This window comes from Pseudarthrobacter phenanthrenivorans (assembly GCF_036455295.1).
Lineage (GTDB): Bacteria > Actinomycetota > Actinomycetes > Actinomycetales > Micrococcaceae > Arthrobacter > Arthrobacter phenanthrenivorans_C.
Genome location: NZ_JAYXNX010000005.1, coordinates 1 through 51,549 on the forward strand (window position 1 = coordinate 1; position 51,549 = coordinate 51,549).

Consider the following 51,549-nt stretch of genomic DNA (forward strand, 5'->3'; position numbering starts at 1 on the left):
CGTCAGCGGCGTGCCCAACGGTGTCATCCGGATCATCACCGACGAAGGACAAACCCAGCAGGTCACCCTCCCTGCGTCCGGCCAGGGCACCCACACCTGGATCACCACCGCCCAGCTCTCCGCCTACGTCCGGGCGGAGGTGCGCCACCCCATGGCCGACGGAACGGCCAGCAATGGCACCAACATGGGCACGACGCTGCTGCTCGGCCCCATGGCCGCACTCACCAACCCGATCTTCCTCGGAACCAAGTAGGCCGACCCGCTCACTCCAGGTTGGCAGGTGGGTCCAGGCCTACCTGCCAACCTGCGGCATTGGCGCCTTCCATGCGGCGGCGCACCCTGGGACGGCGAATTTCCCGCCCAGGCCCAGGGCCTGGGCGGCCTGGGCCAGCAGCAGGGGTGCCACGGACTGAAGCCGTGCCACAACCTCGGCCAGGGCTACCCCCTGGCCGTGCGCGAGGGCGAAGTCCCGCTTCCTGACGGAGTCCTGAAGCGCGAGGCAGCAGCTTTCCGTTTCCGCGGCCCCGGTCATGGCGGCGGTAATGGTAAGGCTGAGGAGCGCGTCCATAACGGTTTCGTCGTCGTACGCGGCGACGGCGGACTGGATGCGCGCCAGCCGCTGGGGGAGCATTCCGAGAAAGTTGGAGAGGAACCGGACGGCGACGTGGGGGCTGTTCAGGTCCCGTCCCAGGTCATGGATCTTTTGAAGGTCAAGACCGTTGATCATGCGCGCGGAATTCCGCTTTCCCCGGCTTCTAAGTCCGCGGGGCTCTTCCGCCAAATCCCCGCCAGCATGGTGACCACCAGGACCGCCGGAGCCCCGTACATCAGAACGTTCAGGACAATGGGTTCGCGGATGGCCCGGATGGCCTGTCCGACGTACGGAACGGTGGCCACCTGCCGGTCGACGGTCGGGGTGCTGATGGTTGCCAGCCACGGGTCGACCCCGTTGTTGGCATCTCCCTTGGTCTGCACGACAATGGAGCCGTCGGCGTTGCCGGTCAGCTCGGTGACCCGGTGGGTCTCGACCCGCTGGTCCTCAACGGGGATGTGGTAGGTGATGATGTCGCCGACCTTGATTTCACTGGTGGGCACGGGCAGCGTCACGACGACGTCGCCCGGGTTGATCAGGGGAGCCATGGACCCGGTGAGCATGGTCAGCGTGTGGTAACCGAAGATGCGTGGGCCAATGGCGATCAGCAGGAAGGCTGCGAGTGCGCATGCCAACAGGGTCGTGGTGGCGGTTGCCAGCACCCGCCGCAGGGTACGGGCCGGCCGCCCGGAACCGGACGTTGCGCTGTCGTTCTGGACGCCGTCGGCCGTGCCGTGGGGGTTACGGGCGATGGGAAGTGCAGTCATGGCAGCTTTCTCGTCTGTGGTGGTTGGTTCCGGACAGCCGGAGTGGTTACCTGACCGTCTCGGTGCGCTGGGTGGCGGCAAAGTTGAAGCTGATGGTGCTGGTAGCACCCTGGAAGGAGTCCGGTGCGGCCTTGGGCAGGGTGGTGGAGACCTTCAGGTTGTCGGTCTTGCCGTTGGTCAGGGACGTGAGGTTGGCCAGGACCCGGTTGGCGCCGACGATCGGCGTTGAAGCCAGGACGGTGGTCTTGCTGCCGGAGCAGGTGTACGGGGCGGCGGTGCCGCTCCAGGCGACACTGCAGTTTTCGATGAGCAGCTGGAGGCCGTTGGAGGTGTCAGTGGTCAGGGCCGAGACCGGCGTGGCGGTGTCTGCTGTGGTGAGGGAGACGGTGCCCAGGTCGGAGTTGCCCGTGTTGTTCAGGGTGACGAGCTTTTCGACGGTGTCGCCAGGCAGGAGGCCGGTGACCGGAACGGTGAGGGTGTCTGCGGGAGTCGCGCCCAGGGCTATCTTGATGGTGCCGGCGGTGACTGCCTGGCTGGCGGTGGTGCTCGAGGAGAAGGAGCCAAAGGTGCCCATGCCGGCCACGGCGGCAGCTGTGCCGACGAGGGCTACGGAGGCGAGGATCTTGCCGGTGGTGGTCTTCATGATGCCCATTGCTTTGGTCCATTTCTGTGAAGGGCCCACCCCAGTGGGCCGGCCGTCGGAAGCCAGGCACACACTGCTTGACCTGACCTTGAATCACCATTTCCGGCGAACATCAAGACGGGTCCACGCATCGGCTCAAGATTCTCTCAAGAATGATCATCACCGCAGGTCAAGATCGATTTTGAGGGCCATGTCACACTCTGGAGGGCCCGGATTGACGGCATCCAGAGGCGACCTTGAGCAGTTCTTGAGGCACATCCGGAAGGGTGGGGGAGGGTGCCGGTCCATGGCACAGGGAAAGCACAGGGAAGGGCATCGTGGGAGGCCGCAGGAATCGGGCAAGGGGAGACGGCACATTGCTGGCGCTTCTGTTGTCCCTCCTTCTCGTTGGCGTACCCGCAGCCCGCGCAGCCTTCACGGCTTCCACGACGTCCGGCTTCACCGCAGGGGCGCTGAGGCTCTCGACACCGTCATCGTCCACCGCCGCTTCCTGCAGCCAGATTGGCAGCAGCGGAAAGTACCGCCTAAGCATCGCCGTGAACAGCGTCGGAACCGTCCCGCGGGCAACCGCCTACGTCCTGGTGGTCACCGACCCCACCGGCGTCATCTACACCATCAACCCTGCAACTAACGGGTACTCCAGCCAGACGGCCGGCGCGGGAACCTGGACCTACTACATTCAGGCGCAGTACCAGGTGTCCGGGACCACCAACGTGTGGAAGAGCAGGACTGCATCTCCGGCTTCCGTCACCTGCTGAGGCAAGGCGATCTGGAGCTTCGTTCCGGCCCGCACCCATCGCCGGTAAACACAAGAAAGCCCCGGAAAATCAGTGATTTTCCGGGGCTTCCGATTGTGCGCGGAGGGGGACTTGAACCCCCACCCCCTTTCGAGGACTAGCACCTCAAGCTAGCGCGTCTGCCATTCCGCCACCCGCGCAGGTGGTATTTCGCAGAAGCCGTCCCGCCTTTCAGCGTTTCGCGCCTCTCCGAAGCAGCGAGAAAAACTCTAACACGACTTTTCGTAGAACAACGAATCGGGGCTAGTGGGTAGGCTGAGGGCAGCGGTTTCGCCCGTGCCAGCCAGTCATTCCCTACCAAGGAGCCTTCAATGCCTGACGTCCTGCCCGAGGATGAAGTTGTCCGGATCTGCCAGGAACTCATCCGGATCGACACCTCCAACTACGGTGACGGTTCAGGGCCGGGGGAGCGGGCGGCAGCGGAGTACACCGCGGGCCTGATCGAAGAGGTGGGTATGACGGCGGAGATCTTCGAGTCCGCACCCGGCCGGGCCAACGTTGTGACCAGGATGGCGGGCGAGGACCCTTCAGCCAGCGCCTTGGTAGTGCACGGCCACCTGGACGTCGTTCCCGCGCTGCGTGACCAGTGGTCGGTGGACCCGTTTGGTGCAGAACTGAAGGATGGCCTTATCTGGGGCCGCGGCGCCGTCGATATGAAGGACATGGACGCCATGATCCTTTCCGTCCTGCGGAACTTCGCCAGGGAAGGCAGGAAGCCCAAGCGCGACATCATCTTCGCGTTCTTTGCTGATGAGGAGGCCGGCGGCGTGTATGGCGCCCGGTACGCCGTGGATAACCGCCCGGAACTCTTCGAAGGAGCCACCGAGGCTATTTCCGAGGTGGGCGGCTTCTCGGCCACCATCGGCGGCCAGCGGACCTACCTGCTGCAAACGGCGGAAAAGGGCATTTCGTGGCTGCGCCTCGTGGCGCACGGAAGGGCCGGCCACGGCTCCCAGATCAACACCGACAACGCCGTCACCCGGCTTGCCGCCGCCGTCACGCGCGTCGGTGAATACAAGTGGCCCATCGAGCTCACTCCCACCACGCGCCAGTTCCTTGACGGGGTGACTGAACTCACCGGCGTGGAGTTCGACGCCGACAATCCGGACCTGCTGCTCAACCAGCTTGGCACCGTAGCCAGGTTCGTGGGCGCCACCCTGCAGAACACCACCAACCCGACGCTTCTCAAGGGCGGCTACAAGCACAACGTCATCCCGGAATCCGCCGAAGCCCTGGTGGACTGCCGCACGCTGCCGGGCCAGGAACAACAGGTCCTCGAGATCGTCCGTGAACTCGCGGGCAGCGGCGTGGATGTCAGCTACGTCCACAATGACGTCTCCCTCGAGGTGCCCTTCGCCGGCAACCTGGTTGACTCGATGATCGATGCCCTCCACAAGGAGGACCCGGGAGCCAAGGTGCTGCCCTACACGCTCTCCGGCGGTACGGACAACAAGTCGCTGAGCAGGCTCGGGATCACCGGTTACGGTTTCGCGCCCCTCATGCTGCCGGATGAACTGGACTTCACGGGCATGTTCCACGGGGTGGATGAGCGGGTCCCGGCGGACTCCCTCAAGTTCGGCGCCCGCGTGCTGAACACCCTGCTCACCAACTACTGAGAGGAGCCGGCCGTGACTCCGGAGGACCTGCTGCCCGACGAACTCCTGGAGCGTATCCGGGGCCGTGCCGCCGCCTACGACCGGGACAATGCCTTCTTCCACGAGGACCTGCAGGAACTGGCCGCGGCAGGGTACCTGAAGCTTTTCGTTCCAGCGTCCGACGGCGGCGCGGGACTTGGGCTCCAAGCGGCAGCGCAGTGCCAGCGCAGGCTGGCAACGGCTGCCCCGGCCACCGCGCTGGGCATCAACATGCACCTGGTGTGGACCGGCGTCGCGCACGTCCTGGCTGCTCGTGGCGACCACTCTCTGGCCTTCGTCCTCAAGGAAGCCGCCCAAGGCGAGGTCTTCGCGTTCGGCAACTCCGAGGCCGGCAACGACTCGGTGCTCTTCGACTCCCGGACCACCGCCACTCCGGACAGGGATGGGGGCTACTCGTTCACCGGCACCAAAATCTTCACCAGCCTCTCACCGGCGTGGACGCGCCTCGGTATCTTCGGCAAGGACCAGGGCGCCAGGGACGGGGCCGGGGAACTGGTCCACGGGTTCATCACCCGGGAAACGCCCGGCTGCAGGATCCTGGACGACTGGGACACGCTGGGCATGCGCGCGAGCCAGTCCGCCACAACTGTCCTGGACGGTGCCACCGTTCCAGCGGAGAGGATTTTCCGGAAACTGCCGGTGGGCCCCAACGCCGACCCGCTGATCTTCGGGATCTTCGCCTGCTTTGAAAGCCTCCTCGCCGCCGTCTACACCGGGCTGGGTGAACGCGCCCTGGCCGTAGGCGTGGAGACGGCCAAGCGGCGCACCTCGTTCAAGAACGGCGGCCGCAGTTACGCCCAGGACCCGGACATTCGCTGGAAGGTGGCAGAAGCCGCCATGGCAATGGACAACCTGTACCCCCAGCTCGCCGCGGTGACTAGGGACGTCGACGCCCTGGCGGACCACGGCTCCCAATGGTTCCCCAAGTTGGTGGGCCTCAAAGTCAACGCCACGGAAACCGCACGCCGCGTGGTGGACCTGGCCATCCGCGTGAGCGGGGGATCAAGCTACTTCAGGGGCTCGGAACTGGAGCGCCTTTACCGGGACGTGCTGGCCGGGATGTTCCACCCGTCGGACGACGAATCGGCCCACAACACCGTGGCCAACGCGTGGCTGGGGCCGCTGGAAGACTAGACGGTCCGCTGGACCTGCATCACCCGGCGGCGCAGCCAAAAGCGCCTGCCGCCGCCCACGTAGAGCTTGCTGCGTTCCAGTTCCCACTTGCCGTATTCGGAGTGTTCCACCAGCCGGCGCCGCGCCTCCGGCAGGGAATCATCAGGGCTGACGGTCAATACGAGGTACTCGTACTGACGCAAATAATCCCGTTCCCGCTGGACCGAGCTGGTGAGAAATTGTTCCTTCATTTGCTCTCCATTTTCGTCCTTTTCCGGCTAACGTGAAGTCATGAGCATCGATCCGCGTGTCGCGCTTTCGTCCCTGACCACCGCTTTGGAAGAACACCTTATAGCAGCATCGAACCGCCGCGGGGACGGTGACCCCTCCGTCGAGGCAGCTTTTTTCGCCGTAGCGGATGCCTTCGAGGTTTACGAGGACGCACTCTACGAGGCCTACAACGAAGTTACCCCGTTGCAGGTCTTCGATGACGAGGACGAAGAGGACGAGGAAGCAGACGTGGACGACGAAGACCTGGAGATCGTCGAGGAGTAGCTGCGCCGCGGGGGCCGGGCTGCCATGACGCCCGGCAGGCCCTCAGGTGGCGGAAACGTCCTCCAGCGCCCGTGTAATCTGCGGGGGCAGGGGAGCGAGCTGGCCGTCCAGGACTTCCTTCAGCTGCACGGGCGTGCGCGCTCCAACTATGGCAGTGGCAACGCCGTGCTGCGACAGCAGCCAGGACAACGCCACGTCGTGGGGTGTCCGGCCCAGCCCGTTTGCCGCCACGCACACCGCATCCACAATGCGGGAGGGCTTTTCTTCAAGATAGGGCTCAACATATGCGGCTTCCGTCAGCGAAGAGCCGCGCGACCCGGCGGGGATACTGCCCCGGTACTTGCCGGTGAGGACCCCGCGGCCCAGGGGAGCCCATGCCATCAGCCCCAACCCGGCGTCCTCCACGGCCGGGATCAGTTCCGCCTCCGGCGCCCTGTTAAGGAACGAGTATTCGGCCTGGGCGGCAACCAGCGGGACGCGGTTGACGGCGGCGGCCTTGGCGGCCTGCCAGCCTTTGAAGTTCGAGATACCGGCATACCGCGCACGTCCGGTCCTGACAGCGAATTCCAGCGCGGACAAAGTTTCGTCGAGGGGGACGTTTCCGTCCCACGCCTCGGTAAACCAGAGGTCGACATAGTCGGTGCCCAGTCTGGCCAGGCTGGCGTCAAGTCCGGTGAGCATCGCGTTCCGTGACGTATCCACCGCACGGCGCCCGTCCGGTGTCGTCATCCCGGCCTTGGTGGAGATGGAAATCTCCGTGCGGGACACCACATCGCCAAGCAACGAGCCCAGGACGGCCTCCGAACCGCCGCCCGAGTAGGAAGCCGAGGTGTCCAGGTGCCGGCCGCCGGCGTCGAGGAAGGTGCGCAGCAGTTCCGATGCGTCCTGTTCGTCGGTTTCCCCGCCCCATGACCGGGTGCCCAGGGAGAGGGCTGAGACTCGCAATCCACTGTTGCCGACGTAACGCTGCTGCATAGCAGCAAGCTTACGGGCAGATGCACCGGCGCCATGCCGTAGGGTCTTACCGTGAACTGGTTTGAAGCGGCCCTGCTGGGCCTTGTGCAGGGACTGACCGAATTTCTACCTATTTCATCGAGTGCGCACCTGCGGATCGTGGGGGAGTTCCTCCCCAATGCGGAGGACCCTGGTGCGGCCTTCACGGCTATCACGCAGCTCGGCACGGAGACCGCGGTGCTGATCTTCTTCTGGCGCGATATTGTCCGGATAGTCAAAGCGTGGGCGGGGTCCCTTACCGGCAAGGTGCCGCGCCAGGATCCTGACGCAAGGATGGGCTGGCTGGTCATCCTTGGCAGCGTTCCCATTGTCGTGCTGGGGCTGCTCTTCCAGGACCAGATCGAGTCCGTGCTCCGCAGCATGTGGATCGTCGCCACCATGCTGATCGTCTTCGGCCTCATTCTCGCCGTCGCCGACGCCGTCGGCGCCCAGAAACGGGACCTTGCCCACCTGACCTACAAGCACGGCATCCTTTACGGCCTGGCGCAGGCACTCGCCTTGATCCCCGGGGTTTCCCGGTCCGGCGGAACCATCACCGCCGGCCTGCTGATGGGCTACACACGTGAGGCCGCGGCCCGGTACTCCTTCCTGCTGGCCATTCCCGCGGTGTTCGGCAGCGGGCTGTACCAGTTGTACAAGGTGGTCACCAAGGAGGGCATCTCCGGGCCGTTCGGCCTTCCGGAGACAGCACTTGCTACCGTGATCGCCCTGGTGGTGGGCTACGTCATTATCGGCTGGTTCCTGAAGTTCGTCTCCACCCGCAGCTACCGCCTCTTCGTCTGGTACCGCATCTTCCTGGGCCTGGCGCTGTACCTCCTGCTCGGTTTCGGCGTCATCAGCGCCTAGGACTAGGCTGGGCTTGTGAAATCCTGGACTTCCCGCCCCGTTCCTGCCCTGCCCGGAAACATGCCCGCCATCCGGCTGTTCGACACTGCGGCCGGCAGCGAACTTCCGCTGGAACACGAGGCAAGACCCTCCATGTATGTCTGCGGGATCACTCCCTACGACGCCACCCACATGGGCCACGCGGCCAGCTACGTCGCTTTTGACCTGCTGAACCGGGCCTGGCGTGATGCCGGCAGCGAGGTTTCCTACGTGCAGAACGTCACGGACGTGGACGACCCCCTGCTTGAACGCGCCACCGCCACCGGCGTTGACTGGCGCGACCTCGCCGCCCAGCAGGTGGAACTCTTCCAGACTGACATGGAAGCCCTGAACGTCCTCGCGCCGGACCACTACGTCGGCGCTGTGGAATCCATCGGCCTGATCGTGCCCGAGGTGGAACGGCTGGTCAGCATGGGGCTGGCGTACCAAGTGGCGGGTGCCAACGGCGAGCCTGACGGCGATGTCTATTACGACGTCGAAGCGGCCGGCAAGCACTCAGCGGCTCCTGACGCCTGGGTCCTGGGATGCATTTCCCACTTGAGCGAAAGCGCCATGCTTGAGCTCTTCGCCGAGCGCGGCGGGGATCCCGGCAGGGCCGGGAAGCGGCAGGCGCTCGACCCCCTTCTCTGGCGTGTGGAACGGCCGGGGGAACCGAGCTGGCCCGGCGGCAGCCTGGGCGCCGGCAGGCCCGGCTGGCACATCGAGTGCACCGTCATCGCACAGAAGTACCTGCCGTCACCCTTCACCGTGCAGGGTGGGGGATCGGACTTGATTTTCCCCCACCACGAAATGGGCGCCGGCCATGCGTATTCGCTCGCCGGGGTTCCCCTGGCCCGGCACTATGCCCACGCCGGCATGGTGGGGCTCGACGGCGAGAAGATGAGCAAGTCGAAGGGCAACCTGGTGCTGGTGTCCAAGCTGCGTGCGGCGGGTGAGGACCCGGCTGCGATCCGGCTGGCAATCCTGGCCCACCACTACCGGTCCGACTGGTCCTGGACCGATGAAGGCTTCACGGCCGCAAAAGCAGACCTGGCGGCGTGGCGCAAAGCCCTGGACCACGCTCCCGTGGGCTCGGGCCAGGCGCTGCTTGCCGAAATGCGCGAAGCACTGGCAGCAGACCTGAACGCGCCGGCAGCAGTTGCCGCCGTGTCACGCTGGGCCCGGTCGGCGAACGACGCCGGTGCTGCCGCCAGCGCTGCTGACAGCGCCCTGGTCAAGGACGCCGTGGACGCCCTCCTCGGCATCCGGCTTTAGACGCAAGCTCGCAGCTAAAAACAGAAGAGGCCTGTCCGGGAGGACTCCCGGACAGGCCTCTTCTGTTTAAAAGGACTGACCGGCGCTAGGGCCGGTCCTGGCCCCGGCGCTTCAGGTACCGCTCAAACTCGCGGGCAATGGACTCGCCACTGGCCTCTGGAAGGTCGGCGGTGTCCTTGGCTTCCTCCAGCTGCCGGACGTAGGCAGCAATCTCGGGGTCCTCGGTGGCGAGTTCGTCCACGCCGCGTTCCCAGGCGTCGGCTTCCTCTGCCAGCTCGTGGGTATCCAACGGCACCTGCAGCAGTTCCTCAATGCGGTGCAGAAGGGCAAGCTGGGCCTTTGGCGAAGGAGCCTGCGCCACATAATGGGGGACGGCGGCCCACAGGGACACCGCAGGGATCCCCGCCAACAGGGCAACCTCGGACAGGACGCCCACAATCCCAACCGGGCCTTCGTACTGGGACGCCTCCAGGTTCATGCGCTCCCGCAGCGGGGCGTCATCGGAGGACGTGCTCACGGGGATCGGGCGGCTGTGCGGCACATCTGCCAGCAGTGCACCCACCAGCACCACATAGTCGACGTTGAGGGCCTCGGCGTGGGCCAGCAGTTCGGCGGTGTAGGCGCGCCACTTGTAGGAGGGCTCCGTTCCCTGCACAAAGATGACGTCCACGTTCGAGTTGGGCGCAGTGGCCTTGTAGATCCGGGTGGAAGGCCACTTGATCTTGCGTTCGCCGGCCGCATTCCGGCGGACTGTGGGGCGCGTGAACTGGAAGTCGTAGTATTCGTCGGCATCGATGGATGCCACTTTCTTTCCACCCCACAACTTGTTCAGGTAACGCAACGAATCGCTGGCGGCCTCTCCGGCGTCGTTCCATCCTTCGAAGGCGGCAAGCATCACCGTTATTCGCTGTCCTTCAGCCACTGGCTGCAGGAACCGTTCCCGCTCGGGTCCGGCACCCTGATCGGCGGTGTCTCCCTCGAAGCTATTCATTTCTTCACCCTACGTCCAAGGTGCGCGCTTGCGCATGGAATGAAGCGCCGCAAATCGCGGGAAACCGGAGCAAAGGGCTCCCGCCATGCCCGATATTCGCCAAGGGCGTAGCCCACAGCCTGCGCCCAGCCATCCCCCGTAGACTGGCGTCATGCGATCTCCTGCCCCCGGTTCACCGCTCAAAGCCGTCCTTTGGGACATGGACGGCACCATCGTGGATACGGAGCCCTACTGGATCGCCGCGGAGCACGCGCTGGTCGAATCCCACGGCGGAACGTGGAGCCACCACCAGGCAATGCAGCTGGTGGGCCAGTCACTGACGTTTTCGGCAGGACTGCTCCAGGAGGCCGGCGTCGAGCTTGAAATCCGCGAGATCATCGACACCCTTACCGCCCAGGTGATCAGCAGTGTGCAGCAGCGGGTGCCATGGCGCCCGGGTGCCCGCGAGCTGCTTGAGGAGCTGCATTTGTCCGGCATCCGCTGTGCGCTGGTCACCATGTCCGAAGGCCCCCTGGCGCGCGAAGTAGTGGCGAGCCTCCCGCGGCCATATTTTGAGGTAGTGGTGACCGGGGACACCGTAAGCCAGGGCAAGCCCCACCCGGAGGCCTACCTCACCGCCGTCGAACTGCTGCAGGAAGACGATCCAGAACTTGGCCTACACCACTGCATCGCCCTTGAGGACTCAGTCCCCGGTGTGGCCGCGGCAGTGGCATCCGGGGTTACCACCGTAGCCGTGCCGCACATCGTGCCGCTGCCGGACAACGGCGACTACGCGCTCTGGGACACTCTCGCAGGGCGCAGCATTACAGAGCTTGAAGCCCTGTTGCCCGGCACGGTTCGGGCCGCTTCGGCCTCCGCGTCCGCGGGTGATGCACGTGGCTGACCCAGGAGCGGGAACGGGCACCCAACAGGGCAGCCCGGGCCGCCGCGAAGGAATCCCGCTGGGACGCATCGCCGGGGTACCGGTGGTGCTCGCTTATTCATGGTTTGTCATCGCGGCCTTCACGGTCATTGTCTACGGACCGGTACTGGCCAAGAACAATCCCATGCTCGGAATGGCCGCCTACTTGGTCGCCCTTGCCTACGCCGTCCTGCTGCTGATCTCCGTTCTCGTGCACGAGTTGGCCCATGCGCTGACCGCGAAGATCTATGGCTGGCCCACGCAGAAGATCGTCCTCAACCTGTGGGGCGGCCACACCCAGTTTGAAAGCTTTACGTCCTCCCCGGGACGGGCCGTGCTCGTGGCTTTTGCCGGACCCGCAGCGAACTTCCTCCTTGCCGGCGGCGCGTGGCTGGTGCTCGGTACCGACAGCCTTGGCAGTGTCGCCGGGATCCTGACGAACATCTTTATGTGGGCCAACTTCCTTATCGGTGTCTTCAACGTCCTGCCCGGACTTCCGCTGGACGGTGGCCGGCTGGTGGAATCCATTGTCTGGAAAGCCACCGGCAGCCAGGCCAAGGGAACCGTGGCTGCCGGATGGGGCGGCCGCATCATCGTCCTGGCGATCGCGTACTGGTTCCTCCTGCGCCCCTACCTCGCCGGTGACCGGCCGGACTTCAGCCTCATCATGATCACCATCCTGGTGGGCGGTTTTCTCTGGATGGGAGCCTCGGCCTCCATCCAGCAGGGAACGCTGCGCGGACGCCTCCCGTTGGTCAGCGCCGCCGCTTTGTCGACGCCGGCCGCCGGCGTTGCTGCCACCGGTACCGTCCGCGACGCCCTCCGGGTGCAGGCAGCAGGAACACCGTCGGTGGTGGTGTGCGGACCTGACGGCCGGCCCCAGGGGGTGGTGGACCAGGATGCATTGGCCGCCGTGCCCGCGGCAGCTGCCGACACGACCCCGATCACCGCCGTAGCCTTCCCCCTCGCTGCCGGAGCCTACGTTCCCGAGTGGTCCAAGGGACAGGAACTGATCCAGTTCCTGTCACAGCTGGAAGGACGCCATTACGCGGTAGTGGACCACAACGGCAGCGTCACCGGGCTGCTGACCCAGGATGCTGTCCTCGCAGCCATGACAGGAAAGCGCCAAGGCACCGATAGGCGCCGGCAGGGCCAGAACCGGTAGAGTTACCTGCCGGTCGTGCATTGCCGCTGGAAGGGGCCACCCTGTCCCCCGGGACGTTTCCCTCCGCGGCGTAAAAGGTTTTACAGGAGCGAGGAAAAATCATGAGCAGCGAAACTGCCGTCAATGACGCCCAGGGAGCAGCCCAAGCCGGTGCCGCCGCGGGCGGCTCGCAGCCGGTGGGAGCTGCCCGTCGCCGCGGCCCCTTCCGCGAAGGCGAACGCGTCCAGCTCACGGACGAACGCGGCCGGATGAACACCATCACACTCGAGCGTGGTGGAGCATTCCACACCCACCGCGGCTTCCTGAACCACGATGAAATCATCGGCAAGGTGGACGGCTCGGTGGTGGTCAACAACGTGGGCCAGCAGTACCAGACGCTTCGGCCCCTGCTCTCCGACTTTGTGCTGTCCATGCCGCGCGGCGCCGCCGTCGTTTATCCCAAGGACGCCGGCCAGATCGTCACCATGGCCGATATCTTCCCCGGCGCACGCGTGGTGGAAGCCGGCGTCGGCTCGGGTGCCCTGTCCATCTCCCTGCTCCGCGCCGTGGGCGACAACGGCTACCTGCATTCCTTTGAACGGCGGGAGGAGTTCGCGGACATCGCCCGCGGCAACGTCGAGACCATCTTCGGCGGGCCGCACCCCGCCTGGCAGATTTCCCTCGGCGACTTCCAGGAGGAAGTAGTCAAGGCTGAGGAGCCCGGATCCGTGGACCGCGTAGTCCTGGACATGCTGGCACCGTGGGAATGCCTCGACGCCGTCGCCACCGTCCTTGCGCCGGGCGGCGTCTGGATCAACTATGTTGCCACCGTCACTCAGCTTTCGCGCACGGCAGAGGCCATCCGGGCCGATGGCCGCTTCACTGAACCGGATGCCTGGGAGTCCCTGGTCCGCGGCTGGCACCTCGAAGGGCTCGCCGTCCGCCCGGACCACCGGATGGTGGCCCACACCGGATTCCTGCTAGTTACCCGGCGGCTCGCAGATGGAGTCACCGGCATCTCCGTCAAGCGCCGTCCCTCCAAAACCGAGTTCAACGAGGAAGACGTCAACGCCTGGACGCCCGGCGCCGTGGGGGAGCGGGCAGTGTCAGACAAGAAGCTGCGCCGCGCTGCCCGTGACGCCATTGCCGGCACGAACGTCGTGGATACCCCCGAGGTCACGAACTAGTCCAGATTTCGAGAGTCTCCATCCCTACCCGCCTTCTTGGGACTAATGTCTTAAGAGAAGCGCAGGAAGGGGCTGATACATCATGGAGACACCAAACCAGGACTCCGGACGTACACCGGCAGAGCAGTCTGCCGCCAACGACCTCTCGGTTGCTGACCGCCAGGTCAACATACTTCGGGACAAGCTCAGGCATATTGACCGCCAGTTGGCAGCGGCGACGCAGAACAACTCCAAGCTGGTCAGCATGCTCGAGACTGCGAAGGCAGAGATCCTTCGGCTGAAAAATGCCCTGGACCAGGAAGGCCAGCCGCCCTACAGCTTCGGCACTATTCTTCAAATCAACCCCAAGCGGCAGCCCGCTCCGGGCAACAGCGGCCAGGCGGCCACCGAGGAATCGGTGGACATCTTCAACGCCGGCCGGAAAATGCGCGTGGGCGTCAGCCCCTTGGTGAATATCAACCAGCTATCCGTGGGCCAGGAAGTGCTGCTGAACGAAGCACTCCTGATTGTCGCCGGACTGGGCTACGAGCGCGCCGGCGAACTGGCCACCCTGAAGGAGATGCTGGGGCGCGACCGCGCGCTGGTCGTCGGCCGCGCCGACGAGGAACGAGTGGTGCGTCTCTCTGGAGCGCTCCAGGCGGAGAAGCTCAGGGTCGGTGATGCCCTCTCGGTCGATTCCCGCACCGGCTATGCCTTGGAAAAAGTGCCCCGTTCCGAGGTGGAGAACCTTGTCCTCGAGGAAGTCCCGGACATTACCTACGAGGACATCGGCGGCCTCGGTCCCCAGATCGAGCAGATCCGCGACGCCGTGGAACTTCCGTTCCTGCATCCGGACCTCTACCGGGAGCACGGTTTGAAGGCGCCCAAGGGAATCCTCCTGTACGGTCCTCCAGGCTGCGGCAAAACCCTGATCGCCAAAGCTGTCGCCAATTCCCTGGCTGCGCGGGCCGCCGAGCGGTCCGGCAACGTGGACCTCAAGAGCTACTTCCTGAACATCAAGGGACCCGAACTCCTTGACAAATACGTGGGCGAAACGGAGCGGCACATCCGCCTGATCTTCTCCCGAGCCCGGGAAAAGGCCTCGGACGGCAGCCCCGTGGTGGTGTTCTTCGACGAAATGGACTCCTTGTTCCGCACGCGCGGCACCGGTATCTCGTCCGACGTCGAAACCACCATCGTGCCCCAGCTCCTCAGCGAGATTGACGGCGTGGAGCGCCTGGACAACGTCATCGTCATCGGCGCATCCAACCGCGAGGACATGATTGACCCGGCCATCCTCCGGCCCGGCCGGTTGGATGTGAAGGTCAAGATCCAACGGCCCGACGCGGAAGCGGCCGCCGACATCTTCAACAAATACATCACGCCCGATCTTCCATTCCACGAATCGGATCTGGCCGAACACAACGGCGATATCCAGGCCACCGTCGATGCCATGGTCCAGCGCACCGTGGAAGCCATGTACTCCACGGACAAGTCCAACGAGTTCCTGGAAGTCACCTACGCCAACGGCGACACGGAAATGCTGTACTTCAAGGATTTCAACTCCGGCGCCGTGGTGCAGAATGTGGTGGACCGGGCCAAGAAGTACGCCATCAAGGATTTACTGACCACCCACCAGAAGGGACTCCGGATCGAGCACCTGCTGCGGGCGGTGGTGGACGAGTTCCGTGAACACGAGGACATGCCCAACACCACCAACCCGGATGACTGGGCCAGGATTTCCGGAAAGAAGGGCGAACGGATCACTTACATCCGCACCATCGTTCAAGGGAAAGCAGGCCAGGAGCCCGGCAAGTCCATCGAGACCATGCCTACCACAGGACAGTATCTATGACGGGTGCACAGGGATCCGCCGGTGGGGAGGCTCTCCCCGCCGGCGGGGCCATGCGGGTCATGGGGGCGGAAACCGAATACGGCATCCACGCCCCTTCCGCACCCTCCGCCAATGCCACCATGATGAGCGCCCGAGTGGTGCAGGCGTACGCCCAGGTCACCCGGCAGCGGGCTGCGGGTGGAGCTGAAACCCGTTGGGACTACACCGATGAAGAGCCGCTCCACGACGCCCGGGGCTGGACGGTGGACAGGGGCACGGCCCATCCCAGCCAGCTGACCGACCAGCCGCCTGTGCTTGATGCAGAAGCGGTGGCTCTGGCCTACGGCCGCGAGGAGCTTGAACTGGACGGGCAGGATGAGTCCGGAACCCTCCTCATGAACATGGTCCTGGGCAATGGGGCTCGGCTTTACGTGGACCATGCACACCCTGAGTACTCAAGTCCGGAGGTCACCAACCCACGGGATGCGGTGGCCTGGGACGCTGCGGGGGACCTGGTTGGCCTTGCCGCCGTGCGCCGTCTGGCGGCGGACCCTGCCCTTCCGCCGGTCAACCTCTACAAGAACAACACGGACAACAAGTCCGTGTCCTACGGTTCCCACGAAAACTACCTCATGCCCAGGTCGGTGCCTTTCGGGGACATAGTTCGCGGGCTGACCCCATTTTTTGTGAGCCGCCAGGTGGTGTGTGGAGCAGGCCGCGTCGGAATCGGCCAGGACAGCTCCGTCCCCGGCTTTCAGATCAGCCAGCGGGCGGACTTCTTCGAAGCCGAAGTGGGCCTGGAAACCACTATCCGCAGGCCTATCATCAACACCCGGGATGAGCCGCACGCCACCGCCGACAAGTACCGGCGCCTTCACGTCATCATCGGGGACGCCAACCTGAGCCAGGTCTCCAACTACCTCAAGTTCGGCACCACGGCGCTGGTCCTCAGCCTCATCGAGGCCGGTCTGGCACCCAAAATCGAGGTCTTCGAGCCCGTCGCAGCGCTGAAGACCGTAAGCCACGACACCACACTGACCGCGAAGCTGCGCCTGCTGGACGGCCGGCGCGTCACCGCACTGGACCTTCAGTGGATGTACCACGAGGCCGCCGCCAAGCTTGCCCAGGACACGGGCGTCGGTGACGCAGTGGACGGTGACGGGCACACCCACGAGGTACTGGAGCGGTGGGCGTGGGTGCTCACCCAGCTTGATAGTGACCGCTCTGCTGCTGCCTCCTCTGTGGAATGGCTGGCCAAACTTTCCCTGCTGGAGGGCTACCGCCAGCGCGACGGATTGGAGTGGAGCGATGCCAGGCTGGGCCTGGTGGATCTCCAGTGGGCCGATATCAGGCCCGAGAAAGGCCTCTACTACCGGCTCCTGTCCAGGAACCGGATGCAACGTGTGGTGGATGATGCCGCCATCGCAAGGGCCGTGTCCGAGCCTCCGGCGGATACCCGGGCCTTCTTCCGGGGCAAGTGCATCAGCAGCTTCGGCAAGGACGTGGTGGGGGCAAGCTGGGACTCCGTCATCTTCGACGTGCCAGGCTACGGACGGCTTCAGCGGGTTCCTACCCGGGAGCCCCTGAGGGGAACCAAAGTCCTCACCGGAGCGTTGTTTGAGCGCTACCGGGACGCGGCCCCGTTCCTCGGCGAACTGCTGGGACACAACAGCACTCCGCCTGCGGCGTAAACCGCGCCGGAACTCCCATCCCGTGGCAGGATGGGCATATCGGCGGATCCGCTTGATCCGCCGAAGTCAGAAGGAGGGAAACCAATGGCAGGCCAGGAGCAACAGCAGCCGCAGTCACGCGACACCCAGGTCGACGAAGAGATCCCCGAGGCACCCCCGGCTCCGCCCGAAGGGCAGGCCTCGGCATCAACCGAAGGCGTGGATGACCTGCTCGACGAAATCGACGGCGTCCTGGAATCCAACGCCGAGGAGTTCGTCCGGGCCTTTGTCCAAAAGGGCGGCCAGTAACCCGGACCCGGGAGGTGGCGGAAGCCGCGGACGGCCGGAATCTGTACCGACGTTGAAGTACCACGTTCAAGGAGTGATGAGTGCAGGAATCAACCGCCAACCAGGTAGCCGCCAACGCCACCTCGTCCTTTACCGAGCACCTTCTACGGGACCGGCCTGAGTTGTTGCCCTTCAACCGGTCCCTTCAGGGTGGTGCGTCGGGGGCTGCCCCTTTGCAGGTTCCGCACGCCACGACCATCGTTGCCATGAGCTACGGTGGCGGTGTCCTGATGGCCGGCGACAGGCGGGCCACCATGGGAAACGTCATCGCCAGCAGGCACATCGAAAAGGTCTTCCCGGCGGACCACTTCTCCGTCCTTGGCATCGCCGGCACAGCCGGCATAGCAATCGACCTGACCAGGCTTTTCCAGGTCGAACTTGAACATTACGAAAAGATTGAGGGAACGCAGCTCAGCCTCGAAGGCAAGGCCAACCGGCTCGGGGCCATGATCAGGGGCAACCTCCCGCTGGCCTTGCAAGGGCTCGCAGTAGTCCCTCTGTTTGCAGGTTTTGACACCACCGCCGGTCTCGGCCGCCTGTTCTCCTACGACGTTACCGGCGGCAGGTACGAGGAACACGAACACCACACGGTGGGGTCCGGTTCCGTCTTCGCCCGTGGCGCCTTGAAAAAACTGTGGCGCCCCAACCTGACGGCAGCGGAAGCGCTGTCCGTCGCCGTGGAATCCCTGTACGACGCCGCCGACGACGATTCCGCCACCGGCGGCCCGGACACGGTGAGGCAGTTGTGGCCCGTGGTCTACACGGTGGACAGCACGGGAGCCCGACGTGTTCCGGAGGCCGAACTCGCAGCCGCGTCGCGCGGCGTGATCGAAGCCCGCACCATCGCCGGACGGGAGGCCTGAGATGACGCAGCAGTTCTATGTGTCCCCCGAGCAGCTGATGAAGGACCGTGCGGATTTCGCGCGGAAGGGCATCGCCCGCGGCCGCTCAGTGGTGGTCATCAGCTGCGCCGACGGCATTGCGCTCGTGGCGGAGAACCCTTCGCCGTCCCTGCATAAGGTCGGCGAAATCTACGACAAGATCGCGTTTGCCGCAGTTGGCAAGTACAACGAATTCGAAAGCCTCCGCCAGGCCGGTGTCCGCTACGCCGACGTCCGCGGTTACTCCTATGACCGCGAGGACGTTACCGCCCGCGGTCTTGCCAGCGTTTACGCGCAAAGCCTGGGCGCCGTCTTCACCGCCGAGCAAAAGCCGTTTGAAGTTGAACTCGCCGTGGCCGAAGTAGGTCCCACCCAAGCCGAAGACCATCTCTACCGATTAACTTTCGATGGCTCGATCGCGGACGAGCACAGTTTTGTCGTCATGGGCGGACAGGCTGAGAAGGTTTCCGCGGTCATCGATGCCGGATGGCAGGCGTCCCTGGGCTTCGCCGATGCCGTGCGGCTCGCGGTGAAGGGACTGACGCCCGCCCAGGAGGGAGACCAGCCGCCGACGCCGTTGCCGCCAAGCGCCCTTGAAGTGGCCGTCCTCGACAGGCTTTCCGACAGTTCCCGCGGCACCCGGCGCGCCTTCCGCAGACTGAGCGGCGCGGACATCACAGCCCTGCTGGCCTAGGAGGAACACATGGACAAGAGAATCTTCGGCATTGAAACCGAATTCGGGATCTCCTACTCGAGTCCCGACTCAAGGCCTCTTGCTCCGGAGGAGGTGGCGCGATACCTTTTCCGCAAGGTGGTCAGCTGGGGGCGCTCATCCAACGTGTTCCTTACCAACGGTTCGCGGCTTTATCTCGACGTAGGGTCCCACCCGGAATACGCCACGGCGGAATGCGATGACCTTGCCCAGCTGATCGCCCACGACCGCGCTGGTGAACTGATCCTCGATGACCTCGTGGATGAAGCCCAGGCCCGGCTCGCCGCTGAGGGCTTCAATGGCACCGTGTACCTTTTCAAGAACAACACCGACTCGGCGGGCAACTCGTACGGCAGCCACGAAAACTACCTCATTCCCCGGCGGGGCGAGTTTTCCCGCCTTGCCGAGATCCTGATTCCGTTCCTGGTTACCCGCCAGCTCATCGCCGGGGCGGGAAAGATCCTGAAGACACCGCATGGTGCCACCTACGCCTTCTCCCAGCGCGCCGACCACATCTGGGAGGGCGTCTCCTCGGCCACCACCCGGTCCAGGCCCATCATCAACACCAGGGATGAGCCCCATGCCGATGCCGAGTTCTACCGGCGGCTGCACGTCATCGTGGGTGATTCCAACATGTCCGAAGCTACGGCGCTGATGAAAATCGGCACTGTGGACCTGGTCCTTCGGATGATCGAAGCAGGGGTGATCATGCGTGACATGCGGATGGAGAACCCCATCCGCAGCATCCGGGAAATCTCCCACGACCTCACCGGACGCGCGCTGGTGCGCCTCGCAAACGGGCGCCAGCTCACTGCCTTGGAGATTCAGCAGGAGTACCTGGGCAAGGTCACGGCCTTCGTCAAGGAACACGGTGCCCACAACCAGCATGTTCCGTTGATCCTCGATCTGTGGGAGCGGACACTCCACGCCATTGAGTCGGGCGACACCAGGGGCATTGACACTGAGATCGATTGGGCCATCAAGAAGAAGCTGATGGACAACTACCGCGAACGCCACGGCCTGGGACTGGATGCGCCCCGGATCGCCCAGTTGGACCTCACGTACCACGACATTTCCCGTAGCCGCGGGCTCTTCTACCTGCTGCAATCCCGCGGTGCGGTCCGGCGGATCGTTGACGATACGGTCATCAAGGGGGCGGTCGATGCACCACCGCAAACCACCCGTGCCAAGCTGCGGGGTGACTTTGTCCGCCGTGCGCAGGAACTGGGGCGGGACTACACAGTGGACTGGGTGCATCTTAAACTGAATGACCGCGCCCACCAGACGATCCTGTGCAAGGATCCCTTCCGCAGCGTCGACGACCGCGTGGAGGCTCTTCTGGACTCTATGGGCTGACGTCCAGCTTCAGGGTCTATTCTGGATAAGGTCCTTTTTAAAGGGGACCCTTCGAACGGCATTGTCCGCCGCGATGCGGAATGTCGTATCCACCCTGCCCCGACGAAAGTTTTCCTACGTGCGCCGACTACTAGCAATCCTCCTTCCCGGCCTGCTGCTCCTGACCGCCTGCGGAGGCACATCTTCGCAGCCAGAGCCCAGCAGCCAGTCCGCCGGGGAGACTGCAAAGTTCGACTCCCTCAAACTGACCGACAACGGGGACAAGAAGGCCCCGGGTGTGGACTTCGACAAGCCGCTGACAGTTACCCAGCCCACCATCAAGGTGGTGTCCGAAGGCAGCGGTGCCACCATCAAGGCAAACCAGGTAGCCAAGATCTCTATCCTTGCCCTGAACGGCACGGACGGCTCGCAGCTTGAGGATACGTTTCCCAATGAGCCGGAAAGCCTGGAACTGAATGATCAGCTCAAGACCAGCAGCGCCGTCATCTACAACGCGTTCGTAGGTGCCAAGGTTGGGTCCAGCCTGGCGCTGGCCGTCCCCGGACAGCAGAGCTCTCCTTCCGCGAGCCCCAGCCCCTCCGACGGCGCAAGCCCCTCTGACAGCGCCAGCCCGAGCCCCAGCGCCGCGGCCCAGCCCACCCAGCTGCTGATCATCAAAGTAGTGTCTGCTGCCGACGCGACCCCCGTCCTGGACAAGCCCCAGGGCGAAACGGTGACCCCGCCGGCCGGCCTGCCGACTGTGACGGATAAGGACGGCGTGCCGCAGATCAATGTTGCAGGTGCTCCCGCCCCCACATCGCTGGTCTCCCAGGACCTGATCAAGGGCACCGGCGCCGTGGTCAAGGAAAGCGACACCCTGACTGTCAACTACGTTGGCGTCAACCTGGCCGACGGCACCAAGTTCGACTCCAGCTTTGACCGCGGCCAGCCTGCCACCTTCCCCCTCTCCGGTGTCATCAAGGGCTGGACGCAGGGCCTCACCGGCAAGACTGTAGGTTCCCGCGTACTGCTGGTGATCCCCAAGGACCTGGCCTACGGCGACGCCGGCCAGGGCCAGGCAAAGGGCGACCTTGTCTTCGTAGTGGACATCCTCGGGGTCAAGTAGCAAGACTTACAGGGACGCCGCGACCTTCGCGGCACCCATCACTATCACGCATAGGAGCAAGCATGTCGTTTGGACAGCGGGAATTCGACCGCCAGAAGCCCGAGATCGATTTCCCCGAAGGCGATGTCCCCTCGGAACTCGTCATCACCGACCTCATTGAGGGAACGGGACGCGAAGCCAAAGCCGGGGACACCGTCTCCACCCATTACGTAGGTGTCGCCTGGTCCACCGGCGAGGAGTTCGACGCGTCGTGGGCCCGCGGCACTCCGCTGGACTTCCGCGTTGGCGTGGGCCAGGTTATCCAAGGCTGGGACCAGGGCCTGCTGGGCATGAAGGTCGGCGGCCGCCGCCGCCTGGAGATCCCGTCAGAGCTGGCGTACGGCTCGCGCGGTGCAGGCGGAGCCATTGCCCCCAATGAAGCACTCATCTTTGTCGTGGACCTCGTCGCGGTCCGCTGATCGGGCCCCCGGACGAGGCAAACAGCGCGGCTGCATGGAGGATTGCCCTCCGTGCAGCCGCGCTTTCTGCTTTCAGCGGGCGCGTTTAGTAACGTAACCAAGGTGTCCGTATCCCGCACCGAACGTCTCCTGAACCTGCTCATTGCGCTGCTCAACACCCGCTACGGGCTCCGCCGCAGCGAGCTGCGCGAAAAGATCTACCACGACACGTCCGGCAACGACGTCGCTTTCGGGCGGATGTTCGAACGGGACAAGAATGACCTGCGGGCGATGGGCTTCGACGTCGAGACCCTGACTGACCTGGGGTGGAGCGAGGACGATCCCGCCACCACGCGGTACAGGATCGGCAAGGAATCCAACCGGCTACCTGACGTCGAGCTCGCACCCGAAGAATGGACGGTGCTCCTGCTGGCGTCCCAGCTTTGGGAGCGGGCTGCGCTGGGGACCGCAGCCCAAAGCGCACTCCGCAAACTGCAGGCGTCCGGGCGACTTGCAGAGGTTGAACTTCCTGCCGGTGTCCAGCCACGGATCAAGCCCGCCGGCCAGGCCTTCGATGACATCGTCGCAGCGATGCACGCCCGGCATCCCGTTTCGTTCATGTATCTTGCATCCAGCACGGGCAAAGAGGAAGAGCGGACTGTTGAGCCGTGGGGCCTTGGCAGCCGCTTCGGCCAGTGGTACCTCATGGGGTATGACCGCGCCCGGAAGGCAGCACGGCAGTTCCGGCTGACCCGGCTGACCAGTGCGGTGACGACCGTCGCCCGGGAACACTACACACCGCCGGCGGGCTTCAACATCCGCGCAGAGCTGGACCGGCTCCCTGAGCTGCCGCTGCGCACAGCCGTCGTGGACGTCCGGAAAGGACACCTCCTTGCCCTGCGCCGCCGGGCCGTCACGGAGAGCCGGCAGCAGGCCTCCGCGCCGGTTGTAGACGGATACGACCGTTTGGTCCTTGAGTACCGGGACCTCGAAGTCCTGGCCGAGGAGCTGGCCTCCTACGGGCCGGAGGCCCTGGCAATTGAACCTGCTGAGCTGTCCCGCTCCGTGCAGCGCCGTCTCCAGGCCGCGGCGGACTTCAGCGACTCGCCCCCACCCGCCTATACTTTTGGCGGCCGCCGACCGCGCACTGCCCCGAAAGGAACGTCGGAGGACCAGCTCAGGCGCATGCTGCAACTGGTCCCATTCCTGGTCCACAACCAGGGCCTCCACATCCAGGACGTGGCCAACCACTTCGGCGTCACCCGCGGAGAACTCGAGGCGGACCTCCGGATCCTCATTTGCTCCGGACTCCCGGAGGGGTATCCGGATGACCTGCTCGACATCCAATGGGAAGACGACCACGTCTTCATCACCCAGGACCTCGACCTCAAGAGGCCTGTCCGGTTCACGGTCGAGGAAGCATGCGCCCTGCTCACAGGACTTGAAACCCTCAATGGCCTGCCCGACCTGCCCGGCGGGGGCGCCCTGGAATCGGTTACTTTGAAACTCCTGGCAGCCGCAGGAGAAGAAGGGCTCCGGGCGGCCTCCATTGCCGGCCCCCAGGTGGCTCCCGCCGACGCAGGCATCCACGCCACGATCCGGCAGGCCATCGAGTCGCGCTCCCAGCTCCACCTGGCGTACCTGTCACCCCAGCGGGACGCCGTCAGTGAACGCGACGTCGACCCACTGCGCCTGTACTCGCTGGACAACACCTGGTACTTCGAAGCGTGGTGCCACCTCGTACAGGGACTCCGAAACTTCCGCCTGGACCGGATACAGGACATCCACCCGAACGGCGCACCCGCCAGCAGGACAGGAGCAGCCGAGGGAGGCGTCCCGGCCAAACTTTTCACTCCCAACGACGACGACACCACCGTCACCGTCCAGCTCACCCGGCAGGGGAGGGGGCTTGCGGACGACTACTACGCCGAACGCACGGCAGAGCTTCCCGACGGCGGGATGGTGGCAGAGATCCGCTTCGGCAACACGGCATGGCTGCCCATGTTCGTGGCCCAGCACGGCGGTACAGCCCGGATCCTGGCACCCGCCGACCTGGCCGCGGCTGCCCGGGAGTGGCTCGCGGCATCACTGGACAGATACGCCGGATAGACTTCTCAGCATGCCTTGGTGGTCCTGGATTCTCATATGGGTGGCGCTCGTCGCGCTGTCCCTGCTGTTCTATGTCCTTCTGGGCATCCGTCTGTTCCGGCAATTCATGGCAACCATGAAGGACCTCGGCGCCGCGGGCGAAAAGCTGGGGCACCTGAACCCACCCGAGGCGCAGGAGGCGCCAGGTGATCCGGAGGGGCCGCGCCCGGGCTCTGCCGTTTTTGCCTCGCCCGCCGTCATGCGACATGATTACGAGGCATCCAAACTGGCGCGGCGCGAAGAACGCCGACGCAGGCGAGTGCAGCGCAAAAAGGACCGGGGCCAGCCGCAGGCGCTCGGAGATCTCGACTTCACATAGAAGTAGGATGTAGTTAGAGGAAAGGATTTCCCGTGGGAAGACTCTTTGATGGCCCTTGGCCAATCGTAATCATCATCATTGTTGCTTTGCTTCTCTTCGCAGCCCCCAAGCTTCCAGCCATGGCCCGCAGCCTGGGACAGTCCATGCGGATCATCAGGTCCGAGGTCAAGGAAATGAAGAACGACGGCAAAGCCGACTCCACCGACCCCTCCGGTCCCGTGGAAGGAACCATCGTGAACCACCCCAAGGCGAAGCCCGGAGAGCCGACAGACGGCACTGACGTTCCGCCTTCAACCCGCGCCTGACCTACCGTGGCACTGTCTCGGGCCCGCAAAGCCAATCCTGAGGGGCGGATGTCGCTTTGGGAGCACCTCAAGGAGCTGAAGAACCGGCTGATCAAGTCGGCTATCGGCGTCGTCATTGGCGGTATTGGGGGCTGGATCCTTTACGATCCGCTGCTGAAGGCCCTGGCCGAGCCGGTCAACCGTATTTCCAAGGAGACCGGCGGCCTTGCCGCCATCAACTTCGGGACCATTGCCTCGCCCTTTGATTTCAAGCTCCAGATGTCGCTCCTCATCGGGGCCGTCATCTCGAGCCCCATCTGGATCTACCAGCTCTGGGCGTTCATCACGCCGGGCCTGACATCCAAGGAACGGCGATACACCCTGGGCTACATGGCTGCTGCCATCCCCCTGTTCCTCGCCGGGATCTGGGTAGGCTGGCTGGTGGTTCCGCAGGTTGTCCACGCGCTCACACAGTTCACCCCCCAGGGGTCCTCCAGCGTCATCGATGCCAGGACCTACATCGAGTTCGTGACCCGCATGGTGCTGATGCTCGGCTTGGCGTTCCTGGTACCCGTGGTACTCGTAGGCATCAACATGGCAGGCCTCATTTCAGGCCGGACCATCCTCAAGGCCTGGCGCATCACTGTCTTCCTGGTGTTTGTCCTCGCCGCCATGGCCGCGCCCGGCGCGGACGCCATATCGATGTTCATGCTGGCCGGTCCACTGCTGGCCCTGTTTTTTGCAGCCATTGGCATCTGCATCCTGAACGACAGGCGCCGCGACCGCCGGCAGGCCAAGCAGGTCGAGGAAACCGAGGCAACGGCGGACATCGCCACTCCAAGCAGCGAGCTTAAGAAGCTCTAGCCTGCCGCTAGGCTTGGGGTATGTCCTCCACCACCGGACCCTTCTCCACCGGGCCCATCGATCCTGAAGAGCTGTCGCCCGCTGAGAGATACCGCGCCAGCGCGGAACGCAGGGCCGAGGCCGCCACATATCTTGGAGCTTTCACCCGGACCCTGGCCTTCGAGCTTGACGACTTTCAGCGGCAGGCCTGCCGTTCCCTGCAGGAGGGCAGGGGGGTCCTCGTGGCGGCCCCAACGGGCGCCGGCAAAACCATCGTGGGGGAGTTCGCCATCTACCTGGCCCTCCAGCGTGGGCTGAAGGCGTTCTACACCACCCCTATCAAGGCCCTCAGCAACCAGAAGTTCACCGAACTCACCGAAAAGTACGGTGCGGAGAACGTGGGCCTCCTCACCGGCGACACCAGTATCAACGGGGACGCCCAGGTGGTGGTCATGACCACCGAAGTCCTGCGGAACATGCTGTACGCGGACTCAGCCACCCTGGACGACCTTGGCTACGTGGTCATGGACGAGGTCCACTACCTTGCCGACCGGTTTCGAGGTGCCGTCTGGGAGGAGGTCATCATCCACCTCCCCAGCGAGGTGCAGGTCGCTTCGCTGAGCGCAACCGTTTCGAATGCCGAAGAGTTCGGCGCTTGGCTCGATACCGTCCGCGGGGACACGGACATCATTGTTTCCGAACACCGTCCGGTGCCGCTGTGGCAGCACGTCATGGTGGGCCGGCAAATCGTGGACCTGTTCGCCGGGGAAACCACCTTCGACGAAATCGCCCCGCCGGTTGAGGACGGGGACCGGCAGCCGGTGCCGGCTGCCAAGACCCGGGACACCGTGAAGGGACGGGGCTTCGACGTCAACCCGGACCTGCTGACGGTGGCACGCAGTGAGAGCCAGCAGAGTTTCCGCAGCCGGCCGGGCGCTGGCCGCCGCGGCCAGCGTGGCCGTGGCGGTTATGACCGCCCGGGCAGGAGCGAACCAACGGGGGTACGCCCCGCCAGCCGACCGCAGGTAATCGCGAGCCTGGACCGGATGGACCTGCTGCCGGCCATCACGTTCATCTTCTCGCGCGCAGGGTGTGAGGCGGCCGTCGCGCAATGTGTGGGATCCGGTCTCTGGCTCACCACGGAAAAAGAGCAGCGGATCATTGCCCAGCGCGTTGACGAGGCCGGCCAGGACATTCCACCGGACGACCTCGACGTCCTGGGTTTCTGGACCTGGCGCGACGGACTGCTTCGCGGCTTCGCTGCACACCACGCCGGCATGCTGCCCACCTTCAAGGAAGTGGTGGAAAAACTCTTCGCCGACGGCCTGGTCAAGGCGGTGTTTGCCACGGAGACCTTGGCGCTGGGCGTGAACATGCCCGCCCGTTCCGTGGTGCTGGAGAAGCTGGACAAGTTCAACGGCGAAGCCCACGTCGACATCACCGCGGGGGAGTACACCCAGCTGACGGGCAGGGCCGGCCGGCGCGGCATCGATGTTGAAGGGCACGCAGTGGTGCTGTGGCAGCCGGGTACGGACCCCACAGCGGTGGCAGGCCTGGCGTCGCGGCGAACGTATCCGCTGAACTCCAGTTTCCGGCCCACCTACAACATGAGCATCAACCTCCTGGCACAGTTTGGGCGTGCCAGGGCCCGGGAAATCCTGGAATCGTCCTTTGCCCAGTTCCAGGCCGACCGGTCGGTGGTTGGGCTGGCCAGGCAGGTGCGGAGCCGGGAGGAATCCCTTGCGGGCTACGCCAAGTCCATGACCTGCCACCTTGGCGACTTCACGGAGTATGCCCGGCTGCGCCGGGAACTCTCCGATGCCGAGAGTGCCACCTCCCGGACCAAGTCGCGGGTCCAGAAGTCACTCAGTGACGACTCCCTCGCGCGCCTCCTGCCCGGGGACGTGGTCAACGTTCCCGGCGGGCGTGCCCCGGGGCCCGCCGTCGTCCTCAGCTCCGACCACAGCAGCCGGGAACCCCGGCCTGCCGTGCTCACCCTGGACAACCAGCTGCGACGGATAGGCACCGACGACCTGGAAGGACCCATCGCGCCGGTTACCCGGATCCGCATTCCTAAATCCTTCAATGCCAAGGTGCCCAAGTCCCGGCGGGACCTTGCCTCCAGCGCACGGAACGCCCTGCGCGAGAACCGGCCGCCTGCTCCCGGGCAGAACCGAAACCACGATTTCGGCCGGGGCGCCGCGTTTCCCAACCAGGAGAGGCGCATCGCCGATCTGCGCCGGGCCCTCAAGGCACACCCCTGCCACGGCTGCAGCGAACGGGAAGACCACGCGCGGTGGTCGGAGCGGTGGTGGAAGCTGCGGCGCGAAACGGACGGCCTGGTCCGCCAGATCCAGGGCCGCACCAACACGATCGCCAAAACCTTCGACCGGGTGTGCGACGTCCTGTCCGCCTACGGATACCTGGAGGACACCGGTGACGGCGCCCTGAAGATCAGCCCGGACGGCCAGCGGCTGCGCCGGATCTACGGCGAGAAGGACCTGCTGATCTCGCAGTCGCTGCGGCTGGGCGCCTTCGATGACCTGGACGCCGCCGAGGTTGCTGCCCTGGCCAGCGTGCTGGTTTACCAGGCCAAACGCGAGGACCGGGGCCTGCGGCCGCGCATGCCGAGCGTCTCCCTGGAGACCTCGGTGGACATCGTGGTCAGGGAGTGGTCAGTCCTTGAGGACGTGGAAGAGGAAAACAAGCTTCCACTGACCGGTGAGCCCGAACTTGGCCTCGTGTGGCCACTGTACAAGTGGGCCCGCGGGCGGCACCTGCAGGATGTCCTGAGCGGCACGGACCTTGCCGCCGGTGACTTTGTCCGCTGGGTCAAGCAGGTGGTTGACCTCCTGGACCAGCTCGCCAAGATCCCCGGCCTCGAACCGCGCCTGGCACGGCTGTGCGCCGAAGCCATCAACCTCATCCGCCGCGGCGTCGTGGCCTACTCTTCCGTTCTCTAACCCTGCTTCCATCCCTTGCCGGTTCACGCCGGCCTGCACTCATCCCAGGAGTCTCCACCCCATGCCCCGTTCCGACGCCACTTCCCGCCCCGCCCCGGTGCTGTACCGAAACGGATCCGTCTATACCGCCGCGGACCCGTTCGCAACTGCCATGCTGGTGGACGGCGACACCGTTGCATGGGTGGGCTCGGAGCAAGCGGCGTCGTCCATTGCCGACAGCTCAATGGAGATCATCGACCTCCGCGGCGCCCTGGTTGCGCCGGGCTTCGTTGACTCGCACGTGCACCTGACGGAAACCGGCATCGCGCTGGAGTCGCTGCAGCTTCGAGCAGCCACCTCTGCCCGGGACGTGCTGGACGCAGTCGCCGGAGCCCCCGGGGAAGGGCCTGTCCTCGGCCACGGCTGGGACGAGTCTGCCTGGGCCGATCCCACCCTCCCCAGCGCCGAAGAACTGGAACGGGCGGCCGGGGGCAGGCCGGTGTACCTGACGCGCGTCGACGTGCACTCCGCACTGGTTTCCACGTCCATGGCAGAGCACGCCGCCCTCCGGGACAAGGATGGGTACGACGGCGGCGCCAGGGTTACGCGGGCAGCCCACGAAGCAGCCCGGCTGGCAACACGGCAGATGCCCCGGGAGGCCCTGGAGCGCCACCAGGCCCGCGCCCTTGGCGAAGCTGCCGCCAACGGGTACGTCGCCGTAGCGGAGATGGGCGCGCCGCATATCGGCGGGGCCGATGACCTCAGGACGGCCGCGGGCTGGAACCTCGAGGAACAGGACGGGGCACAGCTCCCGGAGGTGATGCCCTACTGGGGTGGCCTGGTGTCGTCCGAGGAACAGGCCCGCGCGCTGGTGGCGCAGTTCCCCCCAGGCCTTCGTGGGCTGGCCGGCGACCTGAACATTGACGGGTCACTGGGTTCCCGCACTGCCGCACTTCGCAGCGACTACAGTGACGCAGCCGGGGAACGCGGCTCGCTGTACCTTGGGGTCGAGCAGGCTGCGGCCCACCTGGCCGCCTGCTCGCTCGCGGGGATCCAGGGTGGTTTCCATGTGATCGGCGACGCCGGGCTGGACGCGGCGCTGGAAGCGCTGGACCTGGCCGCCAAGGAAGTGGGGGAGCAGCGGGTGCGCGCCGCAGGCCACCGGTTTGAGCACGTGGAGATGGCGGATGCCGCAGCTGTGGCCAGGCTGGCACACTACTCCGTGACCGTCAGCGCACAGCCGGCCTTCGATGCCGCCTGGGGCGGGCCGGGCGGTCTGTACGGGCAAAGGCTGGGGCAACGGAGCGGCTCGATGAACCCGTTTGCCGCTTTCTACTCCGCCGGGGTTCCCGTCTGCTTTGGCAGCGACAGCCCGGTTACCCCCCTGCGCCCGTGGGCCAGCGTGCGGGCGTGCGTGGAACATCACAACCCCGGGGAACGGATCTCCGCGCGGGCAGCCTTCCTTGGCCATACCCGCGCCGGTTGGAGGGCGGCCCGGCACCCGAATCCCATGGCGGGGCAGCTTGTACCGGGTGCGCCGGCCAGCTTCGCCGTATGGGAGGTGGAGGAACTAATGGTCCAGGTGGCTGATGGGCGCGTCCAATCGTGGAGCACGGATCCCCGGGCCAGGACGCCTTTGCTCCCGGCCCTGGATACAGGCTCCGACCCGGTATGCCTGCAAACCGTCAAAAACGGCGCCGAACTCTTCGCCAGCCCGGCTTTGCGTTCCTGACCCATCAACCGTCCGCCCTATAATGGGGAGTTGCGCCCGGCGCCGGCAAGCCCGGCCCTGCGGTGCACCGACCAATTCCACCAGGAAAGGCCCTTTGTGCGCGTCCTTACGATCATTCCCACCTACAACGAACTGGAGTCGCTGCCCAAGACGCTCCAACGCCTTCGGAAGGCCGTTCCGGCGTCGGACGTCCTGGTGGTCGATGACAACAGCCCTGACGGCACCGGCCAGCTTGCCGACGGCTTCGCCGCCGAGGACTCCCAGGTCCACGTCCTGCACCGCAAGGGCAAGGAAGGACTGGGCGCCGCTTACATCGCCGGTTTCAAGTGGGGCCTGGACGCCGGGTACGACGTCCTGGTGGAGATGGACGCGGACGGCTCGCACCAGCCCGAGCAGCTTCCCCAGCTGCTCGAAGCCGTGGACCAGGGAGCCGACCTGGCCATGGGCTCGCGCTGGGTTCCCGGCGGCAGCGTGGTCAACTGGCCGCTGTACCGCCAGGCGATCTCGCGGGTTGGCAGCACCTACGCCCGCTTGATGCTGGGCCTGCCCATCAAGGACGTCACCGGTGGTTACCGTGCATTCCGCAGGACCACGCTGGAGAAGCTCAACCTGGACCAGGTGGACTCGGTGGGCTACGGCTTCCAGGTGGACCTGGCATGGCGCGTGGCCAAACTCGGCCTGCGCATCGAGGAGCGCCCCATCACCTTCGTCGAGCGCGAACTCGGAGCCTCCAAGATGAGCGGCAACATTGTGGTGGAAGCCATGATCAACGTCACCAAGTGGGGCCTGGCCGCACGGTGGGGTACTTTGGCCGGCAAACTGAAGAACAAGCAGGCCTAACACACCGCGGGGCCCGGTAAGTCCGGCCCTCCACAGGAGAACGAAAAAGGGGGCGGCCCCGCACGAAAGTGCGGGCCGCCCCCTTCTTCATACACTGGGGACCTATGCGGAGCGGCGCTCTCCGCGGCGTTCGCGCAGGATGGTCAGGCGGTCCTCAAGGATCTGCTCAAGCTCAGGCAGTGAGCGGCGTTCCAGCAGCATGTCCCAGTGGGTACGGACTGCCTTGTCGTTGCTGGTGTCCGGCTTTTCACCGTCCACCAGAAGCGCTTCCTTGCCGGTCTTGGAGACCCACACGGGAGGAATTTCCGCCTCGGAGGAGAACGTGACAAAGACCTGCTCGCCATCCGCGCAGCGGTATTCGACCCGTTGACGCGGAGCCGGCTCAACTCCGGACTCGGTCTCCATGCTCTGCGCGCCAAGGCGCATGCCCCGCAGGCTGCGATCGCTCATCTTTTCTCCCTCTGGTCGGTTCGCGGATGAAATTCCCGCGCCAGCCGGCGGCGCCATGGCGCTGCCGGACTACTGTGCTGCATCATAGGATTCAACGCATTGCGAAGCTTGGTTGTTCCAGCTGGTATTCTCCTGCCGGACAAATACCCAATTATATGGGTGCTATCCCGTCTGGACCAAAAAAGGAGGGTTCCGCGGACGCCGCGGAACCCTCCTTTTCCTTGCCCTGCTAAGGCTGGCGGGGCGCAGCCGGTCCCGGCTGGAACAGCGTGCCCTCCGTACCGCCGGCCTCCGGGGAGTCCGCAGTGGCACCGCCGAGGGCATTGCCGATTCCCTTCAGCGCTTCTCCGACTTCACTGGGGATGATCCACAGCTTGTTGGCCGACCCCTCTGCCAGTTTGGGGAGCGTCTGCAGGTACTGGTAGGCCAGCAGCTTCTGGTCCGGATTGCCCTTGTGGATGGCGTCAAAGACCTTCTGGATAGCCTGGGATTCGCCGTCCGCACGGAGGATGGCCGCCTTGGCCTCGCCTTCGGCTTTAAGGATGGCGGCCTGCCGCTGGCCTTCCGCAGTCAGGATGGCTGATTGCTTGGTCCCCTCGGCGGTGAGGATGGCCGCGCGTCGGTCGCGCTCGGCGCGCATCTGCTTCTCCATCGAATCCTGGATGGAGTGCGGCGGATCGATGGCCTTCAATTCCACCCGTGAGACGCGGATGCCCCATCGGCCGGTGGCCTCGTCCAGGACGCCACGGAGCTGTCCGTTGATCTGGTCGCGCGAGGTGAGTGCTTCTTCCAGGTTGAGTCCGCCCACCACGTTGCGCAGCGTGGTGGTGGTGAGCTGCTCCACGGCCTGGATGTAGTTGGCGATCTCATAGGTGGCGGCCCGCGGATCGGTAACCTGGAAGTACACCACGGTGTCGATGGAGACCACCAGGTTGTCCTCCGTGATGACGGGCTGCGGTGGAAAGGACACCACCTGTTCCCGGAGGTCCAGGAGCGGCAGGAGCCGGTCCACGAACGGAATCAGGATGGTCAGGCCGGGATTGAGCGTCCGCTGGTATTTTCCAAGCCGTTCAACGACGCCGGCGCGGGCCTGCGGGATGATCCGTACGGAACGGACCAAAACTATGATGACAAAGACGATCAGGACTACCAGCACAACGGCCAGCGCTGTCCCGCCTGCGTTTTCCATACAACTCCTTGTTCCCCAATTGTCAGGCTGTATCTGGACCGGCGGCCGCCGTCGGCGGTGCCGAAACTACTGCTGTTGCGCCGTCGATGGCCGAGACGACCACCTTCTGGCCAGCGGGAAGCACTCCCGCCGCGGAGCGGGCACTCCAAATGTCGCCGCCGATTTTCACAAGGCCGCCGTCGGAGCTCACGGCCTCCATCACCACCGCCGGCTCACCGATCAGACGGTCCACATTGGTCCGCTGGTCGGATGGGCCTTTCTTCAGGTGGGAGAGCGCCACAGGCCGGACGAAGGCAACCATGAGCAGTGAAACGATGCAGAAGACGACCACCTGGAGCCAGGGCTCCGCGCCCGCGAAATCGGCGACCAGTGCGGCAAGCGAACCGCCGCCAAGCATGATGAAGAACAGGTCAAGGGTGATCATCTCGACCACCGCAAACGCCAGGAAAGCCGTGAGCCAAAGCGCCCACCAGTTTTCGCCAAGCCATTCGAACATCCCTGTTTCCCCCTTCGTCACGGGGGAGCCGCAGCCGCGGATCCGCCGGTAACTGTCTTTTCATCCTAGTCCGGCAGGGTGGGGCGTGGGCCACGTCCCCGCAGACGGCGGGGGATAGTAGCCAAGTCGTTATTGGGGGTTTCCGGTTCTGGGCCGGAACAGGGAGAGCCTGAACTTTGCCGTTGCCCTCACTGGCTCCGTGGCGTTTGCCATCCGTTCCGCTATGCGGTCACGGTCCACGTGGTGGCCGGCGGGACCCATGAACGCAAGGTCGGCGGCGGCGTTGCGGGAGAGGTCCAGCGCAATGTCGACGTCGAGGCTGCTGTCTGCCACGAAGTGCCCGGCCATCTGTTCGGCGAGGCGCTCGTCCTTGCCCTCTTCGATACCCAGCATTCCGGTCATGGCGGCGATTTCCCCGAGATGTCCGCCCCGCGGGGTTACCACTGCCAGGAGGCCCGTGGGACGCAGGATGCGGGAAAATTCAGCGGGATTGCGGGGAGCAAAGACTACTGTCACTGCGTCCACGGAGTTGCCGGCCACCGGAAACGGCTTCCAGATGTCCCAGACCAGGTTCACCGCCTCAGGGTTGAGCCGCGCGGCACGGCGCAGGGCGAACTTGGAGATGTCCAGGCCTACCGCGGCAGCCTTGCGCCCCTGCACAGCCGCCGCATCGAGGATCTCCCGCAGATAGTGCCCGGTGCCGGTTCCGGAGTCCAGCACCACCGCTCCTTCCTCCGGAAGATGAGGAACGACGGCGGCAGCCAGGGCCTGTGCCAGCGGACGGTAGTAGCCGTTCCCCAGGAAGTCGAAGCGGGATGCCACCATCGCGGCGCTGTCAGGTTCGAAGGGCGAACCTTTGCCCACGAGGAGGTTGTAGTAGCCCTGCCGGGCGGCGTCGAAGGTGTGGCCGTTGGGGCAGGCAAGGCGGGATTGGCGCCCGGCGCCCCCTGCCAGCTGCTTCAGCGGGTGTGAGCAGACAGGACACAGGAGGAGCAGATCCGCGGAAGGCATGGGAACCATCTTAGGGTGGCCGGTCGTTGCCGTCCCGCCGGCTGTGAACGTGCCGGGACGGGCATTGGGTCAGGGGAGCGGGACGCCGGCGGGTCCGGCGTCGAAACCGAGGCCTTCCTGCGCCTTGCCGATGCCTGCCTCGGCCCAATGTGCGGCGTATTCCGCGTTGCTGCTCAGCGACCGGAGCTGGGCGCGGTCTATGTAGAGGATGCCGTTCAGGTGGTCCGTTTCATGCTGCACGATGCGCGCCTGCCATCCGGAGAACTCACGCCTTACGGGGGTGCCGTCCGGGGCTGAATACTCCAACAGCACGGCGTCCGGGCGGGCAACTACGGCCTGCAGCCCGCTTAGCGACAGGCACCCCTCGTAGAACGACGGGAGTCCCGTTCCCAGCGGCGTGTACCGCGGATTGAGCACGGCCAGGAACTCCAGCGGGTTCCGGTTCCGCACCGCCGCGGCATCGGGGTCCACATCAAACTGGTCCTCCAGGACGGCCAGCTGCAGGGGGATGCCCAACTGCGGGGCGGCAAGGCCCACCCCGGGCGCCGCATGCATGACTTCGCGCATGGTCCGGATCAGGCGGTCCAGCTGGTCCGGGGATAACTGGCCCTCAAACTTGGCAGCGCGCTGGCGCAGGGCCGGGTGGCCCGCCTGGACGATCGGGGGAAGGGAGGCGCCGGACAGGATCCGCTCCACCGTTGCACGGATGTCGTCGGCAGTAGCAGTGGTTTCGGGGACAGCCTGGGTCATGGTGACAGCCTACTGTCCAATGGCGCGGGGGCGCCGTCGGCTAGGGTCTACTGCATGGTCCACGATCTCCTCCCGCCCGCAGCCCCACTTGATCACGTGCTGAAATTCATCCGGGTCCTTGAAGCGGGCGGCGGGGCTGACGACATCCGGCCGTTCCTTTCCAGTTCCTTCGTCCTGACGGAGGCCCCGCACCTGCTGGCGCCGGAGGGTTCCATCCGGGGCCTGGCGGAAGTGCTGGCAGGCGCCGACCAAAGCCGCGAGGTGGTGGAGGACCAGCGGTTCACCATTCAACGGACCACCTGTGAAGGGGGCAGGGTGGTAGTCGAGGCTGACTGGTCCGCCACTGTGCTGATGGACCTGCGCTACTGGGACCGGGGTGAAACCATCCGCGCCAGGACGTCCTCCGTATTTGAAGTCCTCGACGGCGTCATCGCTACCCAGGACAGCTACGACTGCTATTTCCGGTAGCCACGCCTAGGCCTGATCCCCGTGCATCGTAAAGCGCCTTGCAGTCCACCGGTTCACTGCCGGAATCGCTGCGGCGGCTCCGATGGCTTCGGTCCGGACCCTGAGGAGCGGCGCGGGCAGCGGCCTGCCCAGCATCATGTTGATCTCCGCCTGCCGGCGCGCACGGACCGCGGCCCCATGCCGGCTCTTTTCGTAGTCCCGGAGCTGCCGTCCAGTCGGTTTTCCTGCCAGGGCTGCGAGGATCAAGGGCAGCAGTTCACGGGCATCCAGCCAGCCAAGGTTCATGCCCTGGCCGCCGATGGGGCTGATTTCATGGGCTGCATCGCCCAACAGCACGCACCTCCCGGCCACAGTGCGCCTGGCGACGGTGGAGCGGACGCTGAAGGCGCTCAGCATGGAATTTGTGTCAGCGTCCGGCAGGTATCCGGTGCGGGATCGCACCACGCGGGCCAGTCCGGCGGGACAGGCAGCCGGTGGAGCCGGGCGGCCCAGCCGCACCACCCAGCGGCGGATCCCGCCGGGCAGCGGAAATGACTCCACGATTCCCTCCGGTTCGAGGAACAGGACCGCGTTGTCCCCGAAGTCCGTGCCGTCGTCGAAATCCCCCATAAGGTAATGATCCGGATACGTGCGGCGGACCACCGGCACGCCGAGCGCGGCCCGCAGCCGGGACCTCGCACCGTCGGCAGCGACGAGCAACGCACCGGTGGCGGTCACACTGCCGTGCGCTGCTCCAGCCCAGGCACCTGACCCGACCGCCACGCCCAGGGCGACCTTGCCGCCGTCGTCCTTGACGCTGGTGACGTCCGCACCCCTGACGATCGCACCGGGATCCAGGGCGTTGACGCGGTCTTCCAGGAGCTGTTCAGTCCGGAACTGCGGCAGTGCCAACACGAACGGATATTCCGCTGATACGGCATCGAACGCCATGGTCCCAACGGTTCTCCTGCGGCTGACGGCCATGCCGGCCCTGATGCGGACCCCCTCCCGCACCATGTCGCCTGCCACTCCCACCCCGGCCAGCGCGCGGAGCGCAGGCGGGTGGATGCCGATCGCCCGGGTATGCCGGTTCCTGGCCTGCCGCTGTTCGAAGACCCTCACCGCCACGCCTTCCTGGAGGAGTGCAGCAGCCAGGTACAGGCCCACCGGCCCCGCGCCCGCAATCAGTACATCCGCACCCATGTCAGTCCCGGCGGAAGGACAGGACCTGGTGAAAGGCCGAGGACTTCCCAACGGACCATGCCGGGGGAGCGGCGGCGGCCAGCTCCGCAGGCCGGTAGCTCCGGCGGATGGACGTGAGCCCATCCTGCCGGATGAAGGAGTGCCGGAAGGGCAGCGCGGCCACGCTGAAGAGGGCGAACGCCGCCGGGCTTCGGACCAGGTCGTTGTGCAGCGACTTCCGGACGGCCAGGACTTCCGAATCCGCCAGCAGCTGGCGAAGTTCATCAGGTGCCAGGTGGTGCAGCACGTGGTTCGAGATTACGACGTCGAACCGGGCTCCTTCCCGCACGAGCTCGGCGCTGTGCGCCTGGCGGAATTCGACACCCGGAGTGGCCGGCCGTCCCCTGGCAAAGGCGGCTGCCCGCGGATCGGGGTCGATGCCGGTGATGTGCAGAGCGTTTCCGTCCCTGGCGGCCCAACGGGACAGCATGACCGGAAGGTCACCGCCCCCGGACCCGATGTCCAGGACGGTCACCGGACTTTGGTCCGCCTTGTGGATGGTCCGCAGCTCCCTGGCATACAGTTGCCGCCAGCCCGACAGCACGCGGTTGATCACCATGAATTGCCGGTACGTGTTGTCCAGGAGCCCGGGGTCGCAGTCAGGCCGGTCCATCTGCTCGGTTTCAGCGGCAGCGCGCCGGCGGAGCAGGAGGCCCATTGCCGTTGCGTCCGGCTCAGGCAAGCGTGGCTTCCGCGGCTGCCAGGCCGTGGAGAATTTCCACGCTTTCGGCGGTATCCTCCTGGCTGCGGCTGGGGGCAACGGCCCCATGCTGGCGCAGCTTGGTGAACAGGCCCGTCTCCACGGTCAGGCCCGGACCAAACGCCATGGAACAGATGCGCCCGTCTTCATCCGGCTGCCCGTCTTCGATCGGTTGTTCCAGGATGTGTTTGAGGACGAACAGCACGGTGGCGCTGCTCATGTTGCCGTAGTTCCGAAGCGTCTCGCGTGCAGGAACCAGCTGGGTGTCGCTCAGGCCCAGCCGGGACTGCACTTTGTCCAGGATGCTTCGGCCGCCGGGGTGGATGGCCCAGTGGGTGATGGCAGCGTAGGGGAGTGCAGCCAGTTCCGGCTCCCTCGCGAGAAGGGGCTGCAGGGCCCCGACGATGTGGTCATCGATAATGTGCGGCACGTAGTTGCCGAGCACCATTTCAAAGCCGTTGTCGCCGATGTTCCATGCCATGGAGTCCTCACCGACCGGTGTGAGGACTGTTTCGAAATGGTCCAGCTTCATCAGTGCGGTCTCCGCCACGTCCGGCCGTGCCGTCACGACCGCGGCCGCGGCGCCATCGGCGAACAGGGCTGATCCCATGATGGTGTCCGGGTCATTGGAGGTGCGGACATGGAGCGAGCACAGTTCCGCGCAGACGACCAGGACGACGGCGTTCGGGTCCGCCTCGCAGAAGAGCTTGGCGGCGCGGAGGGCGGGAAAAGCCGCATAACAGCCCATGAACCCCAGGTGGTAGCGCTGGACGGCAGGGCTGAGGCCGAGTTTGCGAACCACTTTGTAGTCCGGGCCTGGGTTGAAGAAGCCCGTGCAGGAAACAGTTACCAGATGAGTTATGTCAAGTAAATCGAATTCGGGGGCGGCCTGCAGGGCAGCGCGGGAGGCCTCCACGAACAGCTTGGTGGCTTCGCGCGCAAAGATGTCGTTACGGACCTTCGTGCTGGGATTGAGCAGCAGCCCGGATTCCTGGTCGTAGAACTGCGGATTCTCGGAGCGGCTCGAATTGGTCAGTTCCTGTACGGCGGTGTACCGGGTCTGAATGGCTGCGCCGTCAAAGCAGGTGCTGACCAGTCGTGATCCCAGGCGGGACAGCCCGGGCTGCGCCGCAAAAACATCACGGGCTTCGGACTGGATCAGCTTTGTCGTCGGAACTGCAGTTTCAAGTGAACGCACGTAGACCGTCATTGGTTCATTCTTGACGGGCGCCTGGAGAAAGACAATGGCTGAAGGCGTTTGACCAGGCCCGATTGCGTTTGTCCTGAAAGGCCCCGGAGCAGGCTTTCTACTCCACTGCTCCGGCCCCCACTAAAGCGCCGATAATCTACATTATGTCAACTAGAATAGTGATTATTGCATCTGATGCATGATCGGCCCTCCTCCGCCCGAGACTTGCCGCCACACAGTCATTCATCTCTGAAAAGCGCCGTGACCTGGGGAAACACTTCGTACACAGTCGGCGCACGGCCCTCCTAAAAGCATCGACAGGGCGCGCAAGCAGCCTGACCTTAGCCCTAGATGCCCCCTTTAGCAGCGGATTTGCAGGGGCTCTGCATTAATTGCATGATTCTTGCATCCAATGCAATGCTTCAGGAGGGTTCATGGCTGTCGATTCTGCGGGACGCGTGCTGGATTTCGGCGCAGTGCGTTTCCTCCATCCCGAGGATGTTGTGTTCACCCAAATGCTCACCGGGTGGCGGAATCAGCAGCTGAGCAGGAATCTGTCCTTCGGCACCATCGAGGGCCGGGAGCGCCTGGTGACACGGTTCCAGGAGTCCACGAATGAGTATCCGTGGCAGTGGACGCCGGCACATGTGGATGAGTTCTTCGGGGATCTGCGCAGTTTGAAGCACGCGGCCCAGTCCACGATCCGAAGTTATCAGGCGGCGCTTCGGGCGTTCTGCTCGTACGTCGCCTCACCTGACTACGGCTGGGACCGGGTCTGCGAGCAGCATTTCGGAACGCACGCTTCGCAAGTCTGTTTCGACTGGAATACCGCGGTCCACGCCCAAACCAACGAATCGGATCCCAAACGTCGACCGTTCACCCGGCAAGAGCTGCAGGCCTTCTTTGACCGGGCCGACGAAGAGGTCGACAGAATCGCAACGCTTGGCCGCAAGGGCTGGCTGCCGGCCTACCGCGACGCTGTCCTGTTCAAGGTGGCCTACTGCTGGGGCCTCCGGCGCAACGAGGTCAGGCACCTGCAAACGGTGGATTTCTCCAGGAATCCGCACGCACCGGAGTTCGGCAAGTACGGGGTCCTGCAGGTCCGACACGGGAAAGCCATGAAGGGATCACCACCCAAGCGCCGCAGCGTCCTGACCGTCTTCGACTGGTCCACGGAAATCGTTGCCGACTGGCTGGAACGCGGCCACCCGCACATGACCGACGGCCTGGACCTGTTTCCTTCCGAACGGGGCACCCTGGTTTCGGAGACGGCGCTGAACCGCAGGTTCAACCGGTACTCCGAGGACCTGGGCCTCTCCCCCGGCCTGGACATCCACTCGCTGCGCCGCTCCTACGTCACCCACCTGATCGAATCAGGCATGGACGCCTTGTTCGTCCAGCACCAGGCCGGGCACGAGCACGCCTCAACGACGGCCCTCTACACCTCTGTCTCCAGCGACTACAGGGTCAAAACACTGCGCCGCGCTTTGGACTCCACGATCCGGGACGCACTGGCCGGAATGGAAGACTGAACGCATGAAACGAGAGATCGACTACCGCTGGCGGCTTGCAGAACTGATGGCAGCGCGGGGAATGCACAACAGCACCGACCTCAGTCCCTTGCTCAAGGAACGCGGCATCGAACTCTCCGCCTCCCAGGTCTATCGGCTGGTGACCCAACGCCCGGAGCGCGTTTCACTCATGATGATCGCCGCGCTCTGCGACATCTTCTCCTGCGGGCCCGAGGACCTGGTCACCGTCACGGCAACGGACGCCAAGGTCCGCAAAGTCGCCTCCGACGCCAATGTCGTGGATCTGAACAAGACCATCCGGCCCAAACGTGCCCGGGTAATCCGCGATGACGGCTGAGATCAGCCCCCGGCTGGCCGTTCGGGGACGGCCCCGAACCACCGGGGCGTTCATTTGCGACAGGTGCTCACGAGCAGCCGGCAAGCACCGTGCCAGCTGGCCCGAAGGCAGGATCTGCGGGACCTGCTTCACGGTCGCCATGCGCACCCACGGCACCTGCCCCGGCTGCGGGACAGAACGCATGCTCCCCGGCAGATCTGCTTCCCATGGTGACAAGCCAGTCTGCGTCGATTGCGCCGGCATCACCCAGGACTACCACTGCTCCAGTTGCGGGACGGAAACCGAGCACTACCGCCAAAACACCTGCGCCCGCTGCGCACTCCGGAACGACCTCACCGCGCTGATGCACGTCAACGAGCCCCAGGGCAAGGAAACGACAGCAACGAAACTGCTCGCCGCGCTCTGCACAGCCCAGCGACCCGAGAGCATCCTCACCTGGCTCCGCCAGACTAGCGTCCGCGAACTGCTCGAACGACTCGCCACCGGAGACATCCCCCTCAGTCACGAAGCCCTCGACAAGGAATCCAACGGACTGCGGGTGGAACATCTGCGCAGCCTGCTCACCCATCACCAGCTACTCCCGGCCCGAAACCACTACCTCGCACTCTTTGAGCGGTGGCTAGCCTGCAAGCTCGGTGGAATTGATGACCCCGAGATTCGACGACCCGTCGAGTCGTTCGCCCGCTGGCATCACCTTCGACGCATCAGGAGCATCTCCTTAGACGGGCAGCCCACCCAAAGCCCCGTGCACAACGCAAAACAAGAAATCACCGAAGCCATCAAATTCCTCACCTGGCTCAAACTCACTCACGGACGGACCGTCGCCTCGTGCGTTCAAGCTGATGTCGATGCCTGGCTGGCCGACGGCCCGACCACCAGACACCGCATCAGAACCTTCTTCGTCTGGGCAGTTAAAAACCGGACTTGCACGAACATCGCTGTCGGTCATCGCCAGGCCAGAACCGTTCCCCTTCTTACCCAGGGAGAACGGCTCGCGATGCTCAAAGTCTGCCTCACGGACAACATTGACACCTTGTCCTACCGGGTCGCTGCCATTCTCCTGCTGCTCTACGCCCAACCAGTTGTGAAGATCGCCGCGATGAAAAGCACCGATGTCATCATCACTCCTAACGGTCTCCGACTATCGCTCGGCCATGGAGATCCTGCACCAGTACCCGAGCCCTTCGCAGGACTAATCACCGAACACTTGGCCTCCCGCCCCAACCTGCGCACCGGCAACAGCTCCGGCAGCCCTTGGCTCTTCCCCGGCTACCGCGCAGGGCAGCACCTCCACCCCAACACCCTCATGGAACAGCTGCGGGAAATCGGCATCAACCTCCGCGGCGCACGCAACGCATCAATCCGCAGCTTGGTCAGGGAAGTCCCCGCACCCCTCGTCGCGGAGATGCTTGGCTACAGCTACCAAGTCACGCAAAAGCACGCCGCAGCCGCGGCGGAACCTTGGTCCCGCTACCTGCAAATCTAGGTGCCATGGATAATGGCTGGCAGCAGCAGATCGACAATCCGGTCCCGATGGAGGCAACGCAGTGCTTCTTCCCAAGGAGAACAGCTCATCAGAGGGACCTCACGCGAGTAACAGTCGACCAACGGGACTAATCATCGCCGCAGCGCTAGTGATTCCTGCTCTCTTTACGTTCCTCTACCGAACCCTGGGCATGCTCGGATTGCTAATAAGCACCGTTGTCATTCTTGCCATCGGTATCCCCATGGTCATGAGAACACGTAAGCATTCGCGTTCAGTTCGGCCCGAAACGGGAGACGCCACCACACGCCGATCTGAAGATGGAAGCAAGTAAGACCACCTTGCAGAGCCGCGAAAGCATCAGTAGCCAGCCAGCCAGGCTGACGTAGAGCGGAAGTTTCAACGCACCGCCTGTCGGCCCCTCGCATTTCCCGTCGAACTTCGCTGCTGATTAGTTTCAAATCGAATAATCACCGTTGCCAGTAATGCAGACGGACCGTGCGGTCCTCCTCCGGTACCCCTCAACGGCGATGCCGGATTGATGCGCCCACCACGGCTCCGAGCCCAAGACCCAGCGCACACCCCCAGAATGGTGATTGGAAGATGGCCAGCCCCAGGCTGATTCCCAAGGCAGATCCTACGAGGCTGCTAATCCACAAGGCTTTGTTCACTGCGCCTCCGGTCCGACTGGGCTGGGCTTGGTCCTGCTGTGACCCTACTGCATCCCCTCCCCCTAACCGGTGGAAACGGGGGCATGGCCGGAAAGTTGGGTAGCTCACACCCATGCGCACTGCCGGTGGACGTCCTACTCTTTTGGACACGGCGGCAGGCCAGCCGGTTCTGCCGCGGGCGCGCATTGAAACAGCCTTTCCGGCCTTTCTTTTGTTCATGCAGACGGCGGGGCGCCCGGTTCTCCTTACAGCTCCAAGGACGCCCCATGCGTGAAATCCTCCGCCCCGTGAACTGCACCCATCCCGGTGCCACCTGCGAGGGATGCCGCTCGCTGATGCGCGACGAAGCGCTGCAGGATGCCCCCGGAAAACCCGTCGTGCTGTTGCGCCCGGCGCCGGTTAAGGTTCGGTCCTGCGTAGGCAATGCCGTGGCCTATACAGTGACGGACGTCCTCGTGGAATGGGACGAAGACTCCTGCTACCACCTGCGGTGGGAAGCGAGTTGGCTGGTTCGCCGGAGCGCCGGGCAACAGGCAGTGTGATGGGCCAGAACGCTGAAACCTATCCGGGAAGATCTGGCAGGGCATAGGGCTCACTTCAATAGTTGGCGATAACGATGTGGAGGGAAAGCCTTTTTCTGTGCAGGATCCTTCGGGCCTGAACAGCTTTTCACGCGAAAGTGGCATCGGCCGGCTCTCCCTTGGGTCCATCAACAGGGACAACGGATGCAGCCCGCTGGCTACGGATGGGCTCCAGGGGCCATCAGCTGATTGCAGCGGCGTCGAGCAGGACGCGGGCGACTTTACCAGGGCGCTCAGCAACAGTTTCACCGGCAGCAGCCAATGACAGGACCACAGAACAGCTCCAGCCCGGACCGGCCGGCCCGCGCATCCACCAGGCGGCGCTGATCCGGTGACTCTCGCCGTCGGGCATTCCCGTTCCACTGGTGAGGACGTCCTCGACATTCCGGCGGGCACGCGGATCTACCTCCCGGACGTCCGCCGCTACTTCATCGTCGAAGACACCTGCGGGGACGGACCAAAACCTGAAGAAGGCCCCTGCCACACCGGAGCCGCAAAATTCGGGAATGCTTCACTGTGGATCGACATGTTGATCGGCGGCAAGGATGAGTCAGGCTCCTTCGTCCGAAACTGTGCACGGAAGGCGACAGGAATCACAACGGCGATCTTCAACCCGCAGGACCACTACCCTGTGGCGTCCGGTCAGGGCGTCATTCATGACGGCAAGTGCGATGCCGGGTACGGAGCGGGCGTGGCCGGGAAGAAGACGGGGAAGCCCGGCTGTGCGGCGCCCGCTAAGCTCGAAACCATGAGTTCCTTGAAAACCAAGCCGGCGAAATCCACCTCGGTGAAGGCGGTACTTGCGGCGGCAGCAGTGGACATCCTGCTGATCCTCGCGTTCGCGGCAATAGGCCGCGATGCGCACCACCGCGAGGAGCCCGTCCTTGGCGTGCTCCAGACTGCATGGCCTTTCCTGGCAGGCGCGGCTGCGGGATGGGTCGCTTCCCGGACCTGGCGCGCACCCTTGTCCCTCGTCCGGGCCGGCGTTCCAGTATGGCTCGGCAGCCTGGTCGGGGGCATGCTCCTCCGGGCACTGACCGCCCAGACCGTGGTGCTTCCCTTCATCATCGTGGCCACCCTTGCCTTGGCCGTGTTCCTGCTGGGTTACCGCCTGTTGGTGGCAGGCTTTGGCAGGCTCCGCAAAAAATAGCCGCCGGGACCTCAGCAGAGGCGGCCGCCGCGAAATGTCTCCCTTGTAATAGGCTGGTGCAGACAAAACCTGCCGGGCCCTGCCGCGGCGGAACTGATTGAAGGGGTCAAACGTGGTTACCGCATTTGTTCTGATCAAGACTGACGCCGCACGCATTCCGGAGACGGCAGAGGAGATCTCGGCCATCGAGGGCATCAGCGAGGTCTATTCAGTGACGGGTGAATGGGACCTGATTGCGGTGGCACGCGTGCACCGGCATGAGGACCTTGCCGACGTCATCGCCGACCGCCTCTCCAAGGTACCCGCGGTAGTCCACACCACCACGCACATCGCGTTCCGGGCCTACTCCCAGCACGACCTGGACGCAGCGTTTTCCCTGGGCTTCGAACAGTAAGCTGCCGCCCGTTGCAGGCGCCGGACACTTTTCAGGCGCGGGAGAGGGAAACCCAGCGGTCCAGGACGGCGGCGGCAGCACCGGAGTCGATCGACCGGGCCGCCCGCGCGTAGGCGTTCTGCATCCGCGCAAGGAACGGACCCTCCGCGTCACTGTCGAATGCGACCAGTCCGGCGGCGGCGTTGACCAGCACTGCGTCCCGCGCCGGCCCCTCTTTGCCGGCCAGTACGTCGCGGACAACTCCCGCGTTGGCCGCAGCATCGCCGCCCCGCAACTGCTCCACTGTGGCAAGTCTGATTCCGAGGTCCCGCGGGGAGAAGCGCAGTTCGTTGACGCTGCCGTTGCGGATCTCCCACACGGTGGAAGGGCCGGTTGTGGTGAGCTCGTCCAGGCCATCGTTGCCGCGGAACACCAGTCCCCTGCTCCCCCGGCGGGCCAGGACGCCCGCCACCAGCGGCGCCATGCGGGCATTCGCCACCCCTACGGCCGAGGCCTGCACATTGGCGGGGTTGGTCAGCGGTCCCAGGAAATTGAAGGCGGTGGGGATGGCCAGTTCGCGGCGCGGGACAGCGGTATGCCGGAACGATGGGTGGAAGACCTGCGCAAAGCAGAACGTGATGCCGGCCTCTTCTGCATTGCGAACCACCTGGTCGATGGTCAGGTCAAGCCGCACCCCGAGAGCCTCGAGCACGTCCGCGGATCCTGACGACGACGACGCGGCACGGTTGCCATGCTTAACCACCTTTGCCCCGGCGCCGGCCGCGACGAGGGCCGCCATGGTGGAGATGTTCACGGTGTTAAGTTGGTCACCACCGGTGCCAACGATGTCCAGTTTTTCGCCTGATATTGCCACGGGCCGGGCGTGGGAAAGCATCGCCTCGACGAGGCCGGACAGCTCGTCCACCGTTTCGCCCTTGGCGCTGAGTGCTACCAGGAATCCGGCAATCTGGGCAGGCGTCGCTTCCCCGGACATGATGGTGTCCATGGCCCAGGAGGTGTTCTCCGCAGTGAGGTCGGTGCCCTTGATCAGCGCGGAGATCAGCCTGGGCCAGGTGTTGCCGGACGCTGCAGATGCCAGTGAAGTCACCTGCTGATGCTATCTACCCATGCGGCGCACTGACCAATGTGAACGGTGGCCGGAACTTTTCCGGGCAATTTCGCGTCTTTGTAGAAAAAGTCCCCCGAAAAGGCGGTTTGCGTTGGGCAGCACGGACTTTTACAGACATAATGTCTATGTGACATCTGCGACCCATGCCCCCAGTACCCCGGCGCACCCAACGCTGAACCGCCCCAACATGGTTTCCGTCGGAACCGTTGTGTGGCTCTCCAGCGAGTTGATGTTCTTCGCCGGTCTCTTTGCCATGTACTTCACGCTCCGCTCCACCAGCGGGCAGTTGTGGGCAGAAGAGACAGCCAAGCTCAACTTTCCCTTTGCGCTCGTAAACACGATTGTCCTCGTGGCCAGTTCCTTCACTTGCCAGATGGGCGTCTTCGCTGCAGAGCGGCTGCAGCCCCGGCGTACCGGAGGTGCGCTGCAGTTCGCCCGCTGGGGAATGAACGAATGGTTCACCCTGACGTTCCTCATGGGCGCGTTCTTCGTTGCCGGCCAGACCACCGAGTACGCCATGCTGGTCTCCGAGCACGTCTCGCTCTCCTCCAACGCCTACGGCTCCGCCTTTTACATGACCACCGGCTTCCACGGCCTCCACGTCATCGGCGGCCTGATCGCCTTCCTGCTCATCATGGGCCGGTCCTTCGCCGCGAAGAAGTTCGGACACTTCGAAGCAACATCCGCGATCGTCACTTCTTACTACTGGCACTTCGTTGACGTCGTGTGGATCGGCCTCTTCCTGGTCATCTACGTACTCAAGTAGCCAGCTTTGATTCTTTTTCTACAAGAGGCAGAATTTCAGGTAGCGGCTCCCGGAGACGCCGCAGGATCGAATAAAGGAACCACCACGTGAAGGCACTCTCGCAAAAGCGGCGTCACCCACTTGCAGCAATAGCGCTGCTTCTGATGGGGCTCCTCGTCACGGGTGCGCTGTACGCCGCGGCAACCTCCATGAATGAGGCCAAGGCAAGCACCACCACCGCAAGCGCAAGCGACGTCGAAGAAGGCGGCAAACTGTTCGCCGCCAACTGCGCCACCTGCCACGGTATGGGCGCGAGTGGTTCCAAGGACGGCCCTTCACTGGTGGGCGTTGGCGCAGCTGCCGTTGACTTCCAGGTGGGCACCGGCCGCATGCCGATGCAGATGAACGGTCCCCAGGCGATGAAGAAGCCGGTCCAGTTCAATGACCAGCAGACCTCCCAGCTTGCAGCCTACGTAGCTTCCCTGGGAGCAGGCCCGGCAATTCCTGCGGACGACCTGACAAATGGTGGCGGCGACGCCGCAAAGGGTGGCGAGCTCTTCCGCACCAACTGCGCCATGTGCCACAACGCCGCCGCAGCCGGCGGTGCGCTGACCCAGGGCAAATTCGCACCCGCCCTGGCCGATGTCACCGGCAAGCACATCTACGAGGCCATGGCCACCGGCCCCCAGAACATGCCGGTGTTCAACGATGCCAACATCAGCCCCGAAGGCAAGAAGGACATCATCACCTTCCTGAAGCAGATCGAGACCACCGGTTCCCCGGGCGGCGCCGACCTCGGCTCCCTCGGCCCGGTTGCCGAAGGCCTGTTTGTCTGGGTTGCCGGTCTCGGTGTGATCATTGCTTTTACCATCTGGCTCACCTCGCGCACGTCCTGACGTTTCCGCGGGAACAACACACTTCTGCTGCCCTGTCAGCAGCTTGAAATTAGAAACTAACCCGGCGAGAGTCGGGACGAGAGAAGGATGAGGCGAATTATGGGCAACCATAGTGACGGCAGTCCGAACCACTCGGGCACCGTAGCTACGGCTGGTCAGAATGAGGTGGAGAGGTTCCAGGATCCTGGAATTCCCCCGCATCGTTTGCGCCTGGCTGACACGGACCCGAAGGCCGCAAAGCGGGCAGAACGGCAGGTCGCCTTACTGTTTGGCATCTCTGTTGTTGGAACCCTGATCTTCCTGGTGGCGTACTTCGCCATTGATCTGGGCAACGACTCCAGCATTGCCACTATCCGGCTCCAGAACACCCTGCTTGGCATAGGCACTGCCTTCGCCATGCTGGGCATCGGTACCGGCATCGTGCACTGGGCGAAGGCCCTGATGCCCGATCACGAAGTCTCCGAGGAACGCCACGCGATCCGCTACGAGGAGGACCGGCAGGCTGCTGTCCGCATCGTCGACGACATCGTCGAGGAAACCGGCATCAAGCGCCGCCCGCTGATCCGCAACACCCTGCTGGGTGCTGTAGCGCTTGCTCCGCTTCCCGCGGTTGCAATCTTCGGTGACCTTGGTCCGCGGCCTGACGACAAGCTCGCACACACCATGTGGGCTCCCCAGGACGGCAAGCTCAAGCGCCTTACCCGCGACCCCGATGGAACTCCCATCAAGGCCTCGGATGTCACCATCGGCTCTGCCTTCCACGTGATCCCGGAGGGCCTGAACGAGCTGCAGGAAGGCAAGCTCAATGAGAAGGCCAAGTCTGTTGTCCTCCTCATGCGCCTGGATCCTTCATCACTGCATCCCTCCCAGGGACGCGAGCAGTGGGGTTACAACGGCATCGTTGCCTACTCCAAGATCTGCACCCACGTCGGTTGCCCTGTTGCTCTGTACGAGCAGCAGACGCACCACCTGCTGTGCCCGTGCCACCAGTCCACCTTTGACCTTACGCAAGAGTGCAAGGTGATTTTCGGCCCCGCCAGCCGTCCTCTCCCCCAGCTGCCCATCGCAGTTGATGACGAGGGCTACCTCGTCGCTACCAGCGACTTCCATGAACCCGTAGGACCAAGTTACTGGGAGCGTGATGAGCATGAGCGCAACATCAACAGCTGAACCCGCTTTCGTCGCTAAAACAAAGACGGGCCGGTTTACCGACTTCGTTGATTCCCGCGTCGGCGGTTCCGGCATCCTTCGCGAATTCGGCCGCAAGGTCTTCCCGGACCACTGGTCGTTCATGTTCGGTGAGGTGGCGCTGTACTCCTTCGTCATCCTGCTGCTGTCAGGCACCTTCCTGACCTTCTTCTTCGACCCGTCCATGGCGGAGACGCACTATGACGGTTCCTACACGCCCCTTAAGGGTGTGGAAATGTCGGTGGCGTACAGCTCGTCCCTGAACATCTCCTTCGATATCCGTGGCGGCCTTTTCATGCGCCAGGTTCACCACTGGGCTGCATTGCTGTTCGTGGCTTCCGTAGCGGTCCACATGCTCAGGGTGTTCTTTACCGGTGCCTTCCGCCGCCCGCGTGAAATGAACTGGGTTGTGGGCAGCGTGCTGCTCATCCTGGCCATGGCAGCCGGTTTCACGGGCTACTCCCTCCCCGATGACCTGCTTTCCGGTAACGGCCTGCGAATCATCGACGGTGTCATCAAGTCCATCCCGGTTATCGGTACCTACATCTCCTTCTTCCTGTTTGGCGGAGAGTTCCCGGGCACGGCCATCATCAGCCGCCTGTACACGCTGCACATCCTGCTGGTACCGGCCATGATCCTGCTGATGATCGTCCTGCACCTGTTCATGGTGGTCGTCCACAAGCACACGCAGTACCCCGGTCCGGGCCGTAACGACAACAACGTCGTGGGCTACCCCCTCGGCCCTGTGTACGCAGCGAAGGCCGGCGGCTTCTTCTTCATCGTGTTTGGTGTCCTGGCGCTGATGGCTGCATTCTTCACCATCAACCCCATCTGGAACTACGGCCCGTACGACCCCTCCCCTGTTTCGGCCGGCACCCAGCCTGACTGGTACATCGGCTTCGTTGACGGCGCGCTCCGCTTGATGCCAGGCAACCCGTTCGGCTGGCACGTCGAGCAGGTCTGGTTCGGGCATGTGTTCACCTTCAACGTACTGCTGCCGGCACTGGTACCCGCTGGCATCCTGTTCACCGTCATGTTCACATACCCGTGGATTGAGCGCTGGGTCACCAAGGACGACCGGGAGCACCACGTGCTTGACCGTCCGCGCAACGCACCCACCCGCACCGCCATCGGTGTTGCCGGCTTCGTCTGGTACTGCGTGATGTGGGCCGCAGCAGGTTCCGACCTCATTGCAACGCACTTCCACGTTTCGCTGAACGACGTGACGTACTGGCTGCGTGCGCTGTTCTTCATCGGACCGATCATCGGCTTCATCGTCACCAAGCGTGTTGCCCTTGCACTGCAGCGCAAGGACCGGGAAATCGCCCTGCACGGACGCGAAACCGGACGCATCGTCCGGCTCCCGCACGGCGAGTTCATCGAAGTGCACGCGCCCCTCGATGAGTACAAGCGCTACAGGCTGGTTGGCTTTGAGTCGCCGCAGGTGATTCCGGCCCAGCCCAATGAGCACGGTGTCGTCACCCGGAAGGAAAAGCGCCGCGCCTTCCTCTCCCGCTGGTTCTTCGAGGACCGCGTTGCCCCGGCAACGCCTGCTGAGCTTGAGGCAGCCCACGGCCACGGCCACGAAGCTGTTGAGGCTGCAGAGGGAAGCAAGAGCCTGACGCACTAATCCCGTAGTGACAAGAAAGCCCCGATCCATTCAGGATCGGGCCTTTCTTGCGTTATGGGGCTGCCAGCCAGCAGCGGACGCCAGCACTTATCGCGGACGTTGCCAAACCCCGTTAGGCAGCCCTGGAGGGGCCGCTCCAGGGCTGCCGGGTTAAGGACTAGTGGTTGCGGGCGCGCCTGGCTCCGGGCCGCTGCAGAGGCACCCAGAGTTTGTACCGGTCCGCGCGGTAGTACGAAACCGAGTAGTCCACCATTGCTCGTGCAACGAAAGCGTGGCGCTGGATCTTCAACAGCGGCGCCCCCACCTCAACATTCAGCAGCCGGGCAGTGGAAGGCGAAGCGGCGGTCGCCTCGATCATGTCCTCTCCCCATTCCATAACCAGGCCGAACTGTTCACTCAGCACGTTGTACAGCGACGTAGGAGGCTCGCCGTCGAGCAGCCCGGGAACGCGGTGCGCCGGAATGAAGTTTTCGTCCACGCTCATGGGCTCGCCGTCCGCAAGGAGCAACCGCCGGAAGCGGACCAGCGGGGTCCCTTCATCCAGCTGCAGTTCGCGGGCAAGGAATGCGCTGGCGCCTATCTGTTCGAAGCTAAGCACCTTGGCCGCCGGAACCATGCCGCGACGCTGCATCTCTTCGCTGTAGGAGGTCAGCTTCACCTGAAGGTCTACCTTGGGGCGCCGGACAAACGTCCCCAGGCCTACTACGCGTTCGATGACCTCCTCCCCCACCAAGGCGTCGATCGCCTGCCGGACTGTCATCCGGGCCAGGCCGAAGCGCTCGGCAAGATCGCGCTCGGATGGAAGAGCGGAGCCGGGAGGGCAGGACTCTGCGATGAAGGTACGAAGAATTTCGCGCAGTTGAACGTATATGGCGGTCCCACTGGTGCGATCTATCTCGCCCGTAATGGCCGTGGCGCCAGCTGCCATGGTTTATCTCCTGCTGTCGGGTTTGCAGCCAATTCTAGAACGGTCTAGACCAGTGCGGCGACCACGGCACTCATTCGTGAGGCCACCCAGCGCCCGCTATATTTGGTGAGGAAATTTCGCAATAGACGGGCGGGGGCCGTCGTTCACAGTAGGGAGTCCCCTTGCTAACAGAGAAGGCCGTGGTGGCAGCACCTGTGGGTCTGCATGCACGTTCTGCCGCGGTGTTTGTCCGCGCCGTCACTGACACCGGTCTTCCGGTCACCATCAGCAAGGCCGGCGCCGGCAAGGTGGACGCGCGTTCCCTGCTGCAGGTGATGACTGCCGACTTCCCCCACGGGTGCGAGGTAGAACTGTCCGTTAGCGGGAATGTCCTGCAGGACGCTCTGGCGCATCAAACCGCACTGGATGCACTCCGCGGCCTCCGCGAACTCCTGGAGTCGCAGGGAGCGACCTAAAGGCTGCGGAAACCGCAAAAACGACGTCGGGGCCCCCCCCCGGGGGGGG

53 protein-coding genes and 1 tRNA gene are annotated in these 51,549 nt (G+C 64.5%); 37 read left to right on the forward strand and 17 right to left on the reverse strand.

The features are described from left to right. A partial coding sequence (locus VXJ37_RS07805; RefSeq protein WP_331322492.1) for a hypothetical protein occupies nucleotides 1-253 on the forward strand: 253 nt, incomplete at its 5' end. Between the two features lie 39 nt (nucleotides 254-292). Here the strand turns inward: VXJ37_RS07805 and VXJ37_RS07810 are convergent. From VXJ37_RS07810 to VXJ37_RS07820, 3 genes are read right to left on the reverse strand one after another with little or no spacing between them, the layout of a single operon-like run. Next, on the reverse strand, nucleotides 293-727 hold the full coding sequence (locus VXJ37_RS07810) for a hypothetical protein (protein ID WP_331322493.1): 435 nt from the start codon (nucleotides 725-727) through the stop codon (nucleotides 293-295). Next, nucleotides 724-1,359, reverse strand: a complete 636-nt coding sequence (locus VXJ37_RS07815) for a signal peptidase I (RefSeq protein WP_331322494.1) — start codon at nucleotides 1,357-1,359, stop codon at nucleotides 724-726. The genes VXJ37_RS07810 and VXJ37_RS07815 overlap by 4 nt, the downstream gene beginning before the upstream one ends. Before the next feature lie 46 nt (nucleotides 1,360-1,405). After that, nucleotides 1,406-2,011 carry a TasA family protein gene (locus VXJ37_RS07820; RefSeq protein ID WP_331322495.1) on the reverse strand — a complete coding sequence of 202 codons (606 nt, stop codon included), beginning with the start codon at nucleotides 2,009-2,011 and terminating at the stop codon, nucleotides 1,406-1,408. Between the two features lie 362 nt (nucleotides 2,012-2,373). Here VXJ37_RS07820 and VXJ37_RS07825 point away from each other — a divergent pair, with 362 nt between their 5' ends. After that, nucleotides 2,374-2,760 carry a hypothetical protein gene (locus VXJ37_RS07825; protein WP_331322496.1) on the forward strand — a complete coding sequence of 129 codons (387 nt, stop codon included), beginning with the start codon at nucleotides 2,374-2,376 and terminating at the stop codon, nucleotides 2,758-2,760. Between the two features lie 96 nt (nucleotides 2,761-2,856). Here VXJ37_RS07825 and VXJ37_RS07830 read toward each other — a convergent pair. Next, nucleotides 2,857-2,939: transfer RNA gene (locus tag VXJ37_RS07830), tRNA-Leu, on the reverse strand. A 171-nt stretch (nucleotides 2,940-3,110) separates the two neighbouring features. On the opposite strand from VXJ37_RS07830, the gene VXJ37_RS07835 reads away from it, so the two are divergent. After that, complete coding sequence (locus VXJ37_RS07835) at nucleotides 3,111-4,415, forward strand: M20/M25/M40 family metallo-hydrolase (RefSeq protein WP_331322497.1); 1,305 nt, start codon at nucleotides 3,111-3,113, stop codon at nucleotides 4,413-4,415. Nucleotides 4,416-4,427: 12 nt separating this feature from the next. After that, the gene (locus tag VXJ37_RS07840) at nucleotides 4,428-5,588 is read left to right on the forward strand and encodes an acyl-CoA dehydrogenase family protein (RefSeq protein ID WP_331322498.1); all 1,161 of its coding nucleotides are present in this window, start codon (nucleotides 4,428-4,430) and stop codon (nucleotides 5,586-5,588) included. Here the strand turns inward: VXJ37_RS07840 and VXJ37_RS07845 are convergent. Then, nucleotides 5,585-5,818, reverse strand: coding sequence for a DUF5703 family protein (locus VXJ37_RS07845; protein WP_018771130.1), 234 nt, complete (start codon nucleotides 5,816-5,818; stop codon nucleotides 5,585-5,587). The genes VXJ37_RS07840 and VXJ37_RS07845 overlap by 4 nt on opposite strands. A gap of 40 nt (nucleotides 5,819-5,858) precedes the next feature. Between VXJ37_RS07845 and VXJ37_RS07850 the strand changes: the two genes are divergently transcribed. Next, the gene (locus VXJ37_RS07850; RefSeq protein ID WP_331322499.1) at nucleotides 5,859-6,122 is read left to right on the forward strand and encodes a hypothetical protein; all 264 of its coding nucleotides are present in this window, start codon (nucleotides 5,859-5,861) and stop codon (nucleotides 6,120-6,122) included. A gap of 42 nt (nucleotides 6,123-6,164) precedes the next feature. On the opposite strand, the gene VXJ37_RS07855 is transcribed toward VXJ37_RS07850, so the two are convergent. Next, nucleotides 6,165-7,097, reverse strand: coding sequence for an aldo/keto reductase (locus VXJ37_RS07855; protein WP_331322500.1), 933 nt, complete (start codon nucleotides 7,095-7,097; stop codon nucleotides 6,165-6,167). 51 nt (nucleotides 7,098-7,148) lie between these two features. Between VXJ37_RS07855 and VXJ37_RS07860 the strand changes: the two genes are divergently transcribed. Both VXJ37_RS07860 and mshC read left to right on the forward strand, forming a co-directional pair. Continuing rightward, nucleotides 7,149-7,982 carry an undecaprenyl-diphosphate phosphatase gene (locus tag VXJ37_RS07860; RefSeq protein WP_331322501.1) on the forward strand — a complete coding sequence of 278 codons (834 nt, stop codon included), beginning with the start codon at nucleotides 7,149-7,151 and terminating at the stop codon, nucleotides 7,980-7,982. Between the two features lie 15 nt (nucleotides 7,983-7,997). Further along, nucleotides 7,998-9,275: a cysteine--1-D-myo-inosityl 2-amino-2-deoxy-alpha-D-glucopyranoside ligase gene (gene mshC, locus VXJ37_RS07865; protein WP_331322502.1), complete on the forward strand. Its 1,278-nt coding sequence runs from the start codon at nucleotides 7,998-8,000 to the stop codon at nucleotides 9,273-9,275. A gap of 85 nt (nucleotides 9,276-9,360) precedes the next feature. Here mshC and VXJ37_RS07870 read toward each other — a convergent pair whose 3' ends face one another. Next, entirely contained in the window at nucleotides 9,361-10,266 is a 906-nt protein-coding gene (locus VXJ37_RS07870; protein WP_141941367.1) for a PAC2 family protein, read from the reverse strand. Between the two features lie 199 nt (nucleotides 10,267-10,465). Here VXJ37_RS07870 and VXJ37_RS07875 point away from each other — a divergent pair, with 199 nt between their 5' ends. The 18 genes from VXJ37_RS07875 to VXJ37_RS07960 all read left to right on the forward strand — a co-directional run bounded on the left by VXJ37_RS07875 (nucleotide 10,466) and on the right by VXJ37_RS07960 (nucleotide 30,928). Next, nucleotides 10,466-11,149 (forward strand): HAD family hydrolase, encoded by a 684-nt coding sequence (locus VXJ37_RS07875; protein ID WP_440589790.1) that lies wholly within the window; start codon nucleotides 10,466-10,468, stop codon nucleotides 11,147-11,149. Next, nucleotides 11,136-12,332: a site-2 protease family protein gene (locus VXJ37_RS07880; protein WP_331322746.1), complete on the forward strand. Its 1,197-nt coding sequence runs from the start codon at nucleotides 11,136-11,138 to the stop codon at nucleotides 12,330-12,332. The genes VXJ37_RS07875 and VXJ37_RS07880 overlap by 14 nt, the downstream gene beginning before the upstream one ends. A gap of 101 nt (nucleotides 12,333-12,433) precedes the next feature. Beyond that, a complete protein-coding gene (locus tag VXJ37_RS07885) occupies nucleotides 12,434-13,498 on the forward strand; it encodes a tRNA (adenine-N1)-methyltransferase (protein WP_331322504.1) in 1,065 nt (354 codons plus the stop codon). Between the two features lie 82 nt (nucleotides 13,499-13,580). Beyond that, nucleotides 13,581-15,332 carry a proteasome ATPase gene (gene arc, locus VXJ37_RS07890; RefSeq protein ID WP_331322505.1) on the forward strand — a complete coding sequence of 584 codons (1,752 nt, stop codon included), beginning with the start codon at nucleotides 13,581-13,583 and terminating at the stop codon, nucleotides 15,330-15,332. Continuing rightward, nucleotides 15,329-17,002 (forward strand): depupylase/deamidase Dop, encoded by a 1,674-nt coding sequence (gene dop / locus VXJ37_RS07895; protein ID WP_331322506.1) that lies wholly within the window; start codon nucleotides 15,329-15,331, stop codon nucleotides 17,000-17,002. The genes arc and dop overlap by 4 nt, the downstream gene beginning before the upstream one ends. Nucleotides 17,003-17,086: 84 nt before the next feature. Further along, nucleotides 17,087-17,290, forward strand: coding sequence for a ubiquitin-like protein Pup (locus VXJ37_RS07900; RefSeq protein ID WP_331322507.1), 204 nt, complete (start codon nucleotides 17,087-17,089; stop codon nucleotides 17,288-17,290). A gap of 80 nt (nucleotides 17,291-17,370) precedes the next feature. Beyond that, a complete protein-coding gene (prcB, locus tag VXJ37_RS07905) occupies nucleotides 17,371-18,192 on the forward strand; it encodes a proteasome subunit beta (protein ID WP_331322508.1) in 822 nt (273 codons plus the stop codon). A gap of 1 nt (nucleotide 18,193) precedes the next feature. Continuing rightward, the gene (gene prcA / locus VXJ37_RS07910) at nucleotides 18,194-18,904 is read left to right on the forward strand and encodes a proteasome subunit alpha (protein WP_331322509.1); all 711 of its coding nucleotides are present in this window, start codon (nucleotides 18,194-18,196) and stop codon (nucleotides 18,902-18,904) included. Between the two features lie 9 nt (nucleotides 18,905-18,913). Continuing rightward, entirely contained in the window at nucleotides 18,914-20,278 is a 1,365-nt protein-coding gene (gene pafA, locus VXJ37_RS07915; RefSeq protein ID WP_331322510.1) for a Pup--protein ligase, read from the forward strand. Nucleotides 20,279-20,396: 118 nt separating this feature from the next. After that, nucleotides 20,397-21,383, forward strand: a complete 987-nt coding sequence (locus tag VXJ37_RS07920; RefSeq protein ID WP_331322511.1) for an FKBP-type peptidyl-prolyl cis-trans isomerase — start codon at nucleotides 20,397-20,399, stop codon at nucleotides 21,381-21,383. A 62-nt stretch (nucleotides 21,384-21,445) separates the two neighbouring features. Continuing rightward, nucleotides 21,446-21,841, forward strand: coding sequence for an FKBP-type peptidyl-prolyl cis-trans isomerase (locus tag VXJ37_RS07925; protein WP_331322512.1), 396 nt, complete (start codon nucleotides 21,446-21,448; stop codon nucleotides 21,839-21,841). A 102-nt stretch (nucleotides 21,842-21,943) separates the two neighbouring features. Continuing rightward, nucleotides 21,944-23,929, forward strand: a complete 1,986-nt coding sequence (locus tag VXJ37_RS07930; RefSeq protein WP_331322513.1) for a helix-turn-helix transcriptional regulator — start codon at nucleotides 21,944-21,946, stop codon at nucleotides 23,927-23,929. Nucleotides 23,930-23,939: 10 nt separating this feature from the next. Then, nucleotides 23,940-24,287, forward strand: a complete 348-nt coding sequence (locus VXJ37_RS07935) for a hypothetical protein (RefSeq protein ID WP_331322514.1) — start codon at nucleotides 23,940-23,942, stop codon at nucleotides 24,285-24,287. Between the two features lie 32 nt (nucleotides 24,288-24,319). Continuing rightward, nucleotides 24,320-24,592: a Sec-independent protein translocase subunit TatA gene (gene tatA / locus VXJ37_RS07940; protein ID WP_141941393.1), complete on the forward strand. Its 273-nt coding sequence runs from the start codon at nucleotides 24,320-24,322 to the stop codon at nucleotides 24,590-24,592. A 48-nt stretch (nucleotides 24,593-24,640) separates the two neighbouring features. Continuing rightward, a complete protein-coding gene (gene tatC, locus VXJ37_RS07945) occupies nucleotides 24,641-25,435 on the forward strand; it encodes a twin-arginine translocase subunit TatC (RefSeq protein WP_331322515.1) in 795 nt (264 codons plus the stop codon). A gap of 20 nt (nucleotides 25,436-25,455) precedes the next feature. Further along, complete coding sequence (locus tag VXJ37_RS07950; RefSeq protein WP_331322516.1) at nucleotides 25,456-28,377, forward strand: DEAD/DEAH box helicase; 2,922 nt, start codon at nucleotides 25,456-25,458, stop codon at nucleotides 28,375-28,377. 61 nt (nucleotides 28,378-28,438) lie between these two features. Beyond that, a complete protein-coding gene (locus tag VXJ37_RS07955; RefSeq protein ID WP_331322517.1) occupies nucleotides 28,439-30,088 on the forward strand; it encodes an amidohydrolase in 1,650 nt (549 codons plus the stop codon). Nucleotides 30,089-30,184: 96 nt separating this feature from the next. Then, nucleotides 30,185-30,928, forward strand: coding sequence for a polyprenol monophosphomannose synthase (locus tag VXJ37_RS07960; RefSeq protein WP_331322518.1), 744 nt, complete (start codon nucleotides 30,185-30,187; stop codon nucleotides 30,926-30,928). A 102-nt stretch (nucleotides 30,929-31,030) separates the two neighbouring features. Here the strand turns inward: VXJ37_RS07960 and VXJ37_RS07965 are convergent, their stop codons facing one another. From VXJ37_RS07965 to VXJ37_RS07985, 5 genes are all read right to left on the reverse strand, one after another. After that, nucleotides 31,031-31,378 (reverse strand): RNA polymerase-binding protein RbpA, encoded by a 348-nt coding sequence (locus VXJ37_RS07965; protein WP_026266052.1) that lies wholly within the window; start codon nucleotides 31,376-31,378, stop codon nucleotides 31,031-31,033. A gap of 229 nt (nucleotides 31,379-31,607) precedes the next feature. Then, on the reverse strand, nucleotides 31,608-32,567 hold the full coding sequence (locus VXJ37_RS07970; protein ID WP_331322519.1) for an SPFH domain-containing protein: 960 nt from the start codon (nucleotides 32,565-32,567) through the stop codon (nucleotides 31,608-31,610). A gap of 22 nt (nucleotides 32,568-32,589) precedes the next feature. After that, nucleotides 32,590-33,063, reverse strand: a complete 474-nt coding sequence (locus VXJ37_RS07975; RefSeq protein WP_331322520.1) for an NfeD family protein — start codon at nucleotides 33,061-33,063, stop codon at nucleotides 32,590-32,592. A 129-nt stretch (nucleotides 33,064-33,192) separates the two neighbouring features. Continuing rightward, nucleotides 33,193-34,074 carry a putative RNA methyltransferase gene (locus tag VXJ37_RS07980; RefSeq protein WP_331322521.1) on the reverse strand — a complete coding sequence of 294 codons (882 nt, stop codon included), beginning with the start codon at nucleotides 34,072-34,074 and terminating at the stop codon, nucleotides 33,193-33,195. A gap of 69 nt (nucleotides 34,075-34,143) precedes the next feature. Next, complete coding sequence (locus tag VXJ37_RS07985) at nucleotides 34,144-34,824, reverse strand: peptide deformylase (protein WP_331322522.1); 681 nt, start codon at nucleotides 34,822-34,824, stop codon at nucleotides 34,144-34,146. A 54-nt stretch (nucleotides 34,825-34,878) separates the two neighbouring features. Between VXJ37_RS07985 and VXJ37_RS07990 the strand changes: the two genes are divergently transcribed. After that, nucleotides 34,879-35,292, forward strand: coding sequence for a nuclear transport factor 2 family protein (locus VXJ37_RS07990; RefSeq protein WP_331322523.1), 414 nt, complete (start codon nucleotides 34,879-34,881; stop codon nucleotides 35,290-35,292). A gap of 6 nt (nucleotides 35,293-35,298) precedes the next feature. Here VXJ37_RS07990 and VXJ37_RS07995 read toward each other — a convergent pair whose 3' ends face one another. The 3 genes from VXJ37_RS07995 to VXJ37_RS08005 all read right to left on the reverse strand — a co-directional run bounded on the left by VXJ37_RS07995 (nucleotide 35,299) and on the right by VXJ37_RS08005 (nucleotide 38,423). Next, the gene (locus tag VXJ37_RS07995) at nucleotides 35,299-36,474 is read right to left on the reverse strand and encodes an FAD-dependent oxidoreductase (protein WP_331322524.1); all 1,176 of its coding nucleotides are present in this window, start codon (nucleotides 36,472-36,474) and stop codon (nucleotides 35,299-35,301) included. Between the two features lies 1 nt (nucleotide 36,475). Beyond that, the gene (locus tag VXJ37_RS08000) at nucleotides 36,476-37,126 is read right to left on the reverse strand and encodes a methyltransferase domain-containing protein (RefSeq protein ID WP_440589791.1); all 651 of its coding nucleotides are present in this window, start codon (nucleotides 37,124-37,126) and stop codon (nucleotides 36,476-36,478) included. Nucleotides 37,127-37,187: 61 nt separating this feature from the next. Further along, entirely contained in the window at nucleotides 37,188-38,423 is a 1,236-nt protein-coding gene (locus VXJ37_RS08005) for a type III polyketide synthase (protein WP_331322525.1), read from the reverse strand. Between the two features lie 413 nt (nucleotides 38,424-38,836). On the opposite strand from VXJ37_RS08005, the gene VXJ37_RS08010 reads away from it, so the two are divergent. The 6 genes from VXJ37_RS08010 (at nucleotide 38,837) to VXJ37_RS08035 (ending at nucleotide 44,550) form a co-directional block, all read left to right on the forward strand. Next, nucleotides 38,837-39,934, forward strand: coding sequence for a tyrosine-type recombinase/integrase (locus VXJ37_RS08010; RefSeq protein WP_331322526.1), 1,098 nt, complete (start codon nucleotides 38,837-38,839; stop codon nucleotides 39,932-39,934). 4 nt (nucleotides 39,935-39,938) lie between these two features. Next, the gene (locus VXJ37_RS08015; protein WP_066275886.1) at nucleotides 39,939-40,271 is read left to right on the forward strand and encodes a helix-turn-helix domain-containing protein; all 333 of its coding nucleotides are present in this window, start codon (nucleotides 39,939-39,941) and stop codon (nucleotides 40,269-40,271) included. 139 nt (nucleotides 40,272-40,410) lie between these two features. Then, complete coding sequence (locus tag VXJ37_RS08020) at nucleotides 40,411-41,757, forward strand: hypothetical protein (RefSeq protein WP_331322527.1); 1,347 nt, start codon at nucleotides 40,411-40,413, stop codon at nucleotides 41,755-41,757. Between the two features lie 934 nt (nucleotides 41,758-42,691). Then, a complete protein-coding gene (locus VXJ37_RS08025) occupies nucleotides 42,692-42,967 on the forward strand; it encodes a hypothetical protein (RefSeq protein ID WP_331322528.1) in 276 nt (91 codons plus the stop codon). Between the two features lie 787 nt (nucleotides 42,968-43,754). Next, a complete protein-coding gene (locus VXJ37_RS08030) occupies nucleotides 43,755-44,156 on the forward strand; it encodes a DUF3054 domain-containing protein (protein WP_331322748.1) in 402 nt (133 codons plus the stop codon). Between the two features lie 112 nt (nucleotides 44,157-44,268). Next, complete coding sequence (locus VXJ37_RS08035) at nucleotides 44,269-44,550, forward strand: Lrp/AsnC family transcriptional regulator (RefSeq protein WP_043456257.1); 282 nt, start codon at nucleotides 44,269-44,271, stop codon at nucleotides 44,548-44,550. Between the two features lie 31 nt (nucleotides 44,551-44,581). Here VXJ37_RS08035 and trpD read toward each other — a convergent pair whose 3' ends face one another. Then, a complete protein-coding gene (trpD, locus tag VXJ37_RS08040) occupies nucleotides 44,582-45,637 on the reverse strand; it encodes an anthranilate phosphoribosyltransferase (RefSeq protein WP_331322529.1) in 1,056 nt (351 codons plus the stop codon). Between the two features lie 148 nt (nucleotides 45,638-45,785). On the opposite strand from trpD, the gene ctaE reads away from it, so the two are divergent. The 4 genes from ctaE to qcrB all read left to right on the forward strand — a co-directional run bounded on the left by ctaE (nucleotide 45,786) and on the right by qcrB (nucleotide 50,117). Continuing rightward, nucleotides 45,786-46,424, forward strand: a complete 639-nt coding sequence (gene ctaE, locus VXJ37_RS08045) for an aa3-type cytochrome oxidase subunit III (protein WP_174237505.1) — start codon at nucleotides 45,786-45,788, stop codon at nucleotides 46,422-46,424. Nucleotides 46,425-46,510: 86 nt separating this feature from the next. After that, entirely contained in the window at nucleotides 46,511-47,299 is a 789-nt protein-coding gene (gene qcrC, locus VXJ37_RS08050; RefSeq protein ID WP_331322531.1) for a cytochrome bc1 complex diheme cytochrome c subunit, read from the forward strand. Between the two features lie 99 nt (nucleotides 47,300-47,398). Next, nucleotides 47,399-48,469: a cytochrome bc1 complex Rieske iron-sulfur subunit gene (qcrA, locus tag VXJ37_RS08055; RefSeq protein ID WP_331322532.1), complete on the forward strand. Its 1,071-nt coding sequence runs from the start codon at nucleotides 47,399-47,401 to the stop codon at nucleotides 48,467-48,469. Continuing rightward, nucleotides 48,447-50,117 carry a cytochrome bc1 complex cytochrome b subunit gene (qcrB, locus tag VXJ37_RS08060; RefSeq protein WP_331322533.1) on the forward strand — a complete coding sequence of 557 codons (1,671 nt, stop codon included), beginning with the start codon at nucleotides 48,447-48,449 and terminating at the stop codon, nucleotides 50,115-50,117. The genes qcrA and qcrB overlap by 23 nt, the downstream gene beginning before the upstream one ends. 157 nt (nucleotides 50,118-50,274) lie before the next feature. Here qcrB and VXJ37_RS08065 read toward each other — a convergent pair whose 3' ends face one another. Beyond that, nucleotides 50,275-51,045, reverse strand: coding sequence for a GntR family transcriptional regulator (locus VXJ37_RS08065; RefSeq protein ID WP_141941442.1), 771 nt, complete (start codon nucleotides 51,043-51,045; stop codon nucleotides 50,275-50,277). Nucleotides 51,046-51,206: 161 nt separating this feature from the next. Between VXJ37_RS08065 and VXJ37_RS08070 the strand changes: the two genes are divergently transcribed. Further along, a complete protein-coding gene (locus VXJ37_RS08070; protein ID WP_331322534.1) occupies nucleotides 51,207-51,500 on the forward strand; it encodes an HPr family phosphocarrier protein in 294 nt (97 codons plus the stop codon). The last annotated feature ends 49 nt before the right edge of the window (nucleotides 51,501-51,549 follow it).

Bases quoted from the DNA above. Each gene is read 5' to 3' on its own strand.
- VXJ37_RS07810 (WP_331322493.1), bottom strand. From the start codon at position 727: ATGATCAACGGTCTTGACCTTCAAAAGATCCATGACCTGGGACGGGAC.
- VXJ37_RS07815 (WP_331322494.1), bottom strand. From the start codon at position 1,359: ATGACTGCACTTCCCATCGCCCGTAACCCCCACGGCACGGCCGACGGC.
- VXJ37_RS07820 (WP_331322495.1), bottom strand. From the start codon at position 2,011: ATGGGCATCATGAAGACCACCACCGGCAAGATCCTCGCCTCCGTAGCC.
- VXJ37_RS07835 (WP_331322497.1), top strand. From the start codon at position 3,111: ATGCCTGACGTCCTGCCCGAGGATGAAGTTGTCCGGATCTGCCAGGAA.
- VXJ37_RS07845 (WP_018771130.1), bottom strand. From the start codon at position 5,818: ATGAAGGAACAATTTCTCACCAGCTCGGTCCAGCGGGAACGGGATTAT.
- VXJ37_RS07850 (WP_331322499.1), top strand. From the start codon at position 5,859: ATGAGCATCGATCCGCGTGTCGCGCTTTCGTCCCTGACCACCGCTTTG.
- VXJ37_RS07855 (WP_331322500.1), bottom strand. From the start codon at position 7,097: ATGCAGCAGCGTTACGTCGGCAACAGTGGATTGCGAGTCTCAGCCCTC.
- VXJ37_RS07870 (WP_141941367.1), bottom strand. From the start codon at position 10,266: ATGAATAGCTTCGAGGGAGACACCGCCGATCAGGGTGCCGGACCCGAG.
- VXJ37_RS07875 (WP_440589790.1), top strand. From the start codon at position 10,466: ATGGACGGCACCATCGTGGATACGGAGCCCTACTGGATCGCCGCGGAG.
- VXJ37_RS07880 (WP_331322746.1), top strand. From the start codon at position 11,136: ATGCACGTGGCTGACCCAGGAGCGGGAACGGGCACCCAACAGGGCAGC.
- VXJ37_RS07885 (WP_331322504.1), top strand. From the start codon at position 12,434: ATGAGCAGCGAAACTGCCGTCAATGACGCCCAGGGAGCAGCCCAAGCC.
- arc (WP_331322505.1), top strand. From the start codon at position 13,581: ATGGAGACACCAAACCAGGACTCCGGACGTACACCGGCAGAGCAGTCT.
- dop (WP_331322506.1), top strand. From the start codon at position 15,329: ATGACGGGTGCACAGGGATCCGCCGGTGGGGAGGCTCTCCCCGCCGGC.
- VXJ37_RS07900 (WP_331322507.1), top strand. From the start codon at position 17,087: ATGGCAGGCCAGGAGCAACAGCAGCCGCAGTCACGCGACACCCAGGTC.
- prcA (WP_331322509.1), top strand. From the start codon at position 18,194: ATGACGCAGCAGTTCTATGTGTCCCCCGAGCAGCTGATGAAGGACCGT.
- pafA (WP_331322510.1), top strand. From the start codon at position 18,914: ATGGACAAGAGAATCTTCGGCATTGAAACCGAATTCGGGATCTCCTAC.
- VXJ37_RS07925 (WP_331322512.1), top strand. From the start codon at position 21,446: ATGTCGTTTGGACAGCGGGAATTCGACCGCCAGAAGCCCGAGATCGAT.
- VXJ37_RS07935 (WP_331322514.1), top strand. From the start codon at position 23,940: ATGCCTTGGTGGTCCTGGATTCTCATATGGGTGGCGCTCGTCGCGCTG.
- tatC (WP_331322515.1), top strand. From the start codon at position 24,641: ATGTCGCTTTGGGAGCACCTCAAGGAGCTGAAGAACCGGCTGATCAAG.
- VXJ37_RS07950 (WP_331322516.1), top strand. From the start codon at position 25,456: ATGTCCTCCACCACCGGACCCTTCTCCACCGGGCCCATCGATCCTGAA.
- VXJ37_RS07955 (WP_331322517.1), top strand. From the start codon at position 28,439: ATGCCCCGTTCCGACGCCACTTCCCGCCCCGCCCCGGTGCTGTACCGA.
- VXJ37_RS07965 (WP_026266052.1), bottom strand. From the start codon at position 31,378: ATGAGCGATCGCAGCCTGCGGGGCATGCGCCTTGGCGCGCAGAGCATG.
- VXJ37_RS07970 (WP_331322519.1), bottom strand. From the start codon at position 32,567: ATGGAAAACGCAGGCGGGACAGCGCTGGCCGTTGTGCTGGTAGTCCTG.
- VXJ37_RS07975 (WP_331322520.1), bottom strand. From the start codon at position 33,063: ATGTTCGAATGGCTTGGCGAAAACTGGTGGGCGCTTTGGCTCACGGCT.
- VXJ37_RS07980 (WP_331322521.1), bottom strand. From the start codon at position 34,074: ATGCCTTCCGCGGATCTGCTCCTCCTGTGTCCTGTCTGCTCACACCCG.
- VXJ37_RS07985 (WP_331322522.1), bottom strand. From the start codon at position 34,824: ATGACCCAGGCTGTCCCCGAAACCACTGCTACTGCCGACGACATCCGT.
- VXJ37_RS07990 (WP_331322523.1), top strand. From the start codon at position 34,879: ATGGTCCACGATCTCCTCCCGCCCGCAGCCCCACTTGATCACGTGCTG.
- VXJ37_RS07995 (WP_331322524.1), bottom strand. From the start codon at position 36,474: ATGGGTGCGGATGTACTGATTGCGGGCGCGGGGCCGGTGGGCCTGTAC.
- VXJ37_RS08000 (WP_440589791.1), bottom strand. From the start codon at position 37,126: ATGGACCGGCCTGACTGCGACCCCGGGCTCCTGGACAACACGTACCGG.
- VXJ37_RS08005 (WP_331322525.1), bottom strand. From the start codon at position 38,423: ATGACGGTCTACGTGCGTTCACTTGAAACTGCAGTTCCGACGACAAAG.
- VXJ37_RS08010 (WP_331322526.1), top strand. From the start codon at position 38,837: ATGGCTGTCGATTCTGCGGGACGCGTGCTGGATTTCGGCGCAGTGCGT.
- VXJ37_RS08015 (WP_066275886.1), top strand. From the start codon at position 39,939: ATGAAACGAGAGATCGACTACCGCTGGCGGCTTGCAGAACTGATGGCA.
- VXJ37_RS08020 (WP_331322527.1), top strand. From the start codon at position 40,411: ATGCGCACCCACGGCACCTGCCCCGGCTGCGGGACAGAACGCATGCTC.
- VXJ37_RS08025 (WP_331322528.1), top strand. From the start codon at position 42,692: ATGCGTGAAATCCTCCGCCCCGTGAACTGCACCCATCCCGGTGCCACC.
- VXJ37_RS08030 (WP_331322748.1), top strand. From the start codon at position 43,755: ATGAGTTCCTTGAAAACCAAGCCGGCGAAATCCACCTCGGTGAAGGCG.
- qcrA (WP_331322532.1), top strand. From the start codon at position 47,399: ATGGGCAACCATAGTGACGGCAGTCCGAACCACTCGGGCACCGTAGCT.
- qcrB (WP_331322533.1), top strand. From the start codon at position 48,447: ATGAGCGCAACATCAACAGCTGAACCCGCTTTCGTCGCTAAAACAAAG.
- VXJ37_RS08065 (WP_141941442.1), bottom strand. From the start codon at position 51,045: ATGGCAGCTGGCGCCACGGCCATTACGGGCGAGATAGATCGCACCAGT.